The 53,564-nt window shown below is 69.5% G+C and carries 60 protein-coding genes and 1 pseudogene; 38 read left to right on the top strand and 23 right to left on the bottom strand.

Going from position 1 to position 53,564, the window contains the following annotated elements; all coding sequences use genetic code 11:
• Positions 1 to 61 precede the first annotated feature (61 nt).
• From ACFYTQ_RS27560 to proB, 8 genes are all read left to right on the top strand, one after another.
• Positions 62 to 1,435, top strand: a complete 1,374-nt coding sequence (locus ACFYTQ_RS27560; RefSeq protein WP_387367523.1) for a bifunctional folylpolyglutamate synthase/dihydrofolate synthase — start codon at positions 62 to 64, stop codon at positions 1,433 to 1,435.
• The gene (locus tag ACFYTQ_RS27555) at positions 1,432 to 1,833 is read left to right on the top strand and encodes a DUF4233 domain-containing protein (RefSeq protein ID WP_387367072.1); all 402 of its coding nucleotides are present in this window, start codon (positions 1,432 to 1,434) and stop codon (positions 1,831 to 1,833) included. Before ACFYTQ_RS27560 ends, ACFYTQ_RS27555 begins: the two co-directional genes overlap by 4 nt.
• Positions 1,834 to 1,880: 47 nt before the next feature.
• Complete coding sequence (ndk, locus tag ACFYTQ_RS27550; RefSeq protein WP_387367069.1) at positions 1,881 to 2,297, top strand: nucleoside-diphosphate kinase; 417 nt, start codon at positions 1,881 to 1,883, stop codon at positions 2,295 to 2,297.
• A gap of 480 nt (positions 2,298 to 2,777) precedes the next feature.
• Positions 2,778 to 6,605: a translation initiation factor IF-2 N-terminal domain-containing protein gene (locus ACFYTQ_RS27545; RefSeq protein WP_387367066.1), complete on the top strand. Its 3,828-nt coding sequence runs from the start codon at positions 2,778 to 2,780 to the stop codon at positions 6,603 to 6,605.
• Between the two features lie 261 nt (positions 6,606 to 6,866).
• Positions 6,867 to 7,178: a 50S ribosomal protein L21 gene (gene rplU / locus ACFYTQ_RS27540; protein ID WP_067593338.1), complete on the top strand. Its 312-nt coding sequence runs from the start codon at positions 6,867 to 6,869 to the stop codon at positions 7,176 to 7,178.
• 47 nt (positions 7,179 to 7,225) lie between these two features.
• Positions 7,226 to 7,492, top strand: a complete 267-nt coding sequence (gene rpmA / locus ACFYTQ_RS27535; RefSeq protein WP_387367061.1) for a 50S ribosomal protein L27 — start codon at positions 7,226 to 7,228, stop codon at positions 7,490 to 7,492.
• A gap of 257 nt (positions 7,493 to 7,749) precedes the next feature.
• Complete coding sequence (gene obgE / locus ACFYTQ_RS27530; RefSeq protein ID WP_387367058.1) at positions 7,750 to 9,210, top strand: GTPase ObgE; 1,461 nt, start codon at positions 7,750 to 7,752, stop codon at positions 9,208 to 9,210.
• Between the two features lie 8 nt (positions 9,211 to 9,218).
• Positions 9,219 to 10,346, top strand: a complete 1,128-nt coding sequence (proB, locus tag ACFYTQ_RS27525) for a glutamate 5-kinase (protein ID WP_387367055.1) — start codon at positions 9,219 to 9,221, stop codon at positions 10,344 to 10,346.
• On the opposite strand, the gene ACFYTQ_RS27520 is transcribed toward proB, so the two are convergent.
• The 5 genes from ACFYTQ_RS27520 to ACFYTQ_RS27500 form a co-directional block, all read right to left on the bottom strand.
• Positions 10,347 to 10,901, bottom strand: coding sequence for an SRPBCC family protein (locus tag ACFYTQ_RS27520; RefSeq protein WP_387367052.1), 555 nt, complete (start codon positions 10,899 to 10,901; stop codon positions 10,347 to 10,349).
• Positions 10,898 to 11,215 (bottom strand): ArsR/SmtB family transcription factor, encoded by a 318-nt coding sequence (locus ACFYTQ_RS27515; RefSeq protein WP_387367049.1) that lies wholly within the window; start codon positions 11,213 to 11,215, stop codon positions 10,898 to 10,900. The genes ACFYTQ_RS27520 and ACFYTQ_RS27515 overlap by 4 nt, the downstream gene beginning before the upstream one ends.
• A 51-nt stretch (positions 11,216 to 11,266) precedes the next feature.
• Positions 11,267 to 12,793 (bottom strand): hypothetical protein, encoded by a 1,527-nt coding sequence (locus ACFYTQ_RS27510; RefSeq protein ID WP_387367046.1) that lies wholly within the window; start codon positions 12,791 to 12,793, stop codon positions 11,267 to 11,269.
• Entirely contained in the window at positions 12,790 to 13,164 is a 375-nt protein-coding gene (locus ACFYTQ_RS27505) for a hypothetical protein (protein WP_387367043.1), read from the bottom strand. Before ACFYTQ_RS27505 ends, ACFYTQ_RS27510 begins: the two co-directional genes overlap by 4 nt.
• A 96-nt stretch (positions 13,165 to 13,260) precedes the next feature.
• Entirely contained in the window at positions 13,261 to 13,965 is a 705-nt protein-coding gene (locus ACFYTQ_RS27500) for an ESX secretion-associated protein EspG (RefSeq protein WP_387367040.1), read from the bottom strand.
• 298 nt (positions 13,966 to 14,263) lie between these two features.
• Here ACFYTQ_RS27500 and ACFYTQ_RS27495 point away from each other — a divergent pair, with 298 nt between their 5' ends.
• A complete protein-coding gene (locus ACFYTQ_RS27495) occupies positions 14,264 to 14,695 on the top strand; it encodes a DUF4254 domain-containing protein (protein ID WP_387367037.1) in 432 nt (143 codons plus the stop codon).
• A gap of 14 nt (positions 14,696 to 14,709) precedes the next feature.
• On the opposite strand, the gene ACFYTQ_RS27490 is transcribed toward ACFYTQ_RS27495, so the two are convergent.
• On the bottom strand, positions 14,710 to 15,069 hold the full coding sequence (locus ACFYTQ_RS27490; RefSeq protein ID WP_387367034.1) for a hypothetical protein: 360 nt from the start codon (positions 15,067 to 15,069) through the stop codon (positions 14,710 to 14,712).
• Between the two features lie 107 nt (positions 15,070 to 15,176).
• Positions 15,177 to 15,869 carry a GAF and ANTAR domain-containing protein gene (locus ACFYTQ_RS27485; RefSeq protein ID WP_387367031.1) on the bottom strand — a complete coding sequence of 231 codons (693 nt, stop codon included), beginning with the start codon at positions 15,867 to 15,869 and terminating at the stop codon, positions 15,177 to 15,179.
• Positions 15,870 to 16,141: 272 nt separating this feature from the next.
• Here ACFYTQ_RS27485 and ACFYTQ_RS27480 point away from each other — a divergent pair, with 272 nt between their 5' ends.
• Entirely contained in the window at positions 16,142 to 16,504 is a 363-nt protein-coding gene (locus ACFYTQ_RS27480) for a pyridoxamine 5'-phosphate oxidase family protein (protein WP_387367028.1), read from the top strand.
• Positions 16,505 to 16,513: 9 nt separating this feature from the next.
• Here the strand turns inward: ACFYTQ_RS27480 and ACFYTQ_RS27475 are convergent, their stop codons facing one another.
• A complete protein-coding gene (locus ACFYTQ_RS27475) occupies positions 16,514 to 17,449 on the bottom strand; it encodes a D-isomer specific 2-hydroxyacid dehydrogenase family protein (RefSeq protein ID WP_387367025.1) in 936 nt (311 codons plus the stop codon).
• Positions 17,446 to 18,417: a non-homologous end-joining DNA ligase gene (gene ligD, locus ACFYTQ_RS27470; RefSeq protein WP_387367022.1), complete on the bottom strand. Its 972-nt coding sequence runs from the start codon at positions 18,415 to 18,417 to the stop codon at positions 17,446 to 17,448. Before ligD ends, ACFYTQ_RS27475 begins: the two co-directional genes overlap by 4 nt.
• A 102-nt stretch (positions 18,418 to 18,519) precedes the next feature.
• Between ligD and ACFYTQ_RS27465 the strand changes: the two genes are divergently transcribed.
• Both ACFYTQ_RS27465 and ACFYTQ_RS27460 read left to right on the top strand, forming a co-directional pair.
• Entirely contained in the window at positions 18,520 to 19,203 is a 684-nt protein-coding gene (locus tag ACFYTQ_RS27465; RefSeq protein ID WP_387367019.1) for an alpha/beta hydrolase, read from the top strand.
• 333 nt (positions 19,204 to 19,536) lie between these two features.
• Entirely contained in the window at positions 19,537 to 20,994 is a 1,458-nt protein-coding gene (locus ACFYTQ_RS27460; protein ID WP_387367016.1) for a metallophosphoesterase, read from the top strand.
• Here ACFYTQ_RS27460 and ACFYTQ_RS27455 read toward each other — a convergent pair.
• Positions 20,991 to 22,058, bottom strand: coding sequence for an FAD-dependent monooxygenase (locus ACFYTQ_RS27455; RefSeq protein WP_387367013.1), 1,068 nt, complete (start codon positions 22,056 to 22,058; stop codon positions 20,991 to 20,993). The genes ACFYTQ_RS27460 and ACFYTQ_RS27455 overlap by 4 nt on opposite strands.
• Before the next feature lie 83 nt (positions 22,059 to 22,141).
• Here ACFYTQ_RS27455 and ACFYTQ_RS27450 point away from each other — a divergent pair, with 83 nt between their 5' ends.
• Genes ACFYTQ_RS27450 through ACFYTQ_RS27440 form a run of 3 tightly spaced genes read left to right on the top strand, consistent with a single transcriptional unit; the run spans position 22,142 to position 23,708 of the window.
• Positions 22,142 to 22,633 carry a TetR/AcrR family transcriptional regulator gene (locus ACFYTQ_RS27450; protein ID WP_387367010.1) on the top strand — a complete coding sequence of 164 codons (492 nt, stop codon included), beginning with the start codon at positions 22,142 to 22,144 and terminating at the stop codon, positions 22,631 to 22,633.
• Between the two features lie 38 nt (positions 22,634 to 22,671).
• Positions 22,672 to 22,938 carry a hypothetical protein gene (locus ACFYTQ_RS27445; protein WP_387367007.1) on the top strand — a complete coding sequence of 89 codons (267 nt, stop codon included), beginning with the start codon at positions 22,672 to 22,674 and terminating at the stop codon, positions 22,936 to 22,938.
• A complete protein-coding gene (locus ACFYTQ_RS27440; RefSeq protein ID WP_387367004.1) occupies positions 22,935 to 23,708 on the top strand; it encodes an SDR family oxidoreductase in 774 nt (257 codons plus the stop codon). Before ACFYTQ_RS27445 ends, ACFYTQ_RS27440 begins: the two co-directional genes overlap by 4 nt.
• Positions 23,709 to 23,721: 13 nt before the next feature.
• On the opposite strand, the gene ACFYTQ_RS27435 is transcribed toward ACFYTQ_RS27440, so the two are convergent.
• Positions 23,722 to 24,351: a TetR/AcrR family transcriptional regulator gene (locus ACFYTQ_RS27435; RefSeq protein WP_387367001.1), complete on the bottom strand. Its 630-nt coding sequence runs from the start codon at positions 24,349 to 24,351 to the stop codon at positions 23,722 to 23,724.
• Positions 24,352 to 24,436: 85 nt separating this feature from the next.
• On the opposite strand from ACFYTQ_RS27435, the gene ACFYTQ_RS27430 reads away from it, so the two are divergent.
• Positions 24,437 to 25,429: an NAD-dependent epimerase/dehydratase family protein gene (locus ACFYTQ_RS27430; RefSeq protein ID WP_387366998.1), complete on the top strand. Its 993-nt coding sequence runs from the start codon at positions 24,437 to 24,439 to the stop codon at positions 25,427 to 25,429.
• Positions 25,430 to 25,449: 20 nt separating this feature from the next.
• Here ACFYTQ_RS27430 and ACFYTQ_RS27425 read toward each other — a convergent pair whose 3' ends face one another.
• On the bottom strand, positions 25,450 to 26,094 hold the full coding sequence (locus tag ACFYTQ_RS27425; RefSeq protein ID WP_387366995.1) for a class I SAM-dependent methyltransferase: 645 nt from the start codon (positions 26,092 to 26,094) through the stop codon (positions 25,450 to 25,452).
• Positions 26,095 to 26,120: 26 nt separating this feature from the next.
• Here ACFYTQ_RS27425 and ACFYTQ_RS27420 point away from each other — a divergent pair, with 26 nt between their 5' ends.
• Positions 26,121 to 26,330, top strand: a complete 210-nt coding sequence (locus tag ACFYTQ_RS27420) for a hypothetical protein (protein WP_387366992.1) — start codon at positions 26,121 to 26,123, stop codon at positions 26,328 to 26,330.
• On the top strand, positions 26,314 to 26,544 hold the full coding sequence (locus ACFYTQ_RS27415) for a hypothetical protein (RefSeq protein ID WP_387366989.1): 231 nt from the start codon (positions 26,314 to 26,316) through the stop codon (positions 26,542 to 26,544). Before ACFYTQ_RS27420 ends, ACFYTQ_RS27415 begins: the two co-directional genes overlap by 17 nt.
• Positions 26,545 to 26,550: 6 nt before the next feature.
• Here ACFYTQ_RS27415 and ACFYTQ_RS27410 read toward each other — a convergent pair whose 3' ends face one another.
• A complete protein-coding gene (locus ACFYTQ_RS27410) occupies positions 26,551 to 27,006 on the bottom strand; it encodes an Lrp/AsnC family transcriptional regulator (RefSeq protein WP_387366986.1) in 456 nt (151 codons plus the stop codon).
• Between the two features lie 111 nt (positions 27,007 to 27,117).
• Here ACFYTQ_RS27410 and ACFYTQ_RS27405 point away from each other — a divergent pair, with 111 nt between their 5' ends.
• Positions 27,118 to 27,594 (top strand): DUF2000 domain-containing protein, encoded by a 477-nt coding sequence (locus ACFYTQ_RS27405; RefSeq protein WP_387366983.1) that lies wholly within the window; start codon positions 27,118 to 27,120, stop codon positions 27,592 to 27,594.
• An 8-nt stretch (positions 27,595 to 27,602) separates the two neighbouring features.
• Here the strand turns inward: ACFYTQ_RS27405 and ACFYTQ_RS27400 are convergent, their stop codons facing one another.
• Positions 27,603 to 28,049 (bottom strand): pyridoxamine 5'-phosphate oxidase family protein, encoded by a 447-nt coding sequence (locus ACFYTQ_RS27400; protein ID WP_387366980.1) that lies wholly within the window; start codon positions 28,047 to 28,049, stop codon positions 27,603 to 27,605.
• Positions 28,050 to 28,114: 65 nt separating this feature from the next.
• Between ACFYTQ_RS27400 and ACFYTQ_RS27395 the strand changes: the two genes are divergently transcribed.
• The 7 genes from ACFYTQ_RS27395 (at position 28,115) to ACFYTQ_RS27365 (ending at position 32,437) form a co-directional block, all read left to right on the top strand.
• Positions 28,115 to 28,444, top strand: coding sequence for a WXG100 family type VII secretion target (locus ACFYTQ_RS27395; protein ID WP_387366977.1), 330 nt, complete (start codon positions 28,115 to 28,117; stop codon positions 28,442 to 28,444).
• Positions 28,441 to 28,746 (top strand): WXG100 family type VII secretion target, encoded by a 306-nt coding sequence (locus ACFYTQ_RS27390; protein WP_387366974.1) that lies wholly within the window; start codon positions 28,441 to 28,443, stop codon positions 28,744 to 28,746. Before ACFYTQ_RS27395 ends, ACFYTQ_RS27390 begins: the two co-directional genes overlap by 4 nt.
• Entirely contained in the window at positions 28,743 to 30,083 is a 1,341-nt protein-coding gene (locus ACFYTQ_RS27385; RefSeq protein WP_387366971.1) for a hypothetical protein, read from the top strand. The genes ACFYTQ_RS27390 and ACFYTQ_RS27385 overlap by 4 nt, the downstream gene beginning before the upstream one ends.
• 344 nt (positions 30,084 to 30,427) lie before the next feature.
• Positions 30,428 to 30,808 carry a contact-dependent growth inhibition system immunity protein gene (locus tag ACFYTQ_RS27380; RefSeq protein WP_387366968.1) on the top strand — a complete coding sequence of 127 codons (381 nt, stop codon included), beginning with the start codon at positions 30,428 to 30,430 and terminating at the stop codon, positions 30,806 to 30,808.
• 115 nt (positions 30,809 to 30,923) lie between these two features.
• The gene (locus ACFYTQ_RS27375; protein WP_387366965.1) at positions 30,924 to 31,250 is read left to right on the top strand and encodes a hypothetical protein; all 327 of its coding nucleotides are present in this window, start codon (positions 30,924 to 30,926) and stop codon (positions 31,248 to 31,250) included.
• Positions 31,237 to 31,677, top strand: a complete 441-nt coding sequence (locus ACFYTQ_RS27370; protein WP_387366962.1) for a hypothetical protein — start codon at positions 31,237 to 31,239, stop codon at positions 31,675 to 31,677. Before ACFYTQ_RS27375 ends, ACFYTQ_RS27370 begins: the two co-directional genes overlap by 14 nt.
• Before the next feature lie 253 nt (positions 31,678 to 31,930).
• Complete coding sequence (locus ACFYTQ_RS27365) at positions 31,931 to 32,437, top strand: pentapeptide repeat-containing protein (RefSeq protein WP_387366959.1); 507 nt, start codon at positions 31,931 to 31,933, stop codon at positions 32,435 to 32,437.
• Positions 32,438 to 32,482: 45 nt separating this feature from the next.
• Here ACFYTQ_RS27365 and ACFYTQ_RS27360 read toward each other — a convergent pair whose 3' ends face one another.
• Entirely contained in the window at positions 32,483 to 32,851 is a 369-nt protein-coding gene (locus tag ACFYTQ_RS27360) for a VOC family protein (protein WP_387366956.1), read from the bottom strand.
• Between the two features lie 62 nt (positions 32,852 to 32,913).
• Between ACFYTQ_RS27360 and ACFYTQ_RS27355 the strand changes: the two genes are divergently transcribed.
• Complete coding sequence (locus ACFYTQ_RS27355; RefSeq protein WP_387366953.1) at positions 32,914 to 33,366, top strand: MarR family winged helix-turn-helix transcriptional regulator; 453 nt, start codon at positions 32,914 to 32,916, stop codon at positions 33,364 to 33,366.
• A 79-nt stretch (positions 33,367 to 33,445) separates the two neighbouring features.
• On the opposite strand, the gene ACFYTQ_RS27350 is transcribed toward ACFYTQ_RS27355, so the two are convergent.
• On the bottom strand, positions 33,446 to 35,536 hold the full coding sequence (locus ACFYTQ_RS27350) for a RecQ family ATP-dependent DNA helicase (RefSeq protein ID WP_387366950.1): 2,091 nt from the start codon (positions 35,534 to 35,536) through the stop codon (positions 33,446 to 33,448).
• On the opposite strand from ACFYTQ_RS27350, the gene ACFYTQ_RS27345 reads away from it, so the two are divergent.
• On the top strand, positions 35,436 to 35,900 hold the full coding sequence (locus ACFYTQ_RS27345; protein ID WP_387366947.1) for a Scr1 family TA system antitoxin-like transcriptional regulator: 465 nt from the start codon (positions 35,436 to 35,438) through the stop codon (positions 35,898 to 35,900). The two genes, ACFYTQ_RS27350 and ACFYTQ_RS27345, sit on opposite strands and share 101 nt — an antisense overlap.
• A gap of 46 nt (positions 35,901 to 35,946) precedes the next feature.
• Here ACFYTQ_RS27345 and ACFYTQ_RS27340 read toward each other — a convergent pair whose 3' ends face one another.
• Entirely contained in the window at positions 35,947 to 36,813 is an 867-nt protein-coding gene (locus ACFYTQ_RS27340; RefSeq protein ID WP_387366944.1) for an alpha/beta fold hydrolase, read from the bottom strand.
• Positions 36,814 to 36,933: 120 nt separating this feature from the next.
• On the opposite strand from ACFYTQ_RS27340, the gene ACFYTQ_RS27335 reads away from it, so the two are divergent.
• Positions 36,934 to 37,416 (top strand): hypothetical protein, encoded by a 483-nt coding sequence (locus ACFYTQ_RS27335; RefSeq protein ID WP_387366942.1) that lies wholly within the window; start codon positions 36,934 to 36,936, stop codon positions 37,414 to 37,416.
• Here ACFYTQ_RS27335 and ACFYTQ_RS27330 read toward each other — a convergent pair.
• The gene (locus tag ACFYTQ_RS27330) at positions 37,370 to 38,596 is read right to left on the bottom strand and encodes an FAD-dependent monooxygenase (protein WP_387366939.1); all 1,227 of its coding nucleotides are present in this window, start codon (positions 38,594 to 38,596) and stop codon (positions 37,370 to 37,372) included. The two genes, ACFYTQ_RS27335 and ACFYTQ_RS27330, sit on opposite strands and share 47 nt — an antisense overlap.
• Positions 38,597 to 38,706: 110 nt before the next feature.
• Here ACFYTQ_RS27330 and ACFYTQ_RS27325 point away from each other — a divergent pair, with 110 nt between their 5' ends.
• A complete protein-coding gene (locus ACFYTQ_RS27325) occupies positions 38,707 to 39,183 on the top strand; it encodes a MarR family transcriptional regulator (protein WP_387366936.1) in 477 nt (158 codons plus the stop codon).
• A 281-nt stretch (positions 39,184 to 39,464) separates the two neighbouring features.
• On the opposite strand, the gene ACFYTQ_RS27320 is transcribed toward ACFYTQ_RS27325, so the two are convergent.
• Complete coding sequence (locus ACFYTQ_RS27320) at positions 39,465 to 40,295, bottom strand: endo alpha-1,4 polygalactosaminidase (RefSeq protein WP_387366933.1); 831 nt, start codon at positions 40,293 to 40,295, stop codon at positions 39,465 to 39,467.
• Between the two features lie 74 nt (positions 40,296 to 40,369).
• Between ACFYTQ_RS27320 and ACFYTQ_RS27315 the strand changes: the two genes are divergently transcribed.
• Positions 40,370 to 41,929 carry an esterase-like activity of phytase family protein gene (locus ACFYTQ_RS27315; protein ID WP_387366930.1) on the top strand — a complete coding sequence of 520 codons (1,560 nt, stop codon included), beginning with the start codon at positions 40,370 to 40,372 and terminating at the stop codon, positions 41,927 to 41,929.
• On the opposite strand, the gene ACFYTQ_RS27310 is transcribed toward ACFYTQ_RS27315, so the two are convergent.
• Positions 41,930 to 42,118 (bottom strand): hypothetical protein, encoded by a 189-nt coding sequence (locus tag ACFYTQ_RS27310; RefSeq protein WP_387366927.1) that lies wholly within the window; start codon positions 42,116 to 42,118, stop codon positions 41,930 to 41,932. It abuts the gene before it with no gap.
• Positions 42,119 to 42,148: 30 nt separating this feature from the next.
• Here ACFYTQ_RS27310 and ACFYTQ_RS27305 point away from each other — a divergent pair.
• Positions 42,149 to 42,502 (top strand): annotated as a pseudogene (locus tag ACFYTQ_RS27305) (thioredoxin domain-containing protein); the annotation flags it as partial.
• 77 nt (positions 42,503 to 42,579) lie between these two features.
• Here ACFYTQ_RS27305 and ACFYTQ_RS27300 read toward each other — a convergent pair.
• Positions 42,580 to 43,974, bottom strand: coding sequence for an MFS transporter (locus ACFYTQ_RS27300; protein WP_387366924.1), 1,395 nt, complete (start codon positions 43,972 to 43,974; stop codon positions 42,580 to 42,582).
• A 71-nt stretch (positions 43,975 to 44,045) separates the two neighbouring features.
• Between ACFYTQ_RS27300 and ACFYTQ_RS27295 the strand changes: the two genes are divergently transcribed.
• Complete coding sequence (locus tag ACFYTQ_RS27295; RefSeq protein WP_387366921.1) at positions 44,046 to 45,038, top strand: GlxA family transcriptional regulator; 993 nt, start codon at positions 44,046 to 44,048, stop codon at positions 45,036 to 45,038.
• Positions 45,039 to 45,051: 13 nt separating this feature from the next.
• Here the strand turns inward: ACFYTQ_RS27295 and ACFYTQ_RS27290 are convergent, their stop codons facing one another.
• Entirely contained in the window at positions 45,052 to 45,810 is a 759-nt protein-coding gene (locus ACFYTQ_RS27290; protein WP_387366918.1) for a maleylpyruvate isomerase family mycothiol-dependent enzyme, read from the bottom strand.
• Positions 45,811 to 46,189: 379 nt separating this feature from the next.
• Between ACFYTQ_RS27290 and ACFYTQ_RS27285 the strand changes: the two genes are divergently transcribed.
• Positions 46,190 to 46,987, top strand: coding sequence for a glycoside hydrolase family 172 protein (locus tag ACFYTQ_RS27285; protein WP_387366915.1), 798 nt, complete (start codon positions 46,190 to 46,192; stop codon positions 46,985 to 46,987).
• Here ACFYTQ_RS27285 and ACFYTQ_RS27280 read toward each other — a convergent pair.
• Positions 46,963 to 49,350, bottom strand: a complete 2,388-nt coding sequence (locus ACFYTQ_RS27280; RefSeq protein ID WP_387366912.1) for a LuxR C-terminal-related transcriptional regulator — start codon at positions 49,348 to 49,350, stop codon at positions 46,963 to 46,965. The two genes, ACFYTQ_RS27285 and ACFYTQ_RS27280, sit on opposite strands and share 25 nt — an antisense overlap.
• Before the next feature lie 86 nt (positions 49,351 to 49,436).
• Here ACFYTQ_RS27280 and ACFYTQ_RS27275 point away from each other — a divergent pair, with 86 nt between their 5' ends.
• The 4 genes from ACFYTQ_RS27275 to ACFYTQ_RS27260 all read left to right on the top strand — a co-directional run bounded on the left by ACFYTQ_RS27275 (position 49,437) and on the right by ACFYTQ_RS27260 (position 53,383).
• Positions 49,437 to 50,348 (top strand): LLM class F420-dependent oxidoreductase, encoded by a 912-nt coding sequence (locus ACFYTQ_RS27275; protein WP_387366909.1) that lies wholly within the window; start codon positions 49,437 to 49,439, stop codon positions 50,346 to 50,348.
• A 5-nt stretch (positions 50,349 to 50,353) separates the two neighbouring features.
• The gene (locus tag ACFYTQ_RS27270) at positions 50,354 to 50,785 is read left to right on the top strand and encodes an MmcQ/YjbR family DNA-binding protein (RefSeq protein ID WP_387366906.1); all 432 of its coding nucleotides are present in this window, start codon (positions 50,354 to 50,356) and stop codon (positions 50,783 to 50,785) included.
• A gap of 354 nt (positions 50,786 to 51,139) precedes the next feature.
• Entirely contained in the window at positions 51,140 to 51,802 is a 663-nt protein-coding gene (locus ACFYTQ_RS27265; protein WP_387366903.1) for an SAM-dependent methyltransferase, read from the top strand.
• A 129-nt stretch (positions 51,803 to 51,931) separates the two neighbouring features.
• Positions 51,932 to 53,383 carry an ArnT family glycosyltransferase gene (locus ACFYTQ_RS27260; RefSeq protein WP_387366900.1) on the top strand — a complete coding sequence of 484 codons (1,452 nt, stop codon included), beginning with the start codon at positions 51,932 to 51,934 and terminating at the stop codon, positions 53,381 to 53,383.
• Positions 53,384 to 53,564 lie beyond the last annotated feature (181 nt).

Genomic DNA, 53,564 nt, shown 5'->3' with positions numbered 1-53,564 from the left:
GCCGCAGCACGGCAGCGCCGAACGGTTGCACTCCGGGCCGTCGCCGGTCGAACTCGCCGAGATGGCGCTGGTCGAGGCCGAACTCGACCGGCGCTGGCCGGAGACCAGGATCGAACCGTCGCTGGCCCGCATCGCCGCGCTGATGGATGTGCTGGGTTCCCCGCAACAGGGCTACCCGGCCATCCACATCGCCGGAACCAACGGCAAGACCTCGGTCGCCCGCATGATCGACGCGCTGCTGACCGCCCTGCACCGGCGCACGGGTCGCGTCACCAGCCCGCATCTGCAACTGGCCACCGAGCGCATCGCGATCGACAACGCGCCCATCGCGCCCGGCCGGTACGTGGAGGTCTACCGCGAACTGCTGCCCTACATCGAGATGATCGACCAGCAGTCCGAGGCCGCGGGCGGGCCGCGGATGAGCAAGTTCGAGGTGCTCACCGGCATGGCGTACGCGGCCTTCGCCGAGGCGCCCGTGGACGTGGCGGTGGTCGAGACCGGACTCGGCGGGACCTGGGACGCGACCAATGTGATCGATGGTCAGGTCGCGGTCATCACGCCGATCGGGCTGGACCACACCGACTATCTCGGCCCCGATCTCACCTCGATCGCGGGGGAGAAGGCGGGCATCATCAAGAAGGCCCCCGCCGACGCGCTCGTGCCCCGCGACACGGTCGCGATCATCGGGCAGCAGGAGCCCGAGGCGATGGAGGTGCTGCTGCGCCGCGCGGTCGAGACGGATTCGGCTGTGGCGCGGGCGAATTCGGAGTTCCGGCTGGTGTCGCGGCGGATCGCGGTCGGCGGGCAGGTGCTCGAGATCCAGGGGCTGGGCGGGGTCTACGACGAGATCTTCCTGCCGCTGCACGGCGAGCATCAGGCCCAGAACGCCGCGCTCGCGCTGGCCGCGGTGGAGGCGTTCTTCGGGGCGGGCGCCCAGAAGCAGCTCGACATCGACGCCGTGCGCGCCGGATTCGCGAACGCTATCAGCCCCGGCCGGATGGAACGGATGCGCAGCGCGCCGACGATCTTCATCGACGCCGCGCACAACCCGGCCGGGGCGCGGGCGCTGGCCGCCACGCTCGCCGACGAATTCGACTTCCGCAAGCTGGTCGGGGTGGTCGCGGTGCTCGGCGACAAGGATGTGGCGGGGATCCTCGAGGCGCTCGAGCCGGTGTTCGAGGAGATCGTGGTGACCACCAACGGTTCGCCGCGGGCCATGGACGTCGACGATCTCGCGAATCTGGCCGTGCAGCGGTTCGGCGACGAACGCGTCGTCACGGCCGCGACCCTGCCCGACGCCGTCGAGACGGCCATCGCCATCGCCGAGGAGGCGGGCGACACCGGGGAGCCGGTGTCCGGGGCGGGCATCGTCATCACCGGATCGGTCGTGACCGCGGGCGCGGCGCGCTCGCTGTTCGGAAAGGACCCCGCATGAGCGCACAGCCCGTTCCGCCCCCGGCCACCGATCCCTGGAAGGGCCTGCGTGGGGTGATGGCCGGGGCGCTGGTGCTCGAGGCCATCACCGTGCTGCTCGCGCTGCCGGTCGTCGGCGCGGTCGGCGGCGGGTTGAGCTGGTGGTCGGTGCTGTATCTGGTCGGCGTCGCCGCGCTCATGATCGTCGGGGCCGGGATGCAGCGGCGGCCGTGGGCGATGGGGCTCAATTGGGGTGTGCAGGCGCTGGTCCTGCTCGGCGGGTTCATCCACCCGTCGATCGCGGTGATCGGCGTGGTGTTCGTGGCGGTGTGGGCGTTCATCCTCGTGCTGCGCTCGGACGTCAAACGCCGCATGGACCAGGGCATGCTGCCGAGTCAGCGAGTCCAGAAGGAGACCTGAGCGTTCCGGTTCGGTTTCCGGCGTGTGCGACGGTTAGAGTTGCGCGCGTGACTGAGCAGACGTTGGTACTCATCAAGCCGGACGGGGTCGCCCGGAACCTGATTGGTGAGATCATCACCCGCATCGAGCGCAAGGGCCTGAGGTTCGCGGCGTTGGAGTTGAAGCAGGTGCCGCAGGAGCTCGCGGCGGCCCACTACGCCGAGCACGCCGAGAAGCCGTTCTACGGTTCGCTGATCGAGTTCATCACCTCCGGCCCGGTCGTCGCGGCCGTGCTCGAGGGTCCGCGCGCGGTCGCCGCGTTCCGTCAGATCGCGGGCGGCACCGATCCCGTCGAGAAGGCCGTGCCCGGCAGCATTCGCGGCGATTACGCCCTCGAGACCCAGTTCAACCTCGTCCACGGCTCCGACTCGCCCGAGTCCGCCAAGCGGGAGATCGCCCTCTGGTTCCCGGATTTCTCCCAGTAACGACAGTCTCGTCCGGACCACCGATGAGCGTCGGTGGCGAACGCGCGCCCGTACATATGGGATACTGGCCTTGGAAGTGATCGACGCCCGCCGTTTGCGGCAGGCGACGGACGCATCCGATGGCACCGCGGTTCGACGCCGATCATCGCTGCCCCGGACGGTTACCAAGACTCGGCTGTTCGGCGGCACGCTGGATGAGCGCTCGAATCAGGTGTTGAAGCCAACAGCCAGGCGCCGCGTGACCAGTTAGCCCGACCGACGAACGACAACCGGTTACGCGGGGCGAGACCACTGACCTCGCGCCCTCAGGGGCGTGGGGCGAAGACAGTGCCCCCGCGTCGGCCGCGTCACACTCGTTCGAATGGGACGCGCCCGGGGGCCCGAGGAGATTTCGTGGCCGATCAAGAGCCGCAGGAAACGTCGCAGAGTAATGGTGAACACGCTTCGAACGAGGCGATACGGGCAGGGGAGGCGGCGCAGTTGCCCGAACGTATCCGGGTCCACGCGCTGGCGAAGCTGCTGGGCACCACGAGCAAGCGCATCCTGGCCCACCTGACCGAACTGGGCGCCGAGGCGCGCAGTCCGCAATCGAGCCTGGACCGTACCGTCGCCGAATCCGTGCGCGATGCGCTCGGCCCGGCCGACCCAGCGCAAACCGGTGCCCCGCAAGCCGAGTCCACGCAGACAGAAACCACACCGTCCGAGAGCGCGGCGGTCCCCCCGCCCGCGTCCCCCGAGCCTCCCGCGGCCGAGGACCCGGGAAGCCCGAGCGCGCGGGCCGAATCCGCGCAGGCCCAGGTCGAGGAGGCCCGGCCCGACAACGCGCAGGCTGAGAGCGCGCAGCCTGAGAACGCCCAGTCTGAGAAGGCCCAGCCTGAGAAGGCGCAGCCTGAGAGCACCCAGCCCGAGAAGGCGCGGGCCGAGAGTGCTCAGCCCGAGAAGGCGCGGGCCGAGAGCGCTCAGCCCGAGAAGGCGCGGGCCGAGAGCGCTCAGCCCGAGAAGGCGCGGGCCGAGAATGCTCAGCCTGAGAAGGCGCAGGCCGAGAGCACCCAGCCCGAGGGCACCCAGGCCGAGAACGCCCAGGCCGAGTCGACCCGCGCCCGGACCGCGCAGCCCGCGTTCGCCCAGGCCCGGCCCGAATCGGCTCCCGAGCGCGCGGAGCAGACCGAACCTCCGGCCCGGAGTGCGCAGCCGGAGTTCACCCGGAGCGCCCCGCAGCCCGAGGCCGAATCCCGCCCGGCGGCAGGGCAATCCGAGTCCTCCCGCACGTCCTCGCTGTTCACCAGCCCGTTCCACGCCCCGGCCGCGCCCCCCGAACCCGTCGTGTTCGAGCCCCCGGCGGTCGTCGCGGCCCCGCTGTTCCTGCCGCCCGACGCCACCCGGGCCGAGGAGATCCGGCGCAGGCTGCGGGCCGAGCGCGAGGCCAAGGTCGAGGACGACACGCCGCGCGCCGAGGAGCAGGCCCCCGAGGCACGAACCCCGGAACGGAAGCAGGACAAGCCCGCCGAACCGGCCGCCGAGGACACCGACTCCGATTCGGACTGGGACGACGATCAGGAGCACGGCTCCGACGAGCGCGGCGACGAGGGCAACCGGTCCCGTCGCCGTCGCCGCGGCCGCCGGGGACGCGGACGCGGCCGGGGCGAGCAGCACTCCGACGCCGACGACAACGACTCCGACGACACCGACGAGCAGGGCACGGCCGAGGACTCCTCCGACTCCGACAACGAATCCGCCGAGCAGCGTTCGGAGTCCGACGACTCCGACGACGGCGACGACTCGTCGCTGCCCGACGGCTCGACCCGTCGCCGCCGTCGCCGTCGCCGCCGCAAGGCCGGTGAGGACGGCGACACCGACTCCTCCTCCGACGACGATCCGCCGAACACGGTCGTGCACGAGCGCGAACCGCGCAACAAGCGCCGCGCCGTCGACGAGGTGCAGGGCATCACGGGTTCCACCCGGCTCGAGGCCAAGCGTCAGCGCCGCCGCGACGGTCGCGAGGCCGGTCGCCGCCGCCCGCCGATCCTGACCGAATCGGAGTTCCTGGCCCGCCGCGAGGCCGTCGACCGCGTGATGGTCGTGCGCGAGAAGACCTTCCCCGAGCACCCGAGCGCCACCATCCAGGTCGCCGTGCTCGAGGACAACATCCTCGTCGAGCACTTCGTGACCAGCACCGGCCAGGCGTCCATGGTCGGCAACGTCTACCTCGGCAAGGTGCAGAACGTGCTGCCGAGCATGGAGGCCGCGTTCGTCGACATCGGCCGCGGCCGCAACGGCGTGCTGTACGCGGGCGAGGTCAACTGGGAGGCCGCCGGGCTCGGCGGCAAGGAGCGCAAGATCGAGCAGGCGCTCAAGCCCGGTGACACCGTCCTCGTGCAGGTCAGCAAGGATCCGGTGGGCCACAAGGGCGCTCGCCTGACCACCCAGATCAGCCTCGCGGGCCGCTTCCTGGTCTACGTGCCCGGCGGCACCTCGACCGGCATCAGCCGCAAGCTGCCCGACACCGAGCGCAAGCGCCTCAAGGAGATCCTGCGCGACATCGTCCCGCAGGACGCCGGGGTGATCATCCGCACCGCGTCGGAGGGCGTGAGCGAGACCGAGCTGGCCCGCGACGTCGAGCGCCTCCAGGCCACCTGGAAGACCATCGAGGACCAGTCCAAGAACGGCTCGAACGCCCCCAAGACCCTCTACGAGGAGCCCGACCTGCTGGTCAAGGTCATCCGTGACCTGTTCAACGAGGACTTCTCCAAGCTGGTCATCGAGGGCGAACGGGCCTGGACGACCGTCGAGAACTACATCCGCACGGTCGCGCCGGACCTGCTGACCCGCATCGAGCGCTACGACGGCGGCAACGTCGACGTCTTCGGCAGCTTCCGCATCGACGAGCAGCTGGCCAAGGCCCTCGACCGCAAGGTGTGGCTGCCCTCGGGCGGCACCCTGGTCATCGACCGCACCGAGGCCATGACCGTCATCGACGTCAACACCGGCAAGTTCACCGGCGCGGGCGGCAGCAACCTCGAGGAGACGGTCACCCGCAACAACCTGGAGGCGGCCGAGGAGATCGTGCGCCAGCTCCGGCTGCGCGATATCGGCGGCATGATCGTGGTCGACTTCATCGATATGGTGCTCGAGTCCAACCGGGATCTGGTGCTGCGCAGGCTGACCGAATGCCTGGGCCGCGACCGCACCCGTCACCAGGTCTCCGAGGTCACCTCGCTGGGTCTGGTGCAGATGACCCGCAAGAAGCTGGGCACCGGCCTGGTGGAGGCGTTCTCGACCACCTGCGAGCACTGCCACGGCCGCGGCATCGTCGTGCACAACTACCCCGTCGAGACCGCGCCCGCCGAGGAGGGCGCGGGCCGTCGCGAGGGTCGCCGTCGCCGCAAGGAGAAGGAAAAGGAGAAGGCGGTCGTCGCGCCCGCCGCTCCCGCCCCGCAGCCGGTGCCCGAGCTGACCGAGGAGGAGGCCGCCGCCAAGCGCGCGCATCCGGTCGCCCTGGCCATGGCCGCCCATCAGGCCGAGGAGGCGGCCGCCGCGGCCGCCGCCGAATCCGAGGTCGCCGCGGTGGCGGCCGAGGCGGTCGCGGACGCGGTCGCCGAACAGCTCGCCGGGGACGTCGAGGTCGTCTCGGAAGGCGGTGCGGCACACGAAGATTCGGCCGCCGAGCAGATCCGCCCGACCGGGCGGGGCGGTCGCGCCGCCCGCGCGGCCCGCCGGGCCCTGCGCCGGGAGTCCCGCGCGGAGGCGGTGGCGGTCGAGAACGCCTCGCGGACAACGGATTCCGAGGGTCGCGACGAAACCGTCGCCGCGAGTTCGGATTCCGCGAGCGAGCCGACCGGCCGGGTCGCCCCCGAGGCCGAGCCGTCTCGGTCGGAGCGCGAATCCCGTTCGGCCGCGGTCGAATCCGGACACGTCGACTCGGCGCCCGGAAGCGCGCGTCGCGAGCCCGCCGTCAACGGCGTGGCCGAATCCGCGGGCGGACATCGCGACGCCGAGCAGACCGTGGCCGCCGCGGTGGCCGAGGCCCGCGCGGCCACGCACGTCGCCACGCAGGACCCGCACGAGACCCCGGCCTCCGGCGAGCGGGCGGCCGACACCGCCCGGCGCGGACGCCGTCGCGTGGCCCGCACGGCCGCGGCCCCGAGCGCCGACAGCTCGGGCGCGGTGTTCGTGCTCGGCAGCGACGATCGGGAGCAGGGCCCGAGCTTCTCGCTCGACGAACTGGCCCCCGCCGAGGTGACGCCGCGGCAGCGGCCCCGCCGCCGGTCCGCCGGGCGGGCCGCGGGCGCGCCGGAACAGAGCGACTGAGCGGTACGCGTTCCGGTGCCCCGTCGACGAGTTCGGCGGGGCACCGGCCGTTTCGGGGCCGGTTTGGTTCCCGAGCGGGCTCTCCTGTAATCTTGGACAGTCGCTGCCCGGTGGCAGCAGTCTGCTGCGCACGCCATGCGCCACCAGGCGCCGAGGCGGCGGTATTACCAGACCACTTGCGGCGGTTTCCGGTGTGAACCGGCAGGCGCGCCGCGCGAAGCCAAGTGCCGAGCACTAGTAGAGAAAGAGGGCAGCCGACCGATGGCAACGTACGCGATCGTCAAGACCGGCGGAAAGCAGTACAAGGTCGCGGTCGGTGACCTGGTGAAGGTCGAGAAGCTCGAGGGTGAGCCGGGCACGGCCGTGTCGCTGGAGCCGGTGTTGGTCGTCGACGGCGCCACGCTGACCACCGACAAGGACGCGCTGGCCAAGGTTTCGGTGTCCGCCGAGGTGGTCGATCAGACCAAGGGCCCGAAGATCCGCATCCACAAGTTCAAGAACAAGACCGGCTACCACAAGCGTCAGGGCCACCGTCAGAAGCTGACCGTCCTGAAGGTCACCGGCATCAAGTAAGCGACTACGGGGTCCCCGCACCCCCTGGTACGAGGAGTTCAACAGCTATGGCACATAAGAAGGGTGCGTCCAGCTCCCGTAACGGTCGCGATTCGAACGCGCAGCGGCTCGGCGTCAAGCGCTTCGGCGGCCAGGTCGTCAAGGCCGGCGAGATCCTGGTTCGCCAGCGCGGCACCCACTTCCACCCCGGCGTGAACGTCGGCCGTGGCGGCGACGACACGCTGTTCGCCCTCGCGGCGGGCGCGGTCGAGTTCGGCACCAAGCGGGGCCGCAAGACCGTCAACATCGTGGTCCCGGAGCCGGCGCAGGCCTGAGCCGCGCCGGAGCCGTCCGACACACTTCGAAGCGGGTCAGGGTGACAGACACCCTGGCCCGTTTTCCTGTTCCCAGCCGACCTGGCCCGCTGCTCCTGTTCCCACCCGACCTCGCCCCGCTGCCCGTTCCACCCGCGGATTCCAGCCGACCTGGCCCGCTGCCCTGTTCCACACGCGGGCTCCAGCCGACCTGGCCCGCTGCCCTGTTCCACGCCTGTTCCCAGGCCGACCTTTCGAGAAGGAGGATGATCAAAGACATGTCCAAATTCATCGATCGCGTCGTGCTGCACGTCCGGGCGGGCAAGGGCGGTCACGGATGTGCTTCGGTGCATCGGGAGAAGTACAAGCCGCTCGGCGGCCCCGACGGGGGCAATGGGGGCAACGGCGGGGACGTGATCCTCGAGGTCGACCCCAATGTGCACACCCTGCTGGACTTCCACTTCCACCCGCACGCCCGCGCGGGCAACGGCAAACCCGGTGAGGGCGGCAACCGCGAGGGGAAGAACGGCGGCGAACTGCTGCTGAAGGTGCCCGACGGGACCGTGGTCATGAGCCCCGAGGGCGAGATGCTCGCCGATCTCGTAGGCGCCGGAACACGTTTCGTGGCCGCGCGTGGCGGACGCGGCGGCCTGGGCAACGCGGCGCTGGTCTCGCGCGCCCGCAAGGCCCCCGGCTTCGCGCTGCTCGGCGAGGAGGGCGAGGAACGCGACCTCGTGCTCGAGCTCAAATCCGTCGCCGACGTCGGCCTGGTCGGGTTCCCCTCGGCCGGGAAGTCGTCGCTGGTGTCGGTGCTCTCGGCCGCCAAACCCAAGATCGCCGACTACCCGTTCACCACGCTCGTGCCCAATCTCGGCGTGGTCTCCAGCGGTGACACCACCTTCACCGTCGCCGACGTGCCCGGCCTGATTCCGGGCGCGAGCGAGGGCCGCGGCCTCGGACTGGACTTCCTGCGGCACCTCGAGCGGTGCGCGGTCCTCGCGCACGTGATCGATTGCGCCACACTGGAACCCGGCCGCGATCCGGTCTCCGACGTGGACGCCCTCGAGGCGGAACTCGCCGCCTATCGGCCCGCGCTGGCCGCGGACGCGAGCCTCGGCGATCTGGCCGAGCGTCCGCGTGTGGTCATCCTCAACAAGGTCGACATCCCCGACGCCGACGAACTCGCCGATATGGTGACCCCCGAGTTCACCGCGCGTGGCTGGCCGGTCTTCAAGATCTCGGCGGTGTCGCGGGAAGGCTTGCGCCCGTTGACCTTCGCGCTCGCCGACCTGGTGCGCGAGTACCGCGAGGCGCATCCGAAGGCCGCCCCGCGCCGACCGGTCATCCGGCCCATCGCCGCGGGCGAGAGCGGTTTCACCGTCGTCCCCGATCCGGAGGTCGAGGGCGGTTTCATCGTGCACGGCACCCGCCCCGAGCGCTGGGTGCGGCAGACCCAGTTCGACAACGACGAGGCCGTGGGATATCTGGCCGATCGCCTGGCCCGCCTCGGCGTCGAGGACGAGCTGGTGCGCCAGGGCGCGGAACCCGGCGCGTCGGTCACCATCGGCGATGTGAGCTTCGAGTGGGAGCCGCAGATCTCGGCGGGCGTGGACATGGTCATGACCGGGCGCGGCACCGATCCCCGGCTGGATCAGACCGGCCGCATCTCCGCCGCCGAACGCAAGCACGCCTCGCGGGTGCGCCGCGGCCTGCTCTCCGATGAGGAACAGGATGAGTGAATTCCGGTATGACGCAGGTTGATTCGGGACGCGAGCTGAGCGCGGCGCGGCAGGCCGTGGCGTCGGCGCGCAGCGTGGTGGTCAAGATCGGATCGTCGGCGCTGACGAGTCTGCAAGGGGGACTGGACACCTCGCGTCTGGATCGGCTCGCCGACGCGGTCGAGGCGCGCATGCGGGCGGGTTCGGATGTGGTCGTGGTGTCCTCGGGCGCCATCGCCGCGGGTATCGCGCCGCTCAAATTGTCCTCGCGCCCAAAGGATCTGGCGACCAAGCAGGCCGCCGCCAGCGTCGGTCAGCTCGCCCTGGCGCACGCGTGGGGAACCTCGTTCGCCCGCTACGACCGCGTGGTCGGCCAGGTGCTGCTGAGCGCCGACGACTTCTCCCGCCGCGAACACCACCGCAACGCCCAGCGCACCCTGGACCGGCTGCGCGCCCTGCACGCGGTGGCCGTGGTCAACGAGAACGACACCATCGCCACCGAGGAGATCCGCTTCGGCGACAACGACCGGCTCGCGGCCCTGGTCGCGCATCTGGTCGGAGCGGATGCGCTGGTATTGCTGTCGGATGTGGACGGCCTCTACGACGGCGATCCGCGCAAGGGGTCGGCGAACTTCATTCCCGAGGTCCGCGGCAGCGCCGATCTCGACGGTGTCATCGCGGGCAGCGGCGGCGCGCTCGGCACCGGCGGCATGGCCTCCAAACTGTCGGCCGCGCGGCTGGCCGCGGACGCGGGCGTGCCGGTGCTGCTGGCCGCCGCGTCCGACGCCGCGGCCGCCCTGTCCGGTGCGACCGTCGGCACCGCCTTCGCCGCGCGGCCGGTTCGCCTGTCCGCCCGCAAGTTCTGGGTGCGGCATGCCGCCGACAGCCGCGGCGCGATCCATCTGGACGAGGGCGCGGTGCGGGCGGTGGCGCAGTGCCGTCGCTCGCTGCTCGCGGCCGGAATCACCGCTGTGCGTGGACGTTTCCACGGCGGCGACGTGGTGGATCTGGTCGCACCCGATGGTCGGACGGTCGCGCGCGGGGTCGTCGAGTACGACAGCGGCGAACTCGAGACGATGATGGGCCGCTCCACCACCGAACTTCCGGAAGGTATGCGCCGCGCGGTGATTCACGCGGACGATCTGGTCAAGGTGTGATCAGTCGCCCAGCGGCGGCTGGATCGGCTCGAGACCGAGTTCGTCGGAGTACGCGCGGTTGAGGTCCGGCCAGCCGTGATTCATGGCGTCCGCCCCGACGATCGGACCGATCGGCGTGCCCGCGAGCAACAGCGCGGCGACGTCGAGGCACAGATGCCAGCCCGCGGCCAGCATGGCGGCCCGATCGCGTTCGGGCAGGTGGTGGGTGAGGCGCAGGCGGGTGCCGTCCGGGGTCGCGGTGAGTTCCCACGTCAATGCGTCACCGCCCCAGGTGTATTCGAGCAGATGTGGCGGTTCGACGCGCGAGATCTCGCCCGGCAGTTCGGTTTTCGTGTCGCCGTCGATCATGATCAGGGTGACCGGTCCGGTCGAGGTGAGTGGCCGGTCGGCGGTGTAGGGGGCCCACTCGCGCAGTTCGTCCGGTTCGGTGAGCGCCGACCAGACCGTCTCCGGTCGGTGCGCGAAGTCGCGGGTGAAGATCAGCGACCAATGTCCGTCGTCGTCGACGAGTTCGACCGGATGCAGGGGAGTGGGGCGGTAGGGGCGGGTGCTCATGCGGGGGGTTCCTTTCTGTCCAGGTGTCGCCCGAGGGCGTCGAGGTGGTGTCGCCACAACCGCAGGTAGGGCGACAGCCATCCGTCCAGTTCCTCGAAGGGTCCGGGCGCGAGCCGATACACCCGGCGCTGGGCCGCCACCTCCACGGTGACGAACCCCGCGTCGCGCAACACCTTCAGATGCTTCGATACGGTCGGCTGCGGCAGCTCCAATCCGTCGACGAGCTCGCCCACCGTCGCCGCTCCCACCCGCAGACGCTCCAGGATCCGCCTGCGCTGCGGTTCGGCCACCACGGTGAACACATCGGCTGCCACCCCGTTAATATACCTCGAGAGGTATATACGTGTGAAGGCATATACCCTGGCTCATCGCCCGGGCGGAATCACCCCGGGCTGATCGGGCGCCGACGGCGTGGTCGACTGATCCGGAATCGGCCCGGTGACACCCGGCTGCCCACCCTGATCCGACAGCGGCGGCCCCTCGGGCGGCGGCGGAGCCGGAGGGGGCGGAGGCGGCGGCGCCGGGGTGTGGGTCTGCGGCGGCGGGGGCGGCGGCACCGGGACGGTCGTCGGTGGCGGCGGGGGCGCCTCCGAGGTGGCGGGCGGCGGCGTACTCGGCTGTGGCGCAGGCGTTTCCGGAGCCGGTGGGGGAGCGCTCGGCTGAGGAGCCGGGGACTGCGGCGCGGGTGGCGGCGGAGTATCCGGCGTAGTCGATTGCGGCGCAGGCGCTTCCGGCGTGGTCGGCTGCGGCGTATCGGGCGTGGTCGGCTGTGGCGCGGGTGTATCCGGCGTACTGGGTTGCGGCGCGGGCGTATCCGGTGTGGTCGGCTGCGGTGCGGGTGTGTCCGGTGTACTGGGTTGTGGCGTAGGTGTATCCGGTGTGGATGGTTGGGGTGCGGGTGTATCGGGTGTGGTCGGTTGCGGCGCAGGCGTATCCGGTGTGGTCGGTTGCGGTGCGGGTGTGTCCGGTGTAGTGGGTTGCGGTGCAGGCGTATCCGGTGTGGTCGGCTGCGGTGCGGGAGTGCTCGGCGTACTCGATTGCGGCGCGGGCGTATCCGGAGTCGGTTGCGGTCCCGGCGAGCTTGGTTGTGGCGCAGGGGTTTCCGGAGTCGGTTGCGGTGTGGGCGTCTGCGGCGTACTCGACTGCGGAGCCGGGCTCTGGGGCGTGGACGGGTGCGGCGCGGGCGAATTCGGCGCCTGCTCCGGCGTATCGGGGACCGACGGCCGTGGTGTGGACCCGTTGGGCGACTGATCCTGCGGCGGCAGCGGCGTCTTCCGCGGGGTCTGCGGTCCGGGCGCGGACGGGTGCGGCGCGGTGGGGTCGGGCAGCGCGGGCGGGACGGGCAGGGCCGGAATCCCGCTTCCCGCGGCCGAATAGGACGGCTTGTAGATCATGTTCATCGCCATCAGCGCCTCTTGCCGGACCGCCTCCTCGGCGATCCGCGCATCGATGACGTGGGCCGCCTCCAGCGCCCGCGCGATCGCCCCGACCGGACCCGCGTCACCCGGCGGCACCACGGCCAGCTTGACGGCCTCCGCCGCGGCGGCCACGGCCCCGAGCCGCGCCCCCACCTCGCCCAGGACGGCGGCCAGTTCGTCGACCGATTCGGCGAGGCTGCGCGTGCTGGCGGCGGCAGCGTCGGCGGCCGCCCCCTGCCAGCCCGCCGAATCCGCGATCCGATCCGCGTTGCCCCGCGCCAGGTGGATCGAGGCCGCCAGCCGCGTCGCCCCCTCCGCCCACACCGCCGCGGTCTGCGTGATCGCGGCCGCGTCGATCTGCTGGGTGCCGGCGTAGATCTGCTCGTGCGTCAGGGACTCGAAATGCTCCATGGCGCTGATGTATTCGGGATCCGTCGGTCGCGGGGCGGGACCGTACCGGAACTCCGCGGTCATCGCGGCACCCTCGGCTCGACCGCCCGCAGCGCGGCGGCGTGCGCGGCGTCGGCCTCCTCGTACAGTCCGGCGCTGAGCAGGAACGCCTCCTTCATCCGGTACGCGGCCGCGATGTACTGGTCCAGCAACGCCGCGGCGTCGCGCGCCTTGCGCCCGAACCCGGCCTGCAACTGCCGCGCCGAGAAGAAACCCCCGAACCCGTGCGGCTCCGCCACCGACTCCAGCCGCTGTTGTAGATACCGAAACCCCTCGGCCTGCTGGTCGTAGAGTTCGGCGCAGCGGCGCGCCGCGGCCGGATCGAACCGCACGGTACCGCTCTGAGCGGCCTGCAGGAACCGAGCGATGTCGGCCTGGCTCGTCTCGATCGTCATGCCTACCCCTGAGATCCGCGGTCGGTAGTGACTCAGCCTAATCGGTCGACCATGCCCGGTCAGTACGTCTTGCCGGTATCCAGGGGGTGAAATACCTCAGTGCGGGATGCGCTTCTGCAAATGCGACGCGATCTGCTGCGGCGAGGCCGGGACGACATGCACGTTGTCCCCCGCCCGAATGAGGTAGCGGCCGTCGCCCGCGACATCGATCCAGGTGTAGTAGACCGCAGGGGGCGGATCGTCGCGATCGAGCCGCGGTTCGATGCGGATGTGTCCCTCCGCGGTGTGCGGCCGCACCAGCAGCCGCCGGATCCGCGGCGCCAGCGGTCCGGTGGCGACCACGGTCTCCTCGTCGCGCACCGCCTCCGCGGGGGCCGTGCGCGCGGGTTCGCGGCCGGGCGGGGTGTCGGGCAGCAGGGCGGCGATGCGCGCCCCCAACTTGGTGCTGTGCCCGATCGAAATGTGCACCTGCCCACCGAAATCGGGCGAACGTCCCGGCTCCTGCACCGCGAGCACCGCGTGGTCGTACACGGCCGCGCCGAGCACCCGGATCTCGGTGCCGGGGCTGTGCCCGCCGCCGATGGCGACGACCCTGGTGTGCGGTTCGGCGAGGATCCGCAGACACGCGGACAGATCCGGATCCGACCGCAACGGTATGCGCGCCTGGAGATCCCGGCGCAGCGTGGCCGCCTCGTCCTCGGTGCGCGGCGACTCCAGCACGCGAATCGGGAACGGGTGCCGATCGAGATCGGTCTCGCGCCAGATGTGCGCGAACTCGTCCGGTGTGAAAGACCAACTCACGCCGACAAACACCCTTCACGCGACCGTCCCGAACCTGAACGTAGCGTAGCGGGGTACCGAGCGGTCGGCCAGACGACGGAACAACCCGGCCGCTGAGTCATCGGAAGGCCAGAGAAAGGGCAGTGGCAGGGCCGGGCGAAGCGCGCATCCTTGAATTGCACCCGGTGCCGCAGAAGATGTCCCCTTCGCAGATTGCGGTGCGCCGGATCCGGTGCGGTCCGCCCTTGCCGCACCGGGCTCGCGGTCCGGCGCCCGTGTGCGGTACCGGGTGCGCCCCACCGCCTTGGAGGTACCCGAAATGTCCACCCCACCCGATTGGCACGAGTTGCTGGCGGCGTTCTGCGGGCACATCGGCGACCGGCCCGAGGACCACCCGGTCACCCGGTGGGCCCGGTCCCTGGCCGAACTCCATCTGGCGCGGCGCGACCAGCCCCTGCACGCGGCCGAAATCGATTGCCGCAGAAACGAACTGGTCGCCCTCATCGACGACTGGGTCGGCGCGAACACCACCCGCCGCCCCCGCGCCCAGTCCCTCGGCGCGATGATCGACGCCATGGCCGCCGCCCAAGTCCGCGCCATCCACCTCCTCCGCCACACCGACTCCGTCACCGACGCGCGCGTACACGCCGCCTGGTATCTCCTGGCCTCGCTCGCCGACGCCTGGACCGATCAGGTGGAGCTGATCTTCAACATCCGCCCCCCGGTCTCCCGCACGGCCCGCTGGGCCTGAGCGCGCGGCAGCGATCAGCCGCGGCGACGGCGGCGCGGACCGCGTCCGCTCGGCACCGGCCGAATCGCCGCGCGGGGGGCCGGATCTCGCGAGACCGCGAGGTCGAGCATGACCAGCCCCGCCTCGCGGATCAGCGCGTCCAGATCGTCGAGCACCCCGACGACCCGGTCGCTGGCGACGCGTATCTGCTCGGGGGTGGTGACGTCGCCCTCGAAAACGGCTCGCACCGAATGCAATTGCAGTCCGATGTCGAACAGGTGGCGCACGAGCCGGTCGTGCGCCTCGGGAATGGTCGACGGCACCCCGACCGGCACGATGTCGTCCCCGAACGCGGGAGCGACGGGCTCGGCGGCGGACGCGGGGTCGGCGGACATGGTGACCTTCCTACGTCGAGGGCAGGTCCCCAGCCGCGCTACAGGACTCGGGGAGTGACGAGTGGAAGTGTAAACCCCGGAGGTGACCGAATGGGATACCCACCTGGTCAGGAATTACGCCTCATCCTTCTCGGGCGCGTCGGCAGGTTGAAATGCGGTGGGGTCGGGTCGGCCCCGGTGAGCCCGCGGATGATCCCCGCCGCCACCGTCACGAGTTTGACGTTGTCGCGCTGCGAGGCGATCCGCAGCACCTCGAACGCCGCGTCCCGATCGCAACGCCGTTGCGCCATAACGATTCCCAGCGCCTGATCGATGATCGATCGCGACGCCAGCGCCGCCCGCAACTGGGTGGTCAGCTCCGCCTGTCGCGCGCTGTCGATCGCCGCGGTGAGCAGCACCGCGGTGTGCGCGGCGGTGAGCAGAATGGCCTGCATGGCCGCCGCGCCGAAGTTATCCGGTTCGGGGGAGTAGAGATTGAGCGTCCCGACGGCCACCGCGTCCACGAGCAGCGGCTGCGAGTGCACCGAGCGGATGCCCTGCGCCAGCATCCGCGCCGGATACGTCCCCCACCGCGTCTCGGTCGCCAGATCGGTGATCGTCACGGCCGTCCCGGTGTTCAGCGCCTCGAGACACGGCCCGAGCCCCTGCTCGCGTTGCAGCTCGTCGATGAGCGTCGCGTGCGGGCCGGTGGACGCGACGGTGAGGGCATCCCCGTTGCGCCGCAGCGTGATCGCGACCATCGGATGGCCGGGCAGCATTCCGGCGGTGATGTCCGCGATCTCGCGCAGCGAACCTTCCACGTCCCGGGTCGCCAGGACGACCGCGGTGAGCTCCGACAGCCCGACCGCGAATTCGTCGAGTGGAAAGGGTTCTTGGGGTATGCGAACCTTTCTAGCATCGTTTTGTTTGGTCAGCGGCGATTCGGGGAACGTGGATATGACCGGATGCCCTCCGGGGCGCGACGATCGGGGCAGACAGGGTAATGACCAGCCGAGCAGACGATCACCCACGATGTATCCGTCCGCCGAGCTCAACCCAGCAGGTCCCGCGGGATCTGTCGACGGCCGAGGCGATGCGCCTGCTCGGTCAGGTTCGGGTGGGCCGCATCGTCTACTCGCGGTATGCCCTGCCGACGATCCGCCCGGTGAACCACATGGTCGACGGGGAGAGCCTCATCGTCCACGTGCCGCGCGGCGCCACCCTCGCCGTCGACCGTCAGGTCGTGGCCTACGAGGCCGACGCCATCGATGAGCGGACCCGGCGCGGCTGGTGCGTGATCGTGACCGGCACCGCCGAACCCCTCACCGATCCCGCGGAGATCGATCGGTACCGAACCCTGTTGGGCGCGTGGCTGCCCGGTCCGCGCGATCAGATGGTGCGCATCGAGCCCGACATCATCACCGGCGTCGAATACGTCGACCCCGAACCGTCGTAGCCGGGGTGCTCAGTACCCGGCCGCCACATCGATGCGGGCGTTCAGCTCCCGTCCCGCCACGAACCGCGCGACATTGTCGGCGACGTGCTCGGCGAACGCGACCGTGCGCAACCGTGGCGGATTCGAATCATGGGGCGTCACAATGGCATTCGGCAGCTCCCACAGCGGGTGCCCGTCGGGCAACGGCTCCGGTTCGGTCACGTCGAGCCCGGCTCCGCCGATGACGCCCGCCCGCAGCGCGGCGACGAGCGCGTCGGTGTCGATCAGGCCGCCGCGCGCGATATTGATCACCCAGGACGTCGGTTTCAGTTGGGCGAGTTCGCGCGCGCCGACCAGATGCCGCGTGGCGGGTGTCGCGGGCGCGGCCACCACGACGTGATCGGTGCGTGACCAGACCTCCGAAAGCCGATGCGCCGGAACGGTTTCCACGACGGCGGGATGGGATATCGCGCGGCCCGACCGGTTCACCGCGAGCACCCGCGCGCCCAGCGGCGCGAGCAACTCGATCAGCTCCCGTCCGATGCCGCCCGCCCCGACGACGGCGACGGTCGCCCCGCGCAGCGTGCCGACATGCGGGAAGAACTCGCGCTGCCGCCAGCTCCGCGCCCGCAGATGTTCGGGCAGGTACCGCACCCCGGCCAGCAGCAACGCCAGCGCGTGCTCGGCGACGCTGCGCGCGAAAGCCCCTGCCGCCGAGGTGAACACGACGCCGGGATGCCGGTCGAAGACGCCGCTGTCGAACCAGTCCTCCACCCCCGCGGAGAACAACTGCACCCAGGCCACGCCCTCGGGCAGCCGCTCGGGAAAGCCCGCCGGGCCGCCGTCCCAGATCAGCGCGCGGGCCTGCCCCAGCTCCGACACCGTCGCGCCGCCGTCGGTGATCGCCCGCGCGAGGAGTTCGGAGGGTTCGGGGCCCAGCGCGATGCGGACCGGCTCCACCGTCATTCCCGATCTCCCTGTTCCTCGTCCAGATCCACCTCGACATTGTCCCGGTCGGCCCATTCCAGCAGCGGCGCGATGTCGAACACGGCGTCGTCGATGCCCGCGTGCAGGTCGCCGAGTTCGGCGTAGCGGGCGGGCACCGTGGCGATGGTGAAGTCGCGCGGGTCGATCTCGGGGATCTCGTCCCAGCCGACCGGGGTGGACACGGTCGCGGTCGGATTGCCGCGCACCGAGTACGCGGCGGCGATGGTGTGGTCGCGGGCGTTCTGGTTGTAGTCGACGAACAGCAGGTGCGGATCGCGGTCGCGCCGCCACCAGGTGGTCGTCACGTCGTCGGGCGCGCGGCGTTCCACCTCGCGGGCGAAGGCCAGCGCCGCGCGGCGCACGTCCTGGAACCCGTACTCCGGCGCGATCCGCACGTAGACGTGTAAACCCTTGCCGCCGGACGTCTTCGGGAATCCGACCGCCCCGAGTTCGGCGAGCACCTCCCGCGCGACACCGGCGACCCGGCGCACCCGCGACCACGGGCAGTCGGGCATCGGATCGAGATCGATGCGCCACTCGTCGGGCCGCTCGGTGTCGAACCGCCGCGAGTTCCACGGATGGAACTCCACCGTCGACATCTGCACCGCCCAGATCACATCGGCCAGCTCCCGCACGCACAGCTCGTCGGCGTGGCGGCCGTACCGCGGGAAGTACACCCGCACCGTCGGAATCCAGTCCGGCGCGCCCGCGGGCAGCCGCTTCTGATGCACCTTCCCGCCCGGCAACCCCTTCGGGAACCGATGCAACATGCACGGCCGATCCCGCAGCGCGTTCACGATCCCGTCGCCCACGCTCAGGTAGTACCGCACCAGGTCGAGCTTGGTCGCCCCGATCTCGGGAAAGTACACCCGATCGGGATTCGACACCCGCACCGTGCGCTCGCCGACGCTCAACTCGACGGCCGGCGCCGCGTTCTTGCTGGCCACCCGTCCGACCCTAGCGACTCCACGAGCACCGGTCACGCATCCCGGGACCGCCGCCGCCCGGTGAACTCGTCTCGGACCCCGTTCCCGCGGCAGACTGTGGGGGTGCTGCGACGGGACGAATACGACATCCACCGACCAGACGACGCGACCGGCGAGCTGCCGGGGGTGGTCTTCCTGCACGGCCCCGCGCCGATTCCGCTGCGCGACTCCCCGCTGCTGGCCGCCTACGCGCGCCTGGCCGGTGCGCGCGGCTGCGCCGGTGTGGTCGTCGACCTCCGCTATCGGGGGGTGGAAAATTGGCCGCCGGGCACGATCTGGCCGCCGCACGCCGACTGGCTGGGCACCGCCGAGTGGGTGGCCGAGGTCGTGGATCGGATTCGGGCCGAGGACGGCATCGACTCGAATCGCATTGCGGTGTGGGCCTTTTCGGGCGCGGGCATGCTCACCGGTGGGTGGCTGGCCGACTCGCCCGCCTGGTTGCGCTGTCTCGCCCTGACCTATCCGGTGCTGGCCGATCAGACTCCCGGGTCGAGCACGCCCGCGCCCTGTGATCGACTGCGTCCGGGCCGCCCGATCGTCCTGACCCGCGTCGGCCGCGAACGCCCCGAGTACCAGGCGACCGTCGATCGCCTGCTCGTGCGCGCCGAAGAGGTCGGCGCCGACGTGACGGTGATCGATGTGCCCGAGGGGGAGCACGGTTTCGACGCCGCCGTGCCGTCATTGGCGGAGTGCGCCCCGGTGCTGTCGGCCTTCGACGAGGTCGCAAAGCGGTTGCGGGACAACTGATTCCGCTACCGAAAGGCAGGCGCACCGTCGACCGAGGCGCGCAGCCAGCAAACGACGTCGTCGCAACCGCGGGCGTCCTGGGCGAACACCAGGGACCCGCGGGTCAGCCGACACCCGTGGACCGCCCGGCCCAGGGCGACCACCGGGGGCCACCCTGGGGGCCACCACCGGGGGCGACCACCGGGGGCGCGGTCGGTGGCCGAGGAGTGCGAATGCTCCGTGAACCGCGGTTGACCGGCAGGCGGGCGAATTCGGCGAACCGGCGGCCAACCGACCGGTCCAGCTCGAGCGCAGTTCACTGATCGGCACGCTTGTGCCAATAGCGTTTCGGTGGTGGGACACCAGGAGTTCTCCCGTCGGACCATGCTCACCGCGCTCGCCGCGGCCGCCGTCTTCCCCGCCGACGGCATCGCCACCGTTGCCTCCCAATCGCTTTCGCTGACCGCCCGCGATCTGGAGCTGATCTCGGTCACCGACACCTCGGTGGCGGTGGCCTGGTCCACTCTCGCGGCCGATCCGTTCGGGCTGTGGCGTCCGGTCGCGGCGGACACCGAACTCGCTTTGGGACCGTCGGATTCGGCGCGCCCGCTGCCCGTCGTGCACGCCGACGCCACCCCGACCGCCTTCCACTACGTGGAGGTGACCGGTCTCGAGCCCGGCAGGCGCTACCGGATCGAGGCGCGCTCCTGCGGCGAGCGGGCCACCGCGGGCCTGACGCCGCGCTTCTGGAACAGCGATCAACGCCACGAGTTCACCACGCTCACCCCGCCGCCCGGCCGGTTGCTGCGCACCCTCGCCCTCGCCAACGACGTGCACTACGGCGAGGAGGTCAGCGGCGAGATCCTGCCGGTGCTGCCGACCGGGGTGCGGCAGGAACGCGGACAGCCCGCCTATCCGGCGGCGATGCTCGACGCCCTGCTCACCGATGTGCGCGAACCGGATCGCGCCGTCGACCACCTCGTGCTCGCGGGCGACCTCACCAGCGCGGGCACCCCGCGCGAGTGCCGGGCGATCCGCGCGCGCCTCGACGCTTGGGGGACACTCGGGCGAGATGTGCTGGTGTGCAGGGGGAATCACGACCGCCCCCGGATCGGCCCGGAATGGCAGGCGGGTCCGCGGCTGCCCGGCACCGCCTATCACGACTGCTGGGGGCAGCGGTTCCTGCCGCGCCAGCGGCTGTCCACCTATCAGCTGGGCGGGCTGCGGATCGTCGGCCTGGACACCACCAATCTCGAGGGCGCGGGCGGCGGCATCGACGACGACCAGATGTCGCGGTTGCGCGCGGTGCTCCGCGACGAACCCGACCGTCCCACACTGGTTTTCGGTCATCACCCGGTGACCCGGCAGTCGGGGCTGACCAATCTCGGCGGTCCCGGTTTCGTGCTGAATCGGCACGACGCGGCGACCCTGCACAAGCTCTACGCGCGCACGCCCGGCGTGTTCCTGCATCACAGCGGCCACACTCATCGCAATCGACGCACCCGGCCCGATACCGACATTCCGGTGGAGTTCCTGGAGGTGGCCTCGGTCAAGGAGTATCCGGCCGGATACAGCCTGCTCCGCCTGTACGAGGGCGGGTACATGGTGACCTTCCGCACCAGCCGCGCCGCCGCGGCCCGGCGCTGGAGCGCCCGCACCCGAACCCAGATGTTCGGCCTGCAAGCCGGTTACAGCATGGGCTCGCTCGCCGACCGCAATCACGTGGTGCTGCTCGACCTGACCGGTGTCGAGCCGATCGCGCCGCCGCGCTCGGCCGCCATGGCCGGAATGCGCACTGCCGCACAGCGTTAGGGAGTCGGCTGGGTCGCGCCGCCGAACATGGCCGCGGCCTCGTAACCCTTGGCCTGGTTGTCCTCGACGTAGGGCCGCAACTCCGATTCGTATGCGGCGAAGGCCGTTTCGTGATCGCCCGCCGTCCGCAGCGCCCGCGCCAGGGTCGAGGCGCCGACGAGGGCCTGGCTGGTGCCCATGCCGCTGGTGGGCGCGGCGCAGTATCCGGCGTCACCGACGAGCGCGATCCGCCCCCGGGACCAGCGATCCAGCCGCACCTGGCAGGACGAGGCGAAGTAGAAGTCGTCGGCCTCGCTCATCGCGGTCAGCAGCCGGGGAATCTCCCAACCCTGTCCCGCGAACGCCGCCCGCACCGCCCGTTCCTGCTCCGCGCGGTCGCGCCGATCGAGCTCCGGCGACGCGGTGGCGAAGGACAGGCTCACCGTGAGCCGACCGGGATCGCCCGCGCTGAACAGATACACCGCCGAACCGTCGCCGGGCCGCAGCAGACCCTGGTGGTCGAGTCCGAGGTGATTGGTCGTGGTGAATCCGGCGCCCGACATTCCCAAGTGCCGCAACGGGTTCGGTTGGGGATCGAACGCCAGCCGTCGGACGGTGGAATGCACGCCGTCCGCGCCGAACACGAGGTCGAAATCCGCGGTGCCGCCGTGCTCGAACTCCACCGTCACCCCGTCGCCGTGGTCGCGCAGCGCGGTCATGGTGTCGCCGAAGACGTAACGCACATCGGCACAGGTGATTTCGTGCAGTATCCGGGTGAGCGCGGATTTGGGCACCTCCAGATCGCCCGCGAACGCCGCCGCGGGCAGTCGCCCGGCCGCGGTGCCGTCCGCGTTCACCAGCGTGGTGCCCCGCATCGCGGTGTCCGCCTCGCGGATTCGCTCCGCGATGCCCAGCTCGGCGAGCACGTCGAAGGCCGCGCCCCGGAAGTCCACCGCGTAGCCGCTGTCGCGGATCGTCGGGGCCCGCTCGACCACCGTCACGTCGTACCCGTCGCGGTGCAGAACGTGGGCGAGGGCGGGTCCGGCAACGCTCGCCCCCGAGATCAGAACCTTCGGCTTCGTCATGATCCGAACCGTATCGCAGCCTTATCCATCTGGTCAATCCATTCGGATAAACCGCTTGGTTAAGACTGCGGTATGCTCGCGACATGGGAAATCGGGAAGATCTGCTGGCCGGGGCGAAGCGGTGCCTCATCGAACGCGGCTGGGCGCGCACCACGGTCCGCGACATCGCCGCGGCCGCGGGGGTCAATCACGCCGCGATCGGCTACCACTTCGGTTCGCGCGACGCGCTGCTCACCCAGGCCCTCGTCGAGGCGGTCGACGAACTGGGCGAGGAGCTGGCCGACCGCGGCCTCGCCGACGACCCGACCCGGGGCTGGCAGGCCCTGATCGACACCTTCACCACGCATCGCGCCCTGTGGGTCGCCCAACTCGAGGCCGTCGTCCAGGCCGAACGCTCACCGGAGATCCGCGAACACCTCGCCCGCGGCCAGCGCGAGGCCCGCGCCGGACTCGGCGGCTCGATACCCCTGGCCCTGCTGACCGGACTGATGATGCAATGGCTGGTCGACCCCGGCCACGCCCCCTCCGGCGACGATGTCGTCACCGAACTGCGCGCCCTGACCGCGTCGCTCTGATCTCGCGCCCGCCGTTCTCGATCATTACTGTGGGGTCCGTGAGCGCAGTCGACGAGTTCCGCACCCGGGTCCGATCCGCCCACGAGGTGAATCCGCAACTTTCCTTCGGGGCGGAGCACGCCGTAACCCATTCCATCGCAACGCGATTGATGCGCGCGGCACCGGCGGATGGCTGGGTGGACGTGCGCGGCGTCCTCTGTCGCAGCGGCCGCAACCTGGCCTTCGTGACCGCCACCGCGACCCTCGAACACGACGAACCGACCGCGCACAGCCGGATCACCGAGTCGATCGGGACGGTCCGATGAGTCACGCCGGACGCCGCTACGTCGTCACCGGATCCGCCTCGGGCATCGGCGCCGCCACGGCCGCCATGCTGCGCGAGCGCGGCGCGCAGGTCATCGGGTGCGATCTCGACGACGCCGATATCCGCGCCGATCTGTCCACGCCCGAGGGCAGGCAGGTGCTCATCGATCGAGTGACCGGCCCGATCGATGGCGTCCTCGCCATCGCGGGCGGCGGCAGAACCCCTGCGCTGCAAACGAATTACTTCGGCACGGTCGCCACCCTGCGGGGCCTGCGTCCCCTGCTCGCCCGTGGCCCCGCGCCCCGGGCGGTGGCCGTCTCCTCGACCTCGTCGCTGGCCCCCGGCAACGACCGGGTGATCCAGGCATGTCTCGACGACGACGAACCGACCGCCGTCGACCTCCTCGCCGCCGACCCCGCCGGCGGCGGCCCGACCGGCGGCTACGGCGTCGCCAAACGCGCCCTCAACCGCTGGGTCCGCCGCGCGGCGCCCACTCCCGACTGGGCGGGCGCGGGCATAGCGCTCAATATCGTCGCCCCCGGCGTCGTCGACACCCCCGCCGCCGCGTGGATCTTCGCCGACGACGACACCCGCAAGGCCGTCGAAGCCGCCGCCCCCCAACCCTTCGGCGGATTCCCGGGCCGCCCCGAGTGGATCGCCGAACTCCTCTGCTGGCTCGCGAGCCCGGACAACCGATTCGTCACGGGGCAGGTCATTTTCGCGGACGGGGGAGGAGAGGCCGCCGCGCTGGGCGATCTGCACTGGCGGTAGTGACGCGACGCGCTCAGGTGGTCTCGGCCGACGACTCCATCAACCCCGCGAACAGATGTGTGATCCGATCGGCGAGGGTCTGCGCGTCGGTCCCGAGTTGCGTTGCGCGCTTGGTCAATTGGCCGTCCAGGGCGAGGGAGGCGACGCCGTGGGCGAGGCTCCAGAAGGCGACGGCCAGGGTGTCGGCCTGTGCGGCGGGCAGGGCACGAGAGGCGACGAGCTCCGCGATGGTGTCGGACAGGATGTCGTAGGCCGCGTCAGCGGCCTGCTGGGCGTCGGGATGCTTGTCGGGCTGAGACAGTTCGGGGCGGAACATGAGCCGGAAGTGCGCGGGCTGGTCCCAGGCGAAACGGATGTAGGCGTCGGCCATCGCGGTCAGGCGGGCGAGGGGCGTCGCGGCCTCGGCGCGGGCCGCGGCGAGGCGAGCGCCCAGCACCTCGAACCCCTGACCGGACAACGCGGCCAGCAGCGCGGACCGATCGGCGAAATGGTGATACGGCGCGCCCGGACTGACCCCGGCCTCGCGCGCCACCCGGCGCAGGCTCACCGCCGCCAGCCCCTCGGTCTCGATGAGCCGCAGCGCGACGCGCAGCAACTCCTCGCGCAGCGCGCCGTGGTGATAGCGATCCTTCGTCGACGGCATGTGCAGAGCGTACGGGGTTGACACCGGGGGAACTCCTGATCTATACAGTGATTACATTCTAAACACTGCTTAGATCGGAGTTGTCATGCCGGATCGTGTTCTGGTGACCGGTGTTTCGGGATTTCTGGCCGGGCACGTCGTCGCCGAGCTGCGGGACCACGGCTATCGGGTGCGCGGCACCGTCCGCCGGGTGACGCCGGAACTCGCGGCGCACCTGGGCGATGTCGAACTGGTGACCGCCGACCTCGCCGCCGACGACGGCTGGGCCGAGGCGGTCGCGGGCTGCCGCTTCGTCGTGCACACCGCCAGCCCGTTCCCCATGGCCGAGCCCGACCACGAGGACGAGCTGATCCGTCCCGCCGTCGACGGCACGCTGCGGGTGCTGCGGGCGGCGGCCGCGGCGGGCGTCGAGCGGGTGGTGCTGACCTCCTCCCTGGCCGCGATCGCGGTGGGCCACTCCGATCGGGAGTGCACCGAAGCGGATTGGTCGGACCTGTCGGCCTGCCGTGCCTACGACAAGAGCAAGACCCTCGCCGAGCGCGCGGCTTGGGAATTCGCCCGGAGCACACCGGGTTTCGAGCTGGCGGTGATCAATCCCGGCATGATCGTCGGCCCGGTGTTGCGGGCGGCGGTCGGCACGTCGGCCGGGGCGATCCGAGCGATCCTGGCCAAGGAGATGCCGGGCATACCGCCGATCAGCTTCGCCCCGGTCGACGTCCGCGACGCGGCGGCGGCGCACCGGCTGGCGATGGAGGTCCCCGAGGCGGCGGGCAATCGGTACATCTGTGCGGGACAACCGGTCTCGATGCCCGAGATGGCCCGAATGCTCGCCACCCGATACCGCGTGCCGACCCGTACCCTTCCCGCACCGTTGCTGCGGGTCGCCGGTCTCTTCGACGGCACGGCCCGCGCGGCGACCCGTTTCCTCGGCCGCACCGAGCGGGTGAGCGCGGCCAAGGCACGCGCGGAACTCGGCTGGAGTACGCGCCCGGTGGCGGAGAGCGTGCTCGATACGGCGGAGAGCCTCATCCGTTTCGGCCTGGTGGCCGATCCGGGCCGCCCGCGCTCGGCCGCGTGAATGTCGGCCCTCGAGGCCGCCTACGGCTTGTCGTACACCAACGAATACCGCCAGAACAATCGCCGCCGTATCCGCGCCCCCGGCAGCAACTCCGCCGCCCGGTCTCGGATCTCGGCGAGCGTTTCGCCGGGAGACGCTGTGGGAGCGGCCATTTCGATCGGCGGCGTATCCGTCCCCCGCGGCCGCGCCCGCCATCCGACGAACATATTGACCGGCACGGCCACCGCCCCCACCACCAGGTCCGCCGCGCTAGCCTCCCGATAACACCCGACGACCACCAGCCGCCCACCCGGATTCAGACATCCCCGCAGGGCCCGCAGGCTGGCATCCAAGGGCAAATGATGCAGACTGGCCACCAGAGTGATGGCATCCCATTGCCCCTCCACCGCGCCCGGTTCGAACCTCGCCCGCTCGATCACCACTGACGCATCCCCGGCGAACCGCCTCGCGGCGACCTCCGCCATGGCGGCATCGGCCTCCATCCCCGTCACCGACGCGACGCGCCCCCGCAGCCGCTCTATGAGATTCCCTGTCCCACAACCAATATCGAGAACACTCCGCGCCCGGGAAGCTATCACCTGCTCCACCACCCAGGCCCCGTAGAAGTCGTTGTGACTCCACGGGTGCCGCTGGTTGAATCGCTCGATAGAGGAGAGCAAGCCCATCCGGCCCAGGATAGCGAGGATCACCGATGGAACGAATCCCGTTCGACCTCACCGCCTACGAGCGCCGCGTGCGCTCCGGCCCCTGCTTCGTCTGCGCGATCGTCGCCGGTACCCACGATTCCGACCTCGAGCAGGTCATCGCGGAGGATGAGGAGAACATCGCCTTTCTGCGATCTGGATCCCCAGCAGTACCACCGCCTGACCGATTTGGTCTATCGAGTGGCCCGAGCCGTTGAGGCCGTCCTTCCCACCGAGCGCATGTACCTGCTGAGCCTCGGCAGCCAGCAGGGCAACTCCCACCTGCACTGGCATGTCGCCCCGCTGCCCCCGAACGTGCCGTATCGCGAGCAGCAGTTCCACGCCCTCATGTCCGAAAACGGCGTCATCCCATGGGAACTCGACGACGCCATCCGATTGGCCGATCGGCTCCGTGCCGCGCTGGCCGCCTGAGTGCGGTCAGGATGCGGGAGCGATGCGGGTGTTGCGGATGTGCTCGAAGACGATCGAGGTGCGGACGTCGGCGACCTCGGGGCGTTCGGTCAGGCGGTCGATGACGAAGGCGTAGAGGCTGGCGTTGTCCGGGACGGCGACGTGCAGGATGAAGTCCTCGGTGCCGGTGGTCACGTACAGGCCGATGACGTCCGGCAGCGTCGTGACCCAGTTGCGGAAGCCTTCGATACGCGGGCGCGACGGCGGCCGCACCCGCACGGCGATCAGCGCCTGCACCGGACGGCCGATCGCGGGCAGGTCCAGATCGAGAATCGCACCCCGGATGACGCCGCGTCCGCGCAGGGCCCGGGTGCGATCGAGCGCCGTCGTCGGCGAAACCCCCACGGCCGCGGCCACATCCCGATTGGTCTTCCGTGCATCCGACTGCAATTCGGCCAGAATCGCCTTATCAAGTTCGTCCATGCGCCCCGAATCCCTCTCTCTGCCGATACAAGTACGGATCTCCTGGAACATCATCGTACGAGTACCTAGCCTGTTCGTGAATCACGGAACGAATGAACAGGAGATGCGATCATGTCCGAATCCTCGCAGGCCATCGGCTTCGCCCCCGAGGAGATCGACCCGACCACCTCGACCCGGGCCGCCCGCCTGAAATGGGTCGTCGTGGTCGACGAGACCCTACCCGCGGGCCGCGCGGTGAACGCCGCCGTCTGCACCGCCGCCGCGACCACCGCGCGGGTGACCGGCCTGCTGGCCGAGGACGCGATCGACGCCGACGGCCAGCCCCACCCGGCGATCCCGTGGATCGGCTGCTCGATCCTCGCCGCGAACCCGGAAACACTGCGCCGGATCAGGGACAAGGCGGCCAGCTCGCCCGCCTGCTTCGTCGCGGACATGCCCACCATCGCCCAGCAGATCCGCGTCTACGCCGACTATCTCGAGTCGATGAAGGAGATTCGGGGCGAGGACATGGAGTACCTCGCGGTGAGCATCGTCGGCCCCCGCAACCGCGTGGACAAGATCGTGGGGCGGCTTCCGTTGCTGCCGTAGATGATTCGCTATTCGCGCTCCACACGACGCAAACCGGCTGCGGGAGTCCACCATTCGACCACGAGCAATGTCGCCGCCTCGTCGAGATGCGTCAGCACGACCTCCCCGATATCGGCCCGGAACGAATCACCGTCGGCCCCCTCCCCGACGAGCACGGCCCGCCCGGATACCTTGGCCTCCCCGGGCCACCGTGCCTCGTCCCCCTCCACGGGATCGACTGTCGCACTGTGCAATCCGAACCGCGGATCGCGCCGCAGATCGAAACCCTTGCGCGCCTTCGGCATCGACCCGAAGGTGAGTTCCCCGTCGACGAATGCGGCCTCGATCCCCGAGATCCGCGGCGACCCGTCGGCCCGCACGGTCGCGATCGTCTTGTGCCGGTGCGCGTCGAACAGCGTCCGCACGCGCCGAGCGAACTCGGGAACCGCGTGCTCCACGTCTTTCCAGGAAGTCATGGGGAGATGATGCCGCGCTCGCTCGGTCCTGGACACCCTCGGCACGCGGCCGTTATCGTCGGTTCATGACCGCAGGGGGGTCGCCGGAGCCCGGCAAGATCACCGTCGTACCCGACGACGTGCAGGACGTTGGCCAGTACGTCTACACCATCGCCGACACGATGAGACAGGCCCTCGACGCCGCCGCCCGCGAGGTCTCGACCCTGCTGGAATCGGACTGGACCGGCGACGCGGCCGACGAATTCCGCACCGGCTGGGACGAAACCCGTGACGGCGGAACGCAATTGATGCGGGCGCTGTCCGCGCTGGCCGAGAAGCTAGGCGTGACCGCCGAGAACTACCGCAAGTCGGACACCGACAGCGCGACCGCCCTCGGCAGCCTGGACATGTCGTGAACTCCGAATTCACCGTGAATCTCGAGCAACTCGACCGAATCGTGTCGAGATTGAGCGGGCTATCGGGTTTCGTGCGGGACCATCTCGACGAGCTGGACCGGCGGGTAGCCGCGCTGCACAGCGGCAGTTGGGAATCCGCCGCCGCGACGGCCTACGCCGAAGCGCACCGCGAATGGGTGTCCGCCGCAGGGGAATTCGCCGAAGGCGTAGCGGCAATGAGCGACGTCGCGGCTCGGGCGCACGGCCGCTACTCCCGTGCCGTCGAGGTGAATCGGCGGATGCTGCAATCGGGCCAGGCATGAGGGTCGACTGGCAGGTCTACTACGACGCGGCCAAGCGATGTCAGGATTTGGCCGAGGAACTGCGGCGCGCGGACAAGCCGGTGCATGACGCGGTCAAGGGTGAGTGTGCGGGGATGGCGGGGGATGCGCCGGGGTGTCGGGAGTGGGGGGTGGCGTATGACGACGCGGCGCGGAAGACGATGCAGGCGTGTTCGAGTCTGGCGAACGCGCTCACGAATTACGGGGCTGTGTTGTATGCGATGGGGTTTCATTATGGGGAGGCGAACAACAACAAACCTCCCGTGCCCAATGTCGCCCAGGTCGGCGAGTATCAGGTCGTCATTCCGACCTCCGTGCACGACAACGGGATCGGCTTCACGAACCATGGCGGTCTCAAGGAGTACATCGACCAGGTGATCGCCCGTGTCCTCGCCACATTCGGCAAGCTCCCGAACGGCGACAAGGACAAACTCGACAAGGCGCACAGGGTCTGGGACACCTTCGGCACTCACCCCACGATCACCGGCGCCGCCGCACAGATCACCACCATCTCCGCCCTGTTCGACGGCTTGGACGACCCCACGAACCGTCAACTCATCCAGGACCATTTCGCCACCCTGAAGACGAGCGCGGAAACAATTGCCACAGCCGGACAATCGATGGCCGCCCCGATCAAGAACTACCACGAGGCCACGGTCTCACTCGGCTCCGACACCTCCCGATCCATCAACAACCTCGAACTGACCCTCGGCGTAGCGGCGGTCCTCGGCGGCGCAATCGCGCTGTTCAGCCTGGGCACGTCGATCGCCCCGGCCGCAGCCGTTGTGGGGGAGGAGGTGGCGTCAACCGTCGCGGCGATTCAGACCGCTTATCAAGAGAGTCAGATGGTCCGGGTACTGGGCATGGCCGCCCTGGCGGCGACGGCTGTGGGGACGATTACCGCGTTCACCGGGGTGCCGTCGATCGATCTGGACAAGGTGGCCAAGGATCTCGCCGCGATCATCGCGATGAAGGCAGCCATTCACGGAGAGGGCGGTCAGGACGGCGCGGAGAAACATGAACTTCCCAACGTTCGTGATCCGAAAACCTTCGATCCGCAGTCGCTCACGGGTAAGAGTGCGGAGGAAATCGCCAACGGCATTCCTTCGGACTGGGAGGAAGCTCCGAGCAAGAGCGGGGGCGGAACCGTGTATCGAGACCCGAACAACTTCGGTCGGCAGATTCGCATCATGCCCGGCTACACCGAGGGTAACCGTCCGGACCCGCTCACCCACGGCCCGTATGCTGAGGTTTCGCAGAACGGGACGAATACGAAAGTCCCGTTGCAAGGCAACCCCACCCTGGGAGGACCGCGATGAGTCAAACAGCCGACGAGTGGTTGCTTCAAGAGGCGACGGACCACCTAGCCATGGATGCTGTGGGTGTCTATGAGCTTCTGTGGCTTGTCAGAGGTTCGAACTTCGACTTGGACGATGACCTCGCGAAAGCACTTGCGCGCCGAACGGTTCGGCGATTGCTCTCGCAAGGGAACGCGAAGCTGCTCTATCTGAGATGGCCGACCAATGAGGTCGTGGACGCAGATCCAGAAGGAGTCGACTTGGATTCGGATTCCGTTTTCGAGCCTGGTCCCGGCGGAGTTTACCTTGCGTTGGTTGAAGATTAGTCCTTGTCAGGATGAGAGCGAGGACATTCCAATCAGACCGTGGAGCAGATCGATGGCAAAATATGGCCGGAGTTGGCGGCCGACGCGACGCGCTTGATGAAGACGGTGCACAAGCTGCGGCGCAAGCCGATCGATCTTTTCAGCGCCGAGGATCTTCGAATATTGTTGGGGCAGAACGAAGTCACAGCCGTCCTGTTGCCGCTTGTACTCACTGTGCTTGAACGGAATCCTCTTGCCGAGGGTGATTACTACCCTGGGGATCTACTCACCACTACCGTCCGGATACCGGCCGAGGTGTGGAAGGCCGGTGCAAAAGCCCCGGTGCGGCTTCATGCAGAGATCGATTCGTTGTTGCGGCACAATGATTTGGAGATTTACTTCTCGAAAGACGACGAGATCTGGGCAACATCGAGAATCTGAAAGACGCGGGCGTATGTCGGATATTGATGCCTAAACGAAACGACGACTCACGACACCAGGGATTGGTATAATGGGCTATTATTAGTTGTTCTTAAAATCCGATAAGCCCGAAAGGTTGGTGGTCCAGGATTTGGAATCAGCTTCAAAGATTGATCTCGGCGCTGCCGATTCCATCGGTAAATGGCCGTCCTACGGCGGTCGTTCGGAGGCGTTTGTCATCGAGTTGGAGTTCGGTCACGATATCGAAGACGATAAGGGAATTCCTTTCGAATCTCATTCGATCGTGGTCACCGTTCGAGATCTGAACTCCGACGACGATCGCGGTCGGAAGACTGCAATAAGTATTCTTCGGCGTTTGCATGATTATCCCGATTATGACGCTCTGCTGGTACATGACCTCCAAGAACTGATTGTCGCAGAAGAAAATCATGACGCACATTGATGCTCGCGCGAAGCGATACTTTTCGGAAGACGAAATCGCGGAGATTCGCGCACATTCAATTTCCTTGGAGTCCGGGGACGTACGCGACGCGATTCGCTTGGCGGATTCGTGGGCAGCGCACGTCGAGAAGATTGATAGAGACAGGTCCCTGCCCTGGTCTGATAGGTCGGTGTGGAATGAGTACGATTTCTGTACGGCGTTGACGATCCGAGATTATGTGAAGAAGTCGGTCGATGGTCTGCCTCCAGTGCTGGCGGTGAAGATGGAAGATTATATTTCGGAAGCAGACGACCGCTTCACGTCGATCACTGTCGAAGATTCGGGGCGCCGAATTACGGCTGTCGCCAAGGTGGCTAGGAGCGAACGGGATTGGTGGTGGTTTCGAGTTCCCGACTCCGGGCCGGTACTAAAGGATTTGGCCCGCTGAGATCATTTCGAAGATGAATAGCATTCTTGAACCACTTGCCCGATGGGTCCACGAATCACGTTGGGCCGGGATACAAGGCGGCCTCTACCGCGGGAGGGCTGGTCGGGAGGCGACGTTTCGCCCATAAGCCCGACGTCTCTTCAGCGGCAAGAACGTCCCGGTCGCTCCCGACACGATGTCGCCGGGCCGCCGCATCCAGCTTCAGGAGCCGATCGCAAAGATCCACAACGGCAGGGAAAGTGATTCGGGGGCAATGACCACGACCTACGGCCGCACACGTTCCGCGCTCCGGCGTTGGCCCGCCAATGTACGTGCTCGAGCGGCCCTGGAGACCTATTTCGACAGCCTTCCCCCTGATCCCGCTGCCGAGCGGACCACCGCCTCCCTCTTGAATGGATGGGCGCTCGACTTCAGGGGCGCGGACCTGTCCGGCCTCGACCTGCTCGGCGCAGAACTCAGCGAAGCGAATTTGAGCGGAGTGCGGGTGGCGGCTGTCGACCTGTACACGGCCTGGTTGTCCGACGCTACTCTCGATGACGCTGATCTGACCGGGTCCGACCTGCGGAAGGTGCAAGGGCGAGGCTGCCGAGCTCCCCGAGCCGTGTTCCGTGACGCTGATATGCAGCGAGCGGAGTTCGACGCGTCGAACTTTCAGGAGGCGATTCGAACTACCACGTGGGTTGAAGTCAACGCGAAACACCTTGCGATCGCGGGTTCCGACGACCGCTTGCAGTGGGTGACGCGAGGTTTCTCCTCTTGATGTGGCCGTCGAACGAAACCTCGATGAGGGGCAAGAAGGTGTGGATCAAGCCCGGTCGTGCAGCGTGATCCGGTACCCATCCGGATCGGCGAAGGTGAATGTCCGCCCGAACGGGCCATCGATGGGCGCCGAGACGATGGTGTGGCCGTCGGCGGCGAGGGTGTCGTGGATGGCCTGGACGTTTGTGGCGTGGAGCCAGATGGCTGTGCCGATGCCGGGGTGGGCGGCGGAGGTGAGGTCGGTGCCGGGGACGGGCTCGCGGAGGGCGAAGGCGATCGGCTTCGTGTCGAAGACGACGGCGTGGGGTGGACCGGACTGGGAGCGGACGAGGCCGAGGTACTGCTCGTAGAAGGCTTGGGAGGCGGCGAGGTCGCTGGTCTGGAGGGAGATGAAGTCGGGGCCGGTGGCTGGCATGGGATGCTCCTTCGGTTTGTGTCAGGTTTCTGACATGGGCCAGGCTATGTCAGAATGCTGACATGAGTCAAGACGGTGTGGACCTGGAGTCTTCGCTGGGGTATCTGCTGAAGGAGGCGTCCAGTGCGCTTCGGGTGGCGATGGAGGAGGTGTTGCGGCCGCTCGGGATGAGCGTGACGCACTACGCCTGCCTCGAGCTGCTGGCGCAGCGGCCGGGGCTGTCGAACTCCAAGCTCGCGCGGGGCGCGTTCGTGACTCGGCAGACGATGAACGTGCTGCTTCAGGCTCTGGAACGGGACGGGTACGTGACCAGGCCCGCCGCGCCGCCCGTCGGGAAGGCGCTTCCCACGCGGCTCACGCCGCGCGGACGGCGGAGTCTGGAGAAGGCGTCGGCGGCGGTCCGGTCGGTCGAGGTCAGGATGCTGGCGGGTTTGAGCGAAGGGGAGCGGGCGGACGCATTTCGCGTCTTGCACAAGATGATTCGGTCACTGCGTGAGGGAGACGGCGAGGTGTAGGCCCTGTGCGGCGCATGCATGGAGCGGGTACGGCCGATCGATACTTCGAGCGTTCCGCCGAACGGATAGCCTCGCGAGGTCAGGTCGGTGTGGCCAGCGCGAAAGGCAAAACCGCTGGCGCACCGGCTTTTCGGAGGGTGTGGGCGGCGAGCGTCAGCGTCCACCCCGTCTCGGTGAGAGCGTCCACCAACAGGACGGGCGCGTCGAGGTCGGGAAGAACCGGGGGTTCCCAATAGTCGTAGAGGGCGGCTACGCGGTGCGCCGAGTTGGCCTGCGATACCGGTGCTCGATCGGGCCTGGGGTGGAGCGTGCCCAAGTGTTGCAGGCGGCCGACTTTGGCGAGACGCACCGCCAAATCGTCGACCAACAGCGGATGAGTGGCCGAGTGCATCGCCATGACAGAGGTAGGCCGCCGAGCCCAATCCCATTCGCGCAGAACGGCTATGCAGGCGTCGAACACTTGGTCGGGCACCGGGCCGTCCGGCGAATCGAGCAGAGCGCGTAGGCGTTGACCCCACCCCAGGTCACTGAGGCGGCCGAGCACCCGACCGGTTTCGGGTCCGTCGGATATCTTGCCGGACAAGGGAATTCCCAGCTTGGCCATGCCCGTCGGCCACTGGCGTCGGGGCGGCAGGTCGATGCCCGGCCGGTCCAGACGCGTGCGGATGGTGGACAGGTCGGACTCGTCGACCGTGATGTCGAGGCGGACTCCGGTGCAGTTGTCGCAGCGGCCGCACCCTTCTCCCGTGAGGCCCGGGTCGTCGAGCTGGCGGCGGAGGAAGTTCATACGGCATTCGGATGTGGTCTGGTAGTCGAGCATCGCCTGCTGCTCGGCTTCGCGCGCGGTCGCCAGCCGTTCGTAGCGTTCGGCGTCGTATTGCCAAGGCTCGCCGGTGGAGAGCCAACCGCCCCGCACCCGGCGGACGGCGCCGTCCACATCGAGAACCTTCAACACCATCTCAAGGCGAGAGCGGTTGAGTTCCACCAGAGGTTCGAGGGCGACCGTGGACAGCGGGCGGTCGTGATCGAGCGCGTCGAGCACCGAGCGGACGGCGGATTCGCGGGGGAAGGCGATCGAGGCGAAGTAGCTCCAGATGCGGCGATCCTCGGGGCCGGGGAGGAGGACGACCTCGGCCCGGTCCGTGCCTCGCCCGGCGCGGCCGACCTGCTGGTAGTAGGCGATGGGCGAGGAGGGAGCGCCGACGTGGATGACGAAGCCGAGGTCGGGTTTGTCGAAGCCCATGCCGAGGGCGGAGGTGGCGACGAGGGCCTTGACCTCGTTGGCGAGCAGGGCGGATTCCAATGCCTCGCGTTCGGCCGGATCGGTCTGGCCGGTGTACGCGGCGACCGTATGTCCATGGGAGGCAAGGACATCCGCGAGGTCGTGGGCGGCGGCGACGGTGAGGGTGTAGATGATGCCGGAGCCGGGGAGGTCGTGCAGGTGGCGGCTGAGCCAGGCGGTGCGCTGGACGGCGTCGTCGATGCGCAGGACCGACATGTGCAGGGATTCGCGGTCCAGGGTGCCGCGCAGGACGAGGGCGTTGTCCCGGCCGAGGCCGACCTGGGCGGCGACGTCGGCGACCACGCGGTCGTTGGCGGTGGCGGTGGTGGCGAGGACGGGGATGTCGCTGCCGAGGTCGGCGATGAGGGTGCGGATGCGGCGGTAGTCGGGGCGGAAGTCGTGGCCCCAGTCGGACACGCAGTGCGCCTCGTCGATGACGACCAGGCCCGCGTCGGCGGCGAGTTTGGGCAGCACCGAGTCGCGGAAGTCGGGATTGTTGAGCCGTTCGGGGCTGACCAGCAGGACGTCGACCTCGCCCGCGGCGACGCGCGCGTGGATCTCGTCCCATTCGGTGACATTGCCCGAATTGATCGTCGCCGCAACGACTCCCGCGCGTTGCGCGGCGGCGACCTGGTTGCGCATGAGGGCGAGCAGCGGGGAGACGATGACCGTCGGGCCGCGGCCCTGGGCGCGCAGGAGTTTGGCGGAGATGAAGTACACCGCGGACTTGCCCCAGCCGGTGCGCTGGACGACCAGGGCGCGGCGGCGGTGGACGACCAGGGCCTCGATGGCGGTCCATTGGTCATCCCGCAGCCGCGCTTGCGGGCCTGCCAATTCGCGCAGGAGCGCTTCGGCGGATTCACGCAGGTCGGTAGTCATGGAGCCCATCGTGCCGCACGGGTCCGACATGTCGCCAGGGGCATCTCCAGCCGCACCCTTTTATTCGAATCCGCACCCTTTATGTGGCCCTGAAAGGGGTGCGGATCCGAATAAAGGGTGCGGCTGGGTTGCCTTGCTTGGGGGTGGGTGCCTTTGGCGGGTGTTGCCGAGCGGGGGGATTGTGCGCCTGGTTTGGGGGGCCGAGTGGGAACCGTTGGAGGATTCTCTGGTCTATGCCGAGAACTTCTGTGGTGCAATGTATTTCGACGATCCAAAAGAGGTCCGTGAACATCGCGAGGCGTACGCGAAGCTGGTCGATTCCGCATTGAGCCCGGAAGATAGTAGGCGTTTGTCGCGGGAGACGGCGCGCTGATACGAGCGGCGAGGACCGGTTATCCGCACGGGCGAAGCAAGTTCGGCTAGCCCGTCTCTGCGGCCAATGCCACCAACCGTTCCCGCACCAACTCCGGCCGCTCTTCAGCGATGAAATGCCCACTCCCCGAGACATATTCAACCGCATAATCATCGGCCCGAGCGGTTTCGGCGGAAGCGAGGGCGGGGTGAATGGCCCCGTCCTCCTTCCCGAACAACGCTCGGATCGGAACGGTCGCCCGCGGCGTCGCGGTCCGCGCCTGCGCCGGAACCTCACGCAACAGAAACGTGCGATACGTATCGGTCGCGGCACGGGCGACCACCGGATCCCGGAAACGGTCCGCGTAGACGTCCACGACCTCAGCCGTGAACTCCGTGTGGTTCTTCACCCCGCCCCGAAACAGCCAGCGCAGGAACGGCGTTCGCTGATGCAACGGCATGCCGAGGGTCGCGACCAGCGGCTGGTACAGCAGGAAGCGCCACAGATGCGGCGCGAGGGTGCGCGGGGTTTGCCAGGGATGGGCCATGTTCAGCGGCATGAAACCGTCGAAGCGCTCGGGGGCTTGGGTGATCATCAGGAAGCCGATGTATCCGCCCCAGTCGTGTCCGACCAGCAGCGTCCGCTCGATGCCCAGCTCGTCCAGCAGCGCCAGGACGTCGGCGGCCACCTCGGCCTTGGACCAGCGGTGCGGCGGGGGACCGGACCAGCCGTAGCCGGGCAGGTCGGGCGCGATGACGCGCAGACCGGGAGGCGGGTCGGCGAGCAGGTGACGGTAGGTGTAGTGATGTTGCGGCCAACCGTGCAGGACGACGACGGGTCGCGCGTCGGCCGGACCCGCCTCCGTCACATGGAAGCGCACGTCACGGGCGGTGACATACGATCTGCGCACGCCGTCGATGGCCGGAGGGGTCATGGGCCGATGCTAACCGTGCGGTAACGACAAGGCTCGCCACGCGGAACGATTTCCGTCGCCGGTCGGACATTTTTCCGACCGTGGCATGACAATGTATGGGCCGAGACGAGAGGACGGGCGATGCCGAACAAGTTCGAATCACCCGCGGGGTGGTCCCCGCCCGGAGCCGAATTCCAGAACCGAGGCATCAGCGGCGGCGGTGTCGTGGGCATCGTGATCGCCCTGATCCTGACGCCGATCGGTATCGCGTTGGCCGCCAAGGGCGGTGCCGACATCCGGTACTGGGTCATCGTCGGGCACGTCACCGATCGGTGGACGGCCGCCCTGGAGGTCATCTGCGGATCGCTGCTGCTGATGCTCGTCGCGGCGCTGGCGACCTTCATCCCGTCGGCGACGATCATCTCCAGCCTCGTGTGGGGCATCTTCCCCGGCTTCCTGCACATCCTGTTCCCCGAGGACGCCTTCCGGCTCATCACGGATCTGCCGCTGATCAACTCCGCGATGCAGGTGGCGCTGCACGCCTGGGTGACCAACGGGTTCGCGCTGATCTCCGGATTCATGCTGCTGGGTGCGGGTTTCGTGGGAGTGCTACGCCGGAACTGACGCGATGGTCGTAGAGCCAATCCAGATGTCGGACACCGGCTTTGGCGGCGCGCCGCAGGAAGAACGGGGTCAGCAGCCGGACGACGAGGCGGCCCGGTCCGCTGGTGGCCTTGTCGCCGCTGGTCTCCGCGCCGTAGCGGACCACCCGCTCGACCCGGTCGCGGCGGCATCGCTCGAATTGCGCCAGGGCCGTAGGGATCTCGGGAATGTCACGCAGGCAGTACGCGAGGGTGAGCGCGTCCTCGACGGCCATCGACACGCCCTGACCGGAGGAGGAGGCGACCGCGTGTGCCGCGTCGCCGATCACGATCATGGCGTCGTTGTGCCAGGTGGGGACGGTGGGTAGGTCGTATTGGTTGAAGGCGGGCACGAAGGTGTCGTCGGGTGTCGCGGCGACGATGCGGGCGGCGGGGGAGCGGTCGGCGGCGAGTCGGCGCAGTAGTTCGGTGCGGGTCCGGTGCGGGTCCTGCTTCGGAATCTCCTGGGCGCTGGCGACATTCGCGAACCACCAGATCTCACCGTCCGGCGCGACGAGGTAGCCGAAGAACGCCTTCTTGCCGAAGATCATGGTGTAGCCGCCGGGCTCGAGACCCAGCTCGCGGTGGACGGCGGGGTCGGTGACGAAGCCGCCGACGCCGTAGATGCCGAGGAAGTGCGCCTTCGGTGCGGTGGGATCGATGATCTCCCTGGTGCGCGAACGGATTCCGTCGGCGCCGACGAGCAGGTCGGCGGTGCGGCGCGTGCCGTCTGCGAAGGTCGCGGTGACCCGGCCGTCGGCGTCGACGGAGGCGTCGAGCAGCCGTTTGCCGAATTCGAAACGCACACCGCGTCGTTGGGCCTCGTCGGTGAGCACGCGGTACAGGTCGCGGCGTTTGACGCTGTGGGTGATCGTGCCGTCGGGCGGGGTGCCGCCGATGGGGAGGTCGGCGATGTGCCTGCCGGAGCTGGTGCGGAACGACAGCGTGCCCGTGGGATGGCCCGCCGCCATGACGGCCTCGTGTGCGTCGAGCTGGGCCAGCGCGGACAGTCCGTTGACGGCGACGGTGAGATACGCGCCGATCTGCGCGGCGGACGCGTCCTCGTACGCCTCGCAGACGATCGGCTCCCAGCCCGCGCGCTGTAGGGCCATCGCGGTCACGGGTCCGGCGATGCCGCCGCCGATGATCAGGGCTTGTCTCATGGGTGTCTCTCTCCGGAGGGCGGGGAAGGCGGGTATCTTGATATTCAAGACATATTTAGTTTGACGATCGAGTTGCTTGATTGTCAAGAGGTATGCGGGAGGTGCGGGTCGTGCCCAAGGAAAGCGCGGACGAGCTACGGGAGTTGGCGGGCCGGGAGTCGCAGGCCATGCAGGCGGCGGTCGACGCCGTCGACGAGGCCGCGGCGCGCGTGCTCGGCGTCAACCGCACCGATCTGCGCTGCCTCGAGATCCTGATCCGCGATCCGGCCACCCCCGGCCGCCTCGCCACCGAGCTGAACCTCACCAGCGGCAGCGTTACCACGATGCTGGACCGCCTCGCCAAACTCGACTACATCGCCCGCACCCCGGACCCCGACGACCGCCGCAAAACCCTGATCACCATCACCGAGCGGGCCCGCGAAACCGCTTGGCGCATCTACGGCCCCATCGCCGAGGAGGGCGCGCGCGAACTGGCCGACTTCACGCCCACCCAACTGCGCACGGTCCTCGAATACCTCCGGCGCAGTCGCGAACTCCAGGAACGACATCGGGCTCGGATCGAGCAGTTGCCCAAGCGGAAGCGGTGACGCGCGTCAGGGAGTCCTCGGCTCACGGCCCTGGGGCCCGCCCGAGGAACAAGGGAGGGGCCCGCCCGAGGAACAGGGGAGGGGCCCGCTCGAGGGACGAGGGTGGGCAGGTCCGGCAAGGATGCCCGTGGTCGAGGGGTACGACGTCGGGCCTGGATCGAGCAGTTGCCCAAGGGGAAGCGGTGACGCGCGTCAGCAGGTTCGGCGGAGGTGCCCGGGGGCCGAGGGGTACGACGTCGGGCCGGATCGTGCGGTGGCCCAAGCGGACCCGGTGACGCGGGTCAGCAGGTTCGGCGGAGGTATCCGGGGTGGCCCAGTGGCACGACGTCGCGGTCGCGCTGGACGATGCTGATGTGGTCGCGGTGGCTGGAGCAGGCGGTGGTTAGGCCCTCGGGGGTGTATTCGATGTCGATCACGTTGTCGGCGAAGGCATTCGCGTAGGTGTCGCATTCCTCGGTGTCGCCGCATTCCTCGACGACGGCGAAGTCGAGGCCGTTGCGGGTGTGGGCGTCGGCGAGTTCGGCGGTGTTCTTCTGGGCGGCGGCGAGGCCGCGCTCGTGGGCGTGGGCGGACAGCAGGCGGATGTAGGTCTGGGCCTGGTCGGGGGTGAGCAGGGACTTCGAGCGGGTGTAGCTGTCGTAGTTGTCGAGTTCGACGGCCTGGTAGTGGGCCGCGGCGCACTGGTCGATCCAGGCGTTCACCATCGCGGCGACGCGTCGCCGCTTGTCTTCGGTGCGCAGGTCGAGCAGGGCCTCGTGCCAATCCTCGTCGATCACGGGCTCACCGTTCGCGTCTCGCAACAGCAGGTCCGGCTCCCATTCCCGCTCGGCCCCGGGCTGGGCCTGAAAAGCGTTGAGATAGCAGATGTTGTAGACCCCCTCTACAGGCGATTCGGTATGCGCCCGGGACACGATGCGCACGTCCGGCGCTGGCGGGTAGGGGCCACCGATCTGGTAGTCGAACGCGGCGGCTCGCGGCGGCAGGGGGACATCAGCGGAAGGCGCCGAGCCACAGGCCGATACGAGGACGAGCAACGTGACGGCGCCGATGTTCCGGACGGAAGGGCGACCCTTGCCGACGGCTGCTCTCCGAACTCGGCCGCGAATGCGCATCCGCGAGCATAACCAATGCGAGGTGTTCACGTACCGGTCGATCGGCCGTCGCCTGGTCGCGATAGACAGCGCATGTGAAAGCTCAGCGTCGTATCGGTGTGTTCGTCCTCGCCGCGGCCGTGGCCGTGGCTACGGCGTGTTCGTCGGGGGACGGGGACGCGAATTTGCAGGCCCACAAGGACAAGCCGCTGGTCATCGGGTTGGACGCGCTGCTGGCCAAGGCGGGCGGGAGCGCGGCGGTGACGGTGGGCAAGCCCCAGCACGGCACGATCGAGCGCCGCGGGGACGGGTCGTTGCTGTACACCCCGGCGGCGGGCTACACCGGCGACGACACCCTGACCGTCACCACCACCGACGCCGTGCGCCTCTACACCACCGACATCCCGGCCCTGGGACAGTTCGGCGGAATCACCGTGCAGGGCAGCGGATTCGGGTCGGCGTTCACCCCCGTCCCGGGCTCGACGGACGAGTTCTACGGTCTCACCGACCGCGGACCCAATGTCGACGGACCGAACAAGAACGAGAAGCTCTCGCCCACACCGGATTTCGTGCCGAAGATCGGCAAGTTCAAGCTCACCGGGACCAAGGCCGAGCTCGAATCCACCCTCGAGCTGAAGAACCGGGCGGGCGTGGCGTTCAACGGCGACGTCGACACGACCGCCAGCACGGGCGAGACGATCCGCGACCTGAACGGCACTGTGCTCGCGCCGACCGATCACGGCCTGGACCCCGAGGGCCTGGTGGCGCTCGCGGACGGAACGTTCTGGGTCAGTGACGAATACGGCCCGTTCCTGGTCCACTTCGACGCCACCGGCAAGGAGATCGAGCGTCTCGCCCCGGGGAACGGTCTGCCGCAGGAACTCTCGTTGCGCACGCCGAACCAGGGCATGGAGGGACTGACCCTCACCCCCGACGGGAAGACGCTGGTCGGGGTGATCCAGAGCGGTTTGCAGGCGCCCGGTGCGGGTTCGGCACGGGAGGTGCCCATGACCCGCATCGTCACCGTCGGCCTCGGCGACAAGGCGGTCCACGAGTACGTGTATCCGCTCGAGGATCCCAAGAGCCAGCTCGCGGTCTCCGAGATCACCGCCATCGGGCCGAGCACCTTCCTCGTCGACGAACGCGACGGCAAGCTCGCCCCCAAGGCGAACAAGAAGCTGTGGACCATCGACCTGTCGGGCGCGACCGATGTCGGACCGCAGGCGAATGTGCCCGGCGCGCAATACGATCCGAGGCTCGGGCTGCTGATCGACGGCAAACCGCTCGAGGTGTACGTGGGCCCGGTGTCCACCGCCGACGGCGTGGCCGCGCTGCGACGCGCGCAGATCACCCCGGTCGCCAAGACGTCGAACCTCGATCTGGCCGGGCTGGTCGCCGGTCTCGCGCCCGACGGCACCTTCTTCGGGCACGACAAGATCGAGGGCGTGGCCACCCGTGACGGCGGGAAGACGCTCTACATCTCCAACGACAGCGATTTCGGTCTGGGCGGGTCGACCGGTGACCAGCCGCCGTTCGGATTGAAGGCCAAGACGCTGCCCAACGGGACGCAGGACACCGGCGAGATCCTCGAGGTCGACACCACCAGACTGCCCGCGCGGACCACGACGGCCACGGTCACCATCACCGTGCGCTGATCAGGAATAGTCGCGGAAGGTCATGACGAAGCCGACCAGGCCGATCACGACCAACGCGACGTAACCGAGCACACGCAGCGGCGGGTTCGGCAGATGCTGGACGCCGAACCCGCCGAGCATGGCCACCAGCAACATCAGTACCCCGTAGAACGGGGTGCGCCGCGGATGTCGACCCATACGCCCGGTCATACCCGATCCATTCGTGGAAGAATCCGAATCATGCCCACGCAGGCCCTGACCCAGCAGACCTTCGAGCGGACGGTGTCCGGCGGGCCGATCGTGCTGGTGGATTTCTGGGCGTCCTGGTGCGGATGGTGCGCCCGGTTCGCCCCGGTCTACCAGGAGTCGTCGACCCTGCATCCCGAGATCGTGCACGCCACCGTCGACACCGAGGCGGAACCGGCGCTGGCCGCCGCCGCCCAGATCACCAGCCTGCCGACGTTGCAGGCGTATCGCGAAGGGCTGCTGGTCCATTCGGCCGTCGGTTTCCAGACCGCCGCGCAGCTCGAGGACATCGTCCAGCAGGTCATGTGGCTGGATATGGACGCCGTGCGCCGCGAGCTGGCCGACAAGCTCCCGGGGTACGTGGAGGCCGCCGCGCCCACCGGCCGTCCGGTCCCCTCGGCCGGGCTCGCCGCCGGGCCCAGCCCCTACGGCTGGCCGGGCCTGCGGGCGCGATAGGCCCAGCCCGCCACCGCCGCCAACGCACCAGCCGCCACCACATACGCCCAGCCCAGGCGATACTCCGCCAGGCCCGGCACGGTGACGCGCGCGAGGATCGCGGTCAGCACGGCCACGCCGAGCGCCGAACTGGTCTGACGGGCCATCATCAACATGCCCGAGCCCAGCGACAGCTGTTCCGGGGGCAGCAGGGCCGACGCCCCGAACAGCGGGGGTTGCAGGAACGAGGTACTCACTCCGGCCAGCAGGGCGCCCGGGAGGAAGACGACGAGATAGCCACTCCCGCTGCCGGACAACAGGATCCACCACAGCGCGCCCGCTGCGATGGTCAGCCCGCCCAGCGCCGCCGAGGCGCGCGCCCCGATGCGCCGCACCACCCGGCCCGACAGCGGCGAGGACAGCAGGCACGCGGTGCCGATCGGCGCGATGGCCAGGCTCGCCCGCACCTGCGAGTAGTGCCACTGCTGGGTGAGGAACAGCGTCGCCTCGAGGATCAGCGCGGCGAAGGCCAGGTAGTAGCAGAACACGCCGAGCGTGGCGACGCGAAACATGCGGTGCCGCAGGATCTTCGGACTCACCACCGGGTCGGGGTGGCGGCGGATGTGCCAGGCGAACGCGAGGCCGAGCAGCACGGCCGCGGCGAGGCACGCGACGGTGGCCGCCGAGGTGTAGCCCCAGTCGGAACCCTGGACGAAGACGGTGGTCAGCGCGGCGGTGGCGGCGAGCAGGACGGTCGCGCCGACCAGGTCGAGCGCCCGCCCGGCGTGCCGGGGGACGGCGGGCAGGACCCGCGCCCCGAAGGCGAACGCCGCGACCGTGAACGGGATGTTGAGCAGGAAGATCCACCACCACCCGATCGGGAGCAGCAGCCCGCCGATCACCGGGCCGCTGGCCGCGCCCGCCGCCGCGATCGCCGTCCAGATCCCCATCACCGTCGGATGATCGCGAATGTCGAAGGCGGGCAACACCAATCCGAGCCCGGTCGGCACGAGCAGCGCCGCGGCCGCCGCCTGGAGCACCCGAGCCGCGATGAGCGCCAACAGGTTCGGGGCCAGGCCGCACGCGAGCGAGGCGACCCCGAACAGCGCGATGCCGATCAGGAAACCGCGCTTGCGCCCGGTGTCGTCGGCGAGCCGCCCGGCCGGGACCAGCAGGGCCGCCATCACGATGGTGTAGGCGTTCAGCACCCAGGTCACCTCGCCCGCGGAGGCGGCACCGAAGGCGGAGCGCAGGGTGGGGAAGGCGGCGGTGACCGCGAACAGGTCGAGAATCGCCAGGTACTGGGCGATTCCGGCGACCGCGAGCACTCGCCAGGGGCGGGATGTGGAGACGAGGGGCGGGGCTGCCGTGGCGGAAATGGTCATACCCGAAACTATTCAGCCGCGGTCGCGCCGGATCGAGTGGCAGATTTGCCATGATGCGCTAGATTCCAGACATGAGTGATCGACATCCGGGGACGCTCGCGGTGGCCGTGGCGCCGGGGCAGCCGCTGTTCGAGGTGGCCATCCCGTATCAGGTGTTCGCCGAGGCGCCGCCCGGGATCGAGGCGTCGACCTGGTACGACTTCCGGCTCTGCGGTCCGCGCGGCACCCGGCACGCCACCATGCGCGACCCCTTCGTGACGCTCACCGACTACGACTACGACGATCTGGTCGCCGCCGACACGGTGATCGTTCCCGCCACCCCCGATGTGCGCAGGGACCCGCCCGCGGACCTGGTGGAGGCGGTGCGCGCGGCCTACGAGGCGGGGGCGCGGGTGGCCGCCCTGTGTTCGGGCGCGTTCGTGCTCGCCGCGGCCGGGCTGCTGACGGGACGGCGGATGACGACGCACTGGAAGCATGTGGGCGCCCTGCGGGAGCGGTATCCCGGGATGGATCTCGATCCCAAGGTGCTCTACATCGATGACGGCCGCATTCTCACCAGCGCGGGCACGATGGCCGGAATGGACCTGTGCCTGCACATCATTCGCAAGGATCTCGGCTCACGAGCGGCCAACGCCACGGCCCGATCCCTGGTCGTGCCGCCGCACCGCGCGGGTGGTCAGGCGCAGTACGTCCAATCCGCGGTGCCCGCCGACCCCGCCGACCCCGGCCTGGCCGCGACTCTCGCCTGGGCCCTCGACCGCCTCGCCGAACCGCTCACCGTCGGCGATCTGGCGCGCCGCGCGGGCATGAGCGAGCGCACCCTCGCCCGCCGCTTCCACGCCGAGCTCGGCGCCACCCCGCTGCGCTGGCTGCTCACTCAACGCATCATTCTGGCCCGAGAGTTGTTGGAGAGCACCGACATTCCGGTCGACGCGGTGGCCCAGCGCTGCGGCCTCGGCACCGCGGCCAACCTGCGCGCGCACTTCGGGCGCGAGGTGGGAATCGCGCCGAGCGAGTACCGGCGGTCGCATCGGTCGGGTCGGCACGAGGTGGTCACCGGCTGAAGCGTTGTGGCGCTCAGAATTTGGTGCGGTCGAGCCAGGTGGTGAGGACGTCGCGGTCGCCGGTGACCTGTACTCGGGGTTGCTCCGGGGGGAGTCGGCGCAGCATGACCAGATAGAGGTCCGCGGCGGTGGCCTCGACGCCGGTGGTGGTGGGCGCGGTGTCGTCGTCCCATTCGATGGTGTTGCCCGCCTTGCGGATTCGCCAGTGGTCGGCGTCGTCGCTGGCGTGCAGGGTCAGGGACCGTCCGTCGTCGAGCGGGGGTTCGCCGGTGGGGAAGCGCACGGCCATCAGGCCGAGGAGTTCGGAGATGCCGTCGGCGGCCAGGGCGGGATCGAGGTCGATCTCGCGGTTCAGGGCCAGCAGGGCGTCGCAGCGGTGGGCGGTGGCCTCGTGGAGGAGGCGGCGGATCCACCATTCGCTCGGCCGGACCTGTCGCAGCGTCGTCCAGACCGGGACCTCGGGGCCGGTGGCGTCCACCGCCTCGATCAGAACGCGGGCGCCGTCGCGCAGCCACGCGACGGCCTCGGCCACATCGTGGGGCCGGCGGCCGTCGGGAACCTGTGCGAAATCGAGGGATTCGGTGGTCTGGGCGGCGATCATGGCGGCGGCCCAGCGGTGCGCGCCCCCGACGTGCGCGACCAGATTGGCCAGGGTCCAGTCGGGGCAGGTGGGGATCGCGGTTTCCGGGTCGGCGTCGGCGTACAGCTCCGCCAGACGGTCGGTCTCGTCGAGCAGTGCCGCGCGCACGACCTTGGTGTCGAGAGAAGTCACGACGGGAACGCTAGTCACCCGCCCCGCCGCCGACCACCCGGCTCCGCTCCTTCTCGGAAAACGCTGTCGCGGAACGGATCCAGCATTCTTTCAGCAACCGTTCGGGGCGCGAATGTGTCCACGCCGCGCATTCGTCCTCGAGTGGGCGGATGCCGTGTCAAAATCCGGATGGTGCACGAGATATGGCGGCTCGATCAGGCCCGGACCCGATCCATCGGGCCGGAGAATCCGACGGGGGCACCGGGCGGGGGCGGGCGCGCGCTCGTGGGCAGCGGGGCCGACGCGGCCCGGGATCTCGGGATCGGGTGGCGGGTGTCGCCGACGGTGCCGGTGGCGGGTGGGGCGACGGTGGTGCTCGCGAATATCGCCGGGCCGGGGGGTGATTCGGCAGCTGTGGCTCGGGGTGGAGCCCGCGGCGCTGGCGGCGTTGCGGTTGCGGGTGTACTGGGACGGGGACGGGGAGGCCGCGATCGACGTGCCCGCGGGGGCGTTCTTCTGCAACACGGGCGCGGATACGGCCGCGGTGAATTCGGAGATGGTGGTCGTCGCGCCGACCGGCGGCCTGAACAGCTACTGGCCCATGCCTTTTCGGTCGCGTGCGCGGATCGAGGTGAGCAACACCGGGGACCGGACGGTGCCGGTGGGGTATCAGGTGACCTATCTCGAACAGGAGGTGCCGCGCGAGGCCGGATATCTGCACGCGCGGTGGCGGCGCGCGCATCCGCTGGGCCGCCCGGCGGTGCACACGGTGCTCGACGATGTGCCCGGCCCGGGACGGTTCGTCGGCACGTACCTGACCATCGCGCCGAACGCGCCGGGCCGGTGGGGCGAGGGCGCGGTCAAGTTCTATTTCGACGGCGACACCGAATTTCCCACGATCTGCGGCACCGGAACCGCCGACTACTTCGGCGGGCACGGCGAACTCGCCACCGGCGGCACGTATTCGACGCCGTATCTGGGTGTCGTGCGGGCCGACGACCGGTTCGGGATGTATCGCTGGCACGTGCGCGACCCGATCTGTTTCCAGCGCAGTATGCGAGTCACGGTGCAGGCGTTGGGTCGTCGCGCCGACGACCGCTATCTCCCGCTCGAGCAGGCGGATATCGCCACCGTGGGACTGTGGTACCAGCATCGCGCGGTGCTCGGGCGGCGTCATCCCGGATCGAGCAGGCCGTGATCGCGCGCCCAGCCCGCGAGCTGGGTGCGTGAGCTGAAACCGAGCTTGGTCCGAATGTGCTCCACGTGCGCCTCGGCCGTGCGTACCGAGATCACCAGCTCGGCGGCGATGCGTTTGTTGCTGTGTCCTACCGCGACCAGACGGGCGACGTCCTTTTCGCGCGGGGTGAGCACGTCGAGAGGGTTGGAGCGTGAGCGGCCGCCGGGTTCGTGCCCCATCGTCGTGGGTTCGGTTGCGCCGCTTTCGCTTCGGCCCAGCCTGTGAGGGGTGGTCGCGGGTCCGATTGTGCCGCTGTCTCGATCTGGCCCCTGCTCGGTTGCCTGGAGTTCGGCCGCGTCGCCGCGGTCTCGACCGAGCGCGTACTCGATGGCGGCGGTCAATGGCAGTGCCGAGCCGCTGTCGTAGGCAACGCGAAAACGTCTCTCGCCCAATGCCTCCCGTACGCCGGTGCGCACCTTCTCGCCGACCGCGCCGATGATCGCGTCCGCCAGCCGCACCGTGGAGCGTTGCAAGGTTTCGGCCGCGCCCATCAGCCGGGCCGCGCGTTCCGGGTCGCCGCGGGCGGCGTCGGTCCACGCCATACCCTCGAAGGCCGTGGCCAGCCACACGCAGCGGTCGAACAGTGCCAGCGTTTCGATGGCGTTCGCCATGTACTTCGCGGCGGTGTCGTGCTCGCCGCGCCGCCAATGGTCGAGTCCGACCGCCCACAGCGCCAGCCCGCCCAGCAGGTGCGAACCGTCGCGTCGCGTGCCCGCCAGGAAACGTCGCGCCATGTCGGTGGCGCGGTCGTCGGCCAGGACGGTCGCGCAGATGAAACCGAATGCGAGACTGTCCATTTCGACCGTGGGCCGGCCGCACTCGCGGGCCAGGGCGACGGCCTGCTCCGCATGCGCCAGCGCCCCGGCGGGATCGTCGTCGGCGAAGGCGATGAGCGCGGTGCCCAAGCGGGTTTCGGCGAGAATGTCCTCGGCGCCCAGTTCCGCTGCCAGCGCGACACTCTCACGCATCCACCGGCCCGCCGCCGCGCGATCGGACAGCAGCGCGGCCAGCGATCCGGCCGAGGACAGGCCGCGGGCGCGTTCCGGGGTGGGTTCGGGGCAGTGGGCCAGCGCGTCGGTCAGCCAGCGGTACCCCTCGGACAGGAAGCGGTAGTGCTCCCAGTACGGGCGCAGTGCGGTGGCGGTGTCGAGCGCCAGCGACGGCGCGTCGGTGAGGGAGAAGCGCAGGGCGGCACGGAGATTCGCGTGTTCGCGGCTCAACTCGCCGAACCAGATGACATCCTCCGCGCCCTGATACGCCCGCTGGCCGCGCAGCGCCAGGGCGCGGTAGTGGTCGCGGTGGCGGGCGCGGACCGCGGTCTCGTCGCCGTGCTCGGCCAGCCGCTCGTAACCGAACTGCCGGATCGGTTCCAGCATGGCGTATCTCGCGGCCCGGCCCTCGTACCGCAGGGTGAGCACCGACTTGTCGACCAACCCGGCCAGGGTGTCGAGCATCGGCCCGTCGATCGCGCACACCGCCTCGGCCGCCTCGAGGTCGAAACCGCCCGCGAACACCGAAAGCTGTTGCCACAGGCGCTGTTCCGATGGCGAGCACAGTTCGTAGCTCCAGCGGATCGCGCCCTCGATGGTCTGCTGCCGTTCCGGCGCGGTGCGGGGTCCGGCGCGCAGCAGTCCCATGATGTCGTCGAGGCGGGCGAGGATCTGGTCGGGGGTGAGGACGCGGAACCGCAGGGCCGTCAGTTCCAGGGCGAGCGGGATGCCGTCGACGCGGCGGCAGATCGCGGTCAGCGTCGCCGGGTCGGCGGCGGGATCGAAATGCGGGTTGGCGGCGGTGGCCCGCTCCGTGAGCAGTCGCAGCGCGTCGCTGTCGGGGGTGGCGGCGGACAGCGGTGGCACCGGCATGACCTGTTCGCCGGGCACGGCCAGCACCTCGCGACTGGTCGCCAGCACCCGCAGCCGCGCCGTCGCGGCGACGAGGCGTTCGACGAGTTCCGCGGTCGCCGCGATGAGGTGCTCGCAGTTGTCGAGGATGAGCAGCAGTCGGCGCTCGGCGAGGAATTCGGTGAGCCGCAGCAGCGGTGCGGTGGTGTCGTCGCGCAGGCGCAGCGCCTCGGCCACGGCGAGGGTCACCAGCTCGGGATCGCGGACATCGGCCAGTTCCACCAGCCACACGCCGTCGGGGAACGAGCGCGCGACCGCCGCGCCCACCTGCCGCGACAGCCTGGTCTTTCCCACGCCGCCGGGGCCGAGCAGGGTCAGCACGCGGGTCGAGCCGAGTAACCGGCGGGCGGTGGCCAGTTCGTCGCGGCGGCCGATGAAGCTGGTGACCTCGGCGGGGAGGTTCCCGGTGACACGCCGCGCCATGCTGGATAACACTATCGTCGGGAGGCGAGGCGGACGGTAGAAGTCGCCCGCCCGATTTTCCGCCGTCAACGAGGAGGCACCCCGCCGTGCGCATCGGCATCATGCTCGACCCACCGAACGGATCGGACGCGCTGCTCCGGTTGACCGATGATCTGCGGCAGGCCGCCGACGAGGGGTTCGCCTCGGCGTGGGTGACCCACATCTTCGGCCTCGACGCGCTGACCGCCCTGGCCGTGGCCGGGAGCCGGGTGCCCGGCATCGAACTGGGGACCGGTGTGGTGCCGACCTATCCGCGGCATCCGGGCGCGCTCGCGCAGCAGGCCCGGACCACGGCGCTGGCCGTCGGGCCGGAGCGGTTGACGCTGGGAATCGGGTTGTCGCACAAGATCGTCATCGAGAACATGTACGGCCTCGACTTCTCCCGGCCCGCCCGGCACATGAACGAGTATCTCTCGGTGCTGCTGCCGCTGCTGGAGGGCAAGCCGGTCTCCTACACCGGCGAGACACTGAGCGCGAACCTGAACATGGACGTGCCCAACGAGGGCCGAATTCCGGTGCTGATGGCCGCGATGGGTCCGCACATGCTGCGGCTGGCCGCCCGGCGCACCGACGGCACCGTGCTGTGGATGACCGGGCCGGTGACCATCCGCTCGCATGTCGCGCCGCTCCTCACCGAGGCCGCGGCCGAGGCGGGGCGGCCCGCGCCGCGGGTGGTGTGCCCGCTGCCGGTGTGCGTCACCGACGATGTGGACGCGGCGCGGCAGCGGGCCGCCAAGACGTTCAAGGTGTACGGGACGCTGCCGTCGTATCGGGCGATGATGGACCGGGAGGGCGCCGAGGGTCCGGCGGATCTGGCGATCGTCGGCAGCGAGGACCAGGTGGCGGCGCGCATTCACGAGGTGATCGCCTCGGGCGCAACCGAATTCGTGGGCGTGCTGTTCACCCGTGGTGAGTCGGCCGCCCGCACCCGCGCGTTGCTCGCCGGATTGGCGGACTGAGTCCGATGGCGCGGCGGGCTCGGATCGAGGACGTGCACGACCTGGCCGCGGGGATGCCGTATGTCACCGTCGAGCACGGGCCGAAGGGCAATGCGATCTACCAGGTCGGTCGCAAGTCGTTCGTCTTCTTCCGCACGCCGCGCCCCGACGCCGCCGACCCGGTGACGGGCGAGCGATACGACGACGTGATCATCTTCTGGGTTCCCTCCGAGTCGGACAAACTGGCACTGGTCCAGGACCCGGACTCCCCGTTCTTCACCACCCCGCATTTCGAGGGCCATCTGTCGGTGTTGTTGCGCGGGGCGCACATCGGGCAGCTCGATGTCGACGAGCTGCGCGAGATCATCCAGGACGCCTGGCTCTCCCGAGCCTCGGCGGCCCGCGCGCGCCGCTTCCTTGACCTCGAGCGCGCTCGAGGTAACAGAGTGGAGTCGTAACTCCTCGGGTACGCGTCGGAGCCGTGGCGCTCGGGGCGGGACGGTACTGCTCGGGTGCTGAGTGGGTCCGGGGTTCTTCGGGTGCGGAGGGCGGCGGGTCGCTCGGGATCGGGTGGGGCCGTGGCGCTTCGGGTTCGGAGGGGCGCGGTACCGCTCGGATATCGAGTGGCGCCGGGCTTTTCGGACGTGGAGGGCAGTGGCGCTTCGGGTCCGGAGGGGCCGCGGTACTGCTCGGGTGCTGAGTGGGTCCGGGGTTCTTCGGGTGCGGAGGGAATCGGACTGCTGGGCGGTCCGGGACTTCCTCGCTACGGGGCCGGGTCGTGGGTCGAGGGTCGAGCGATGAGAGGTTGGGTCATGACGCAGAGCGTGGAGATGTGGAATACCGCGTACGACGATGATGTCGCGCCGTGGGTGATCGGGGCGCCGCAGGACGCGATCGTGGAACTCGAACGGGCGGGGGCGATTTCGGGGCGGGTGCTGGATCCGGGGTGCGGGGCGGGGGAGCACACGATTCTGCTCGAGCGGCTGAGGTACGACGTGCTGGGGGTGGATCTCTCGCCGAGCGCGGTCGAGTACGCGCGGCGGAACGCGGCCGAGAAGGGCGTGCCCGCGGCGCGGTTCGAGGTGGCCGACGCGCTGCGGATCGGGGCGGATCCGGAGTACGCGGGGCGGTTCGGGGTGTTCGACACGATCGTGGACAGCGCGTTGTTCCACATCTTCGGAGAGGACGCCGAGCATCGTGCGGCTTATGTACGGAGTCTGCACGTGTTGTTGCGGCCGGGCGGCACGTTGCATCTGCTGGCGTTGTCGGATGTGGAGCCGGGGTTCGGGCCGCGGATCGGGGAGGCGGTGATTCGTGAATCCTTCGGTGCGGGTTGGGATGTCGAGGAGGTGCGGGCGTCGCGGTACACGGGGCGGGTGACCTCCGTGGTGGCCGACAAGGTCGACGGGGTCGAGGTCGACGCCGAGGGCATGGTGCGGGCCGCGGCGTGGTTGGCGCGGATTCGGCGGGTGTAGCGGGTCGTTCTCGAGGATGAGACGCGGGTGCGACTTCGGTCGCATCCGGTCGCTTCGCCGGGGTGGATGCGGAGATCGCGGCGGGCGGGGCAGCATGGATCGGCCAGCTCGAGCGAGGGAGGCCCCGCAATGCCCGTGTCCGAGGAGATCGCCGCGACCACGCCGGAGGCGCCCGCGTTCGTGACCCGGGCCGTTCTCGCGGTCGCGGGGGTGGTCGGCATCGCTCATTTGGCGTGTTCGATTCCGCGCGGGTACTGGTTCGACGAGGCGTACATGCTCGCGATCGGCCGGTACCACCTGGCGTGGGGGTCGGCGGACCAGCCGCCGTTGACCCCGGCCCTGGCGGGCGTACTGGGTTGGCTCGCACCGGATTCGGTCGTGGTACTGCGGCTGCCCGCGGTGCTCGCGACGGCGGCGGCCGTGGTGGTGGCCGCGTTGATCGCCCGGGAGTTCGGCGGGGATCGGCGGGCACAGATCCTGACCGCGGCGGCGCAGGGGACCGCGCTGTGGGTGACGTTGATGGGGCATTGGCTCACGCCGTACACGCTCGAGCCGGTGCAGTGGCTGGTGTTGTTCTGGTTGGTGGTTCGGTGGGTTCGGGTGCGGGACGATCGGTTGCTGCTCGTGCTCGGGGTCGTCGTCGGGGTGGCGGCCGAGACCAAGTTTCAGGTGCTGTTGCTGTGCGTGGTGCTGGCGGGGGCGGTTCTGGTGTGCGGGCCGCGAGAGTTGTTGCGGCGGAGGATGTTCTGGGGTGGGGTCGCGCTCGCGCTGCTGATCGCGTTGCCGACATTGGTGTGGCAGGCGCGTAACGGGTGGCCGCAGTTGCGGATGGGGGCGGTGGTGGCCGGGGAGGCTGCGGCGTTGTACGGCGGGCGGGCCGGGGTGGCGGTGACATTGATCCTCACGGCGGGGATCGCGGGAACGGTACTGGCGCTGTACGGGTTGTGGCGGCTGTTGCGGGCCGCCGAGTTGCGGGACTATCGGTTTCTCGGTGTGACGGCCGTGGTGTTGTACGTGTTCTTCGTCGTCACGGTCGGTCGGCCCTACTACCTCAACGGGATTCACGGGGTGCTGATCGCGGCGGGGGCGTTGGGGTTGCAGCGGCGTCGTGAGACCGGCGGCCGATTCGGCTGGGTCGCGTGGCCCGCGTACGCGCTCTCCACCCTCGCGGCCGCCGGCCTGCTGGTGGCATCGCTCGGCGCCGCGAAACCCGATGCGCCCCAGGACATCGCCAGCCGCACCGCCGCCGCCTACCACGCCCTGCCGCCGGACCAACAGGCGACGACGGTGGTGATGGGCGAGTCCTACATCATCGCCGCCTACGGCGACGTCTACCGCCGCACCAACGACCTCCCCCCGCTCTACAGCACCAACCGCAGCTACGGCTACTTCCCGCCCCCACCCGAATCCGCCCACGACGTCCTCTACGTCGGCTCGACCCCCGACGAACTCCGCCCCCACTTCGCCTCGTGCACAACCCTTTACGACGCCGGAACCGACCAACACGGCTTCCTCTGCCACACCCGCCAAGAGCCCTGGGACCTCCTCTGGCCCCGCCTACGCCACCTCGACGTATCCTGACCAACCCCAGCCGCACCCCTTATTCGGATCCGCACCCGCTTCGTAGCCCCACAAGGGGTGCGGATCCGAATAAAGGGTGCGCGGCTGGGGACTGTCTGAGATCTTGTGGGTCGGATGGTGATCGGAGAAGCTGGGGCGGTTTGTCTCAGCGGAAGGGATCATCGTGTCGGAGGAGTCGAGG

Origin of the sequence: Nocardia sp. NPDC004068, assembly GCF_042874315.1 — a bacterium.
Taxonomy (GTDB): domain Bacteria; phylum Actinomycetota; class Actinomycetes; order Mycobacteriales; family Mycobacteriaceae; genus Nocardia.
This window is presented reverse-complemented; position numbering and strand designations above follow the sequence as displayed.

Coding starts and splice junctions, on each gene's coding strand:
- ACFYTQ_RS27560 (WP_387367523.1), top strand. CDS start 62: ATGGCGCTGGTCGAGGCCGAACTCGACCGGCGCTGGCCGGAGACCAGG.
- ACFYTQ_RS27555 (WP_387367072.1), top strand. CDS start 1,432: ATGAGCGCACAGCCCGTTCCGCCCCCGGCCACCGATCCCTGGAAGGGC.
- rplU (WP_067593338.1), top strand. CDS start 6,867: ATGGCAACGTACGCGATCGTCAAGACCGGCGGAAAGCAGTACAAGGTC.
- rpmA (WP_387367061.1), top strand. CDS start 7,226: ATGGCACATAAGAAGGGTGCGTCCAGCTCCCGTAACGGTCGCGATTCG.
- obgE (WP_387367058.1), top strand. CDS start 7,750: ATGTCCAAATTCATCGATCGCGTCGTGCTGCACGTCCGGGCGGGCAAG.
- proB (WP_387367055.1), top strand. CDS start 9,219: ATGACGCAGGTTGATTCGGGACGCGAGCTGAGCGCGGCGCGGCAGGCC.
- ACFYTQ_RS27520 (WP_387367052.1), bottom strand. CDS start 10,901: ATGAGCACCCGCCCCTACCGCCCCACTCCCCTGCATCCGGTCGAACTC.
- ACFYTQ_RS27510 (WP_387367046.1), bottom strand. CDS start 12,793: ATGACCGCGGAGTTCCGGTACGGTCCCGCCCCGCGACCGACGGATCCC.
- ACFYTQ_RS27505 (WP_387367043.1), bottom strand. CDS start 13,164: ATGACGATCGAGACGAGCCAGGCCGACATCGCTCGGTTCCTGCAGGCC.
- ACFYTQ_RS27495 (WP_387367037.1), top strand. CDS start 14,264: ATGTCCACCCCACCCGATTGGCACGAGTTGCTGGCGGCGTTCTGCGGG.
- ACFYTQ_RS27490 (WP_387367034.1), bottom strand. CDS start 15,069: ATGTCCGCCGACCCCGCGTCCGCCGCCGAGCCCGTCGCTCCCGCGTTC.
- ACFYTQ_RS27480 (WP_387367028.1), top strand. CDS start 16,142: ATGCGCCTGCTCGGTCAGGTTCGGGTGGGCCGCATCGTCTACTCGCGG.
- ACFYTQ_RS27475 (WP_387367025.1), bottom strand. CDS start 17,449: ATGACGGTGGAGCCGGTCCGCATCGCGCTGGGCCCCGAACCCTCCGAA.
- ACFYTQ_RS27455 (WP_387367013.1), bottom strand. CDS start 22,058: ATGACGAAGCCGAAGGTTCTGATCTCGGGGGCGAGCGTTGCCGGACCC.
- ACFYTQ_RS27450 (WP_387367010.1), top strand. CDS start 22,142: ATGGGAAATCGGGAAGATCTGCTGGCCGGGGCGAAGCGGTGCCTCATC.
- ACFYTQ_RS27440 (WP_387367004.1), top strand. CDS start 22,935: ATGAGTCACGCCGGACGCCGCTACGTCGTCACCGGATCCGCCTCGGGC.
- ACFYTQ_RS27435 (WP_387367001.1), bottom strand. CDS start 24,351: ATGCCGTCGACGAAGGATCGCTATCACCACGGCGCGCTGCGCGAGGAG.
- ACFYTQ_RS27430 (WP_387366998.1), top strand. CDS start 24,437: ATGCCGGATCGTGTTCTGGTGACCGGTGTTTCGGGATTTCTGGCCGGG.
- ACFYTQ_RS27425 (WP_387366995.1), bottom strand. CDS start 26,094: ATGGGCTTGCTCTCCTCTATCGAGCGATTCAACCAGCGGCACCCGTGG.
- ACFYTQ_RS27420 (WP_387366992.1), top strand. CDS start 26,121: ATGGAACGAATCCCGTTCGACCTCACCGCCTACGAGCGCCGCGTGCGC.
- ACFYTQ_RS27410 (WP_387366986.1), bottom strand. CDS start 27,006: ATGGACGAACTTGATAAGGCGATTCTGGCCGAATTGCAGTCGGATGCA.
- ACFYTQ_RS27405 (WP_387366983.1), top strand. CDS start 27,118: ATGTCCGAATCCTCGCAGGCCATCGGCTTCGCCCCCGAGGAGATCGAC.
- ACFYTQ_RS27400 (WP_387366980.1), bottom strand. CDS start 28,049: ATGACTTCCTGGAAAGACGTGGAGCACGCGGTTCCCGAGTTCGCTCGG.
- ACFYTQ_RS27395 (WP_387366977.1), top strand. CDS start 28,115: ATGACCGCAGGGGGGTCGCCGGAGCCCGGCAAGATCACCGTCGTACCC.
- ACFYTQ_RS27385 (WP_387366971.1), top strand. CDS start 28,743: ATGAGGGTCGACTGGCAGGTCTACTACGACGCGGCCAAGCGATGTCAG.
- ACFYTQ_RS27370 (WP_387366962.1), top strand. CDS start 31,237: ATGACGCACATTGATGCTCGCGCGAAGCGATACTTTTCGGAAGACGAA.
- ACFYTQ_RS27365 (WP_387366959.1), top strand. CDS start 31,931: ATGACCACGACCTACGGCCGCACACGTTCCGCGCTCCGGCGTTGGCCC.
- ACFYTQ_RS27360 (WP_387366956.1), bottom strand. CDS start 32,851: ATGCCAGCCACCGGCCCCGACTTCATCTCCCTCCAGACCAGCGACCTC.
- ACFYTQ_RS27355 (WP_387366953.1), top strand. CDS start 32,914: ATGAGTCAAGACGGTGTGGACCTGGAGTCTTCGCTGGGGTATCTGCTG.
- ACFYTQ_RS27345 (WP_387366947.1), top strand. CDS start 35,436: ATGGCGGTCCATTGGTCATCCCGCAGCCGCGCTTGCGGGCCTGCCAAT.
- ACFYTQ_RS27350 (WP_387366950.1), bottom strand. CDS start 35,536: ATGGGCTCCATGACTACCGACCTGCGTGAATCCGCCGAAGCGCTCCTG.
- ACFYTQ_RS27340 (WP_387366944.1), bottom strand. CDS start 36,813: ATGACCCCTCCGGCCATCGACGGCGTGCGCAGATCGTATGTCACCGCC.
- ACFYTQ_RS27335 (WP_387366942.1), top strand. CDS start 36,934: ATGCCGAACAAGTTCGAATCACCCGCGGGGTGGTCCCCGCCCGGAGCC.
- ACFYTQ_RS27330 (WP_387366939.1), bottom strand. CDS start 38,596: ATGAGACAAGCCCTGATCATCGGCGGCGGCATCGCCGGACCCGTGACC.
- ACFYTQ_RS27320 (WP_387366933.1), bottom strand. CDS start 40,295: ATGCGCATTCGCGGCCGAGTTCGGAGAGCAGCCGTCGGCAAGGGTCGC.
- ACFYTQ_RS27310 (WP_387366927.1), bottom strand. CDS start 42,118: ATGACCGGGCGTATGGGTCGACATCCGCGGCGCACCCCGTTCTACGGG.
- ACFYTQ_RS27300 (WP_387366924.1), bottom strand. CDS start 43,974: ATGACCATTTCCGCCACGGCAGCCCCGCCCCTCGTCTCCACATCCCGC.
- ACFYTQ_RS27295 (WP_387366921.1), top strand. CDS start 44,046: ATGAGTGATCGACATCCGGGGACGCTCGCGGTGGCCGTGGCGCCGGGG.
- ACFYTQ_RS27280 (WP_387366912.1), bottom strand. CDS start 49,350: ATGGCGCGGCGTGTCACCGGGAACCTCCCCGCCGAGGTCACCAGCTTC.
- ACFYTQ_RS27270 (WP_387366906.1), top strand. CDS start 50,354: ATGGCGCGGCGGGCTCGGATCGAGGACGTGCACGACCTGGCCGCGGGG.
- ACFYTQ_RS27265 (WP_387366903.1), top strand. CDS start 51,140: ATGACGCAGAGCGTGGAGATGTGGAATACCGCGTACGACGATGATGTC.
- ACFYTQ_RS27260 (WP_387366900.1), top strand. CDS start 51,932: ATGCCCGTGTCCGAGGAGATCGCCGCGACCACGCCGGAGGCGCCCGCG.